Genomic DNA, 57,671 nt, shown 5'->3' on the forward strand with positions numbered 1-57,671 from the left:
GGGTTGTGATTCCTGGCCTGCCTGTTCTTCGGCCAATTTTTTTAACGCTTCTGCGATGGTTTTATTATTGATGGCATAAGCATTACTGGGGTCGAGCTCTAGCGATTGTTGGTAATGTTCTATGGCTTCATCAAACTTTCCAAGTTGCGTAAGGGCATTGCCTCGGTTATATAAGTCTTCACTGGTATCTCCGGCAAATGCCTCCAATGCTTGTTCAAAATTATTCGCATTGTAATGAGCGATACCTTGCCACTGTGGATGATTAAACTGATCAGCGGCGGCAGCGGGGTCAGACGGTAGCAATGCCTGTGCTTGCTGATCTTGCGTTAACCATAGGTCGTCCCAAAGATTGTTAGGCTCGACAGCATTTGCTTGCTCTGCAGGTAGTACAAGCGCTATAAACCCAAAACTTAATAACCAGCCGCGCCTAAAGGCGAGGGCTGCAAACGGTAATAGTATTAAAAGAAGGTAAGGGCCATGTTCGTACCATTGGTCGAACAATCGGCTAGTTTCGCGAGTCTCGTCAGATTCGGCCTTAAATACAAAATTTTGTATGGTGCGTAAATCAAACTCGGTTTGAGTAAACGGAATATATAACCCATTTAATTCAACCGCTACATCGCTTAGCTCACGGTCGTTTAAACGCGCTATCACCATGTCGCCTTGCCTATCGTAAGCAAAACCACCGCTAGCTAAAGGTATGGGCGCGCCCTCTGGAGTACCGATTCCCCAGATGCTAATGGTGTGTTGTGTGTCATCGTGTAACTGACGAAGTTCCGCTTGGGCACTTCGTGCGATACCGTCGGTTAGAAAGACGATATCACCTTTAGCGATGCCGCCGTCTGCCAATAGTTGTTGTGCGAGTTCTAGGGCCATTTCCGTATTGCTACCCTTTGCAGGCATGATGGCAGGGTCGAGCCCAGACAATAACGACACAATAGTTTCGGTGTCGTCCGTTAGAGGCGTCACAATATGAGCTTCACCACTGTAGGCAATTAATGCGGTTAAACCTTCTTTTCGTTGCCGTAGTAGCTCTATTAATTTTAACCTCGAACGGACTAATCGTGACGGTTTAACATCCTCTGCCATCATGGACGGTGATAGATCCCAGGCGATGACTAAAGCTGAGGTTTCACGGTGTAAAGGTTGTGGTAGTTTTTCCCATGCGGGGCCGGCTAGGGCAAGGGTTAATAACGTCCAGAGTAATAATAATATTATAAAAACACCGCGCGAGCGCTGCGATAGTTTTCCGTCCATTAAATAAGGCAGTAAATGCGGCGCAATAATACTTTGCCATTCGCGTGAACGCGAGTGCGCGCGTATGGCAAGAATTACGAGAACAATGGCAGGAACTATTAACGTTAACCATTCTGGGCGAAGAAAGTGAAAGTGCGTTGTTAATAAACTCATTATGTTTTAGCCTCGCCAGACAGCGTTACTCGAGCAACTGTACCTATCTTTATTAAGCGAAAAACTGCTACTAACATACTTAATACCAGTGCTATTGCTAGAGGCCAATAATAGAGCGCGCGTATTGGCCGAAGTGTTTCACCGGCCTGCTCAATAGGTTCTAGCTGATCAAGTAAATAATAGATTTGCTGTAGTTCTTGTGGGTCGTGCGCCCGAAAATACGTACCGCCGGTTGTATCAGCAATATATTTAAGGGTGTCTTCATCTAATTCGCTCGAAGGGTTAACTGTGCGAGACATTCCGCCAAAAATCCCCATGCGTTGCACCATTTTATTTGCACCAACACCAATCGTGTATATTTTTACACCGGCTTGTTTGGCAAGGTCAGCCGCTTGGCGCGGCATCACTTCGCCCGAAGTGTTCGCGCCATCAGTCAATAAAACCAATACGCGGTGGGAATCGGGGCGCTCTTTTAGTCGTTTTATCGCAAGCCCAATTGCGTCACCAATAGCGGTCTGTTCACCGGCAAATCCTAATTGAGCTTCATCTAGAAGCTGACTAACGGTCGGGCGGTCAAATGTGAGTGGTGATTGCAAGTAAGCTTGGGAACCAAATAATACCAACCCAATTCGATCGCTCTCACGGCGATCGATAAAATCTGTTACAACGTACTTTACTACGGAAATACGTGGAATTTGTTGGTCTTCAACAACCATATCCGGCGTTTCCATGCTGCCCGAAATATCAACAGCTAATAATAAATCACGGCCACTGGTTGGCAATGTAACGGCGTCACCAATCCATTGTGGCCTAGCGCCTGCACAGACTAATAGAAGCCAACACACTAATAATGGTAAGGCTGTAATAATGGTGCCGCCACGAACACTATGTGAAGAGTGTTTATACAGTGTTCTAACGCGACTAAAAAACGGTACCTTTAACGCGGCCGCTTGACGCTTAACGGAAGGCACAAATAAATAAACGGCTAAAGGCAAAGGCAATACAAAAAAGACCCAGGGCCAAGAAAACTCAAACATGATTGGGGTTCTCCTTTGCGCAGGTCGGTGTCTTACCGGTGCGCAACCATTGGTGCTGTGTACTCTCAGGTACGTGCACATGCTTTTCAATCCAATAGCGGCAACTACTAAACACGAGTTCAGGATCTAAGGAGCTTTCAGCGGAATATTTTGCCTCCCCTGTGAGGCTGAGTAACGTTTCAGTTTGTGCAGCAGTCAGTGAGTCGAGATTGGCTGATTGCGTTAACCAATCGAACCATTGTTTTCCGTACAAGCCTGCGCTATGCGTTTTTAAAACTGGGTATGCGGCTATGCACGTGCGTTTTAAGAGGGTAGCCGCCAGTAATGGGATTTTTGTTGTTTGCTCTTCAGGAAGATCCATTTTCGATAAAGCTGTCAGCTCTGATAAAGCCAGTTTTCGGTAGGCGTTGCGTTTCGAGCGTTTTTTAACGGTACGAATCAGTAGAGCGAGCACGGCAATACCTATGGCGATTAATAGCCACCAGCCAACAGCAGGTGGCCATAAGCCTATCGCGTTCGGTGCGATAGGCGCGTGCAATTGGGCCAGGAGTTCTGCAATGCGAGGGTCTTGAGTGGCACTAGGGGGGGCTACAGTATTCATCGAACACCTCCTTTGCGTTTACCACGTTTACTGGAGAACAGTTCCCGTAAATGGCTAGAGGAGGGCGTTGCAATATCGAGCGAGTGAAAACCGGCTCCCGAATTTAGACAGCTTGTGCGTAGTGAAGCTTGCTTTGCGGTAAATGCCTGGTTGTAAGCGTTTAGAAAATTATGGGTATTGGCGTGCAATGTAAGCCGCTCTTGATTATTGGAAACGGTGAGCTCTTTTCCTGTAGGAAGGGATCGCTCGAGCGGGTCTGAAAACGATAGGAGATTCACATCGGTATGTCGTGACAACATGCTCAGCGGCTCTTCGCAGGCGCCATCAAAATCGTGAAAATCGCTTAACACGAAAACGGCGCTTCCCGGTTTTGCTACGCGTCTAAGGTCGCTAAAAATATCGTAACAGGAGGTGTCGCTGCCGCTAGGGTTTACAGGGCTATTTAATTTCAAGTTGTACGCGTGTAACTGGTTAATGAGCGCTAAGGCCGCATGCTTGCCTCGTTTCGCACGCAGATCATATTGGTCGTGGTCACCGAATATTAATGCACCTATACGGTCATTGTTTTGTAATGCTATCCAGGCTATACCCGCTGCCATTTCGGTAGCCGCCACCGATTTAAATACGCTGTGGCTACCAAAAAACATTGGTGAACGCTGGTCTATAACGATGAGCACCGGGCGTTCACGCTCTTCCTGAAACAACTTTGTATAAGGTTGTGTTGTACGGGCGGTTACACGCCAATCGATGTTCCGAATATCGTCTCCTGGTTGATAAGGCCGTACTTCCGCGAACTCCATACCTCGACCACGAAACTGCGTATGACTTTCACCATCGATAATGGAGGTGCTTTTTTTTCGGGTTGCAACCGTTAGATCTTTCGTACAATAACGAAACTGCAGTAGATGCTCGACAGTAACATAGGCGCCAATAGTGGCTACCGAACTCTGTTGGTTATCTTCACCTGAAGGGGATGTTCTTTTTGCCTTATTCAGCATTAATTAAACCTTTAAGCCATTCGATTGCTGTAACTACTTAAACAACAGGGACGCGATTAATAAGTTCGTCGATAATCATGTCAGGCGTTTGCCCATTGGCCTCGGCTTCAAAGCTCAGAATTAATCGGTGTCGGAATACATCGTGTACAACCGCTCTTACATCTTCTGGGCTTACGTAATCTTTTTCACTCAGCCAAGCATGTGCTCGCGCACAACGATCTAGGCTGATCGTGGCCCGAGGGCTTACGCCATAATCAAGCCAGCGTGCTAGGTCATCACCGTATTGCTGTGGGTTTCGTGTCGCGTCCGTTAACTGGACAATATAGTCTTCAACGGTATCTTCCATATGAATGGCCAGCGCCTCTTCTCGGATCGAAAACAGGTTCGCTTGGCTAATAGGCTCATCCATTGTCAGTTTGGCCTGTTTTTGGCTGGCCTCCGCGCGGCTGAGTTTGAGAATGCTTTTTTCCGCAATAGCATCCGGAAAACCGACTTCTACATGCATTAAGAACCGATCAAGTTGAGCTTCCGGTAGCGGGTAAGTGCCTTCTTGTTCAATCGGGTTTTGCGTTGCCATTACCAAGAATAAATCCGGTAGCGGGTAGGTCGCCTTGCCCACACTAATTTGTCCTTCAGCCATGGCTTCAAGTAATGCAGATTGAACTTTTGCGGGGGCCCGATTAATTTCATCGGCAAGTACCAGGTTATGGAAAATGGGCCCCGGTTGAAACTCAAAAGTACCTTGCTCTGGGCGGTAAATATCGGTGCCGGTCACATCCGAGGGCAAAAGATCCGGTGTGAATTGCACACGATGAAAATTGCCTTCAATGCCTTCAGATAGGATTTTAATGGCCTTAGTTTTGGCTAATCCGGGTGCGCCTTCGACTAATAAGTGGCCGTCTGCGATGAGGGCGATCAATAAACGATCAATTAAGTGTGGTTGGCCAATAATTTGGCAATCCATCCATTTTCTTAGGTTTTGTAAGGCTGTTTTAGTGGTCATTATCAGGTGTACCGATTTGTTAGAAAACTAGTCAAACTTATTGATATTAAAGAATTTTGTAACTATACCTTAAGGGCAACTTTAATACTTAAACCGAAACCTCTGTATGTGGGCAAAAGTCTCCTATTCAAGGGGCTTATTGCGATTGATTTTCACCAAAATCATTCTATACAGAGGGACAAAAAGAGAACCTACGACCGGCCAATTCGCAAAGAGTTTCCAACTGTTACCTGAAAGTACGTTCCCTGCTAAGGATCAAACCGTGGACATTACCCAATCGAGCCTCGCCAATCGTGCACAATTCATCCAGAATTTTGACAAATGGATTGAGGAATCTAGACCTCAAGACCACCAACAAGAGTTTCGTTCGTTCGTACGTGAATATCTTTTACGGTTTCCTTTAGGGGAGTGGGAAGGGCGCCATATAACCGATTTGTATGGGTTAAGCTTTGGGCTTTACCATCACTTGAAGCACGGCAAGAATCAAGGTGTATCACTAAGCGTATTCAACCCCTCGCTTGATGAGCACGGCTGGCAATGTGGCCGCACGATTATTTTTATTCAACAGCCGGATATGCCCTTTTTAGTTGACTCTGTTCGTATTGCACTCAACCGCAGAGAAATCCCTATCTATCTAATAAAAAGCACCGTTTTAAATGTTGATCGCCGTGCAGAAGGAATGTCCATTAGTTTGAGTACAGGTGAACCTCTTACCGAGGATGCAGTGAAAAGCGCAACCAAAGAAGCGTTGATGTACATAGAGGTAAGCCTTCAGCCGAATGACTCTGAATTGTATGCTATCCATCAGGATTTACTTAACGTACTCGCGGATGTTGCCGTTGTCGTCAGCGATCATCAACGTATTTTGCAGCATCTGGAGGCCGTTCGAGACAATCTTGATAGTACTCAGCAGCAACGCGAAGAGGTTGAATTTTCAAACTGGTTGATGCACCGCCACTTCGCATTTCTTGGCTATCGGGATTACGACCTAATCACCCACAACAATCGCCCTGCCTTACAAGAAGATACTAACGCGCGGCTAGGCGTGTTTAAGCGTGCAGAAATCGACAACGCAATAATTTACCGTGAAAACTTTAGCCCCGGAATGCAAGATTTTTACGCAAGCGCAGACGCCATTTGTTTTTCTAAGGCCGCAACCCACAGTAGTGTGCATCGTTCTGCGTACCCTGATTATGTGGTATTCAAAAAATATGATACCAACGGAAACGTGACCGGTGAAGTACGGTTTCTAGGGCTTTTTACCTACGAGGTGCTCACGCTTTCACCGCTTGAAATACCTATATTACGCACAAAAGTACAGAAGGTTATTAACCGCTCTGGGTTAGATCCCAATAGCCATGACGGGCGCAGTTTAAGGCGCACCGTTGAAAACTACCCGCGAGCCGAGTTGTTTCTCACCGATACAGAAACTCTACACAACAACATTATGTCTATCGTTGAAATTAATGAGCGACATCTTGTAAGGCTTATTGCGCGTTGCGATGCTTTTGGTAATTTTATAACGTGTAATGTGTTTGTACCTCGTGATATCTATTCAACCTCTATCCGTCAGAAAATACAGGATATTCTATCGGACACGTTTGATTCCAACGATTTTGATTTCAATACATTCTTTTCTGAATCCAATTTGGTAAGAGCACAATTTATATACCGAGTAACAGATTCCAACCACCGTGATTTTGATTTAGAGGCTCTCGAAGAACGTGTTGTGGATGTTACGCGTAATTGGTCTGCCAATTTAAGAACCGCTTTAATCGAATCGTTTGGTGAAAGTAACGGCATTCGCTACTTTAATCTGTTTAAAAATGGTTTTACGCCGAGTTATCAAGAGCACTTTGATACGCGCTATGCCGTGCAAGATATAAAGCTATTAGAAACCTTAAAAAACACCGATGAAGTGGCCATGAACTTTTACCAACCGATCGGCGTGGAAACGAACACTATGAGGTTTAGGGTTCTTCATCTTCACAATGCGTTGATATTGTCAGACATTATTCCCATTTTAGAAAACCTGGGATTAAAGGTCATTGGTGAAAACCCGTTTCAGATTTATAAGCATGATGGCAGCTGTGTATGGCTACATGATTTCCAGTTAAACCTCGGTATAAGAGTATCTATTGATGTTCATGCCGTTAAAAACTTATTTGAACAGGCCTTCGCTGCTGTTTGGAGCAAGAGAACAGAAAGCGATTCGTTTAATAAACTGGTTCTCGGTGCAAAACTTCATTGGCGGGAAGTTTCATTGTTACGTGCTTACGCCGGTTATATGAAACAAACAGGATTTAATGCAGATCAAAATTTTATAGCCGAAACATTATCGAATCATACTGAAATTACCCGAAATCTATTAGCCGTTTATAAATCGTATTTTGATCCACGGTTAAACACAGACAGCAAAGGTAATGAAAGAGAAGGGCGTATTGGTTTAAAAATAGTCGAGTCACTTGATGATGTTGCAAACCTAAACGAAGATAGAGTACTTCGCCGATTCCTTGAGCTAATAGAAGGGACGTTAAGAACCAATTACTTTCAATCGGTTGATGGCCAGCCTAAAGATTATATTGTCTTTAAATTTAGCCCCCGTGACATTGTCGATATTCCCGAGCCTCGCCCACTATACGAAATATATGTGTATTCACCTCGTGTGGAGGGCGTGCATTTACGCGGTGGTAAGGTTGCCCGCGGAGGGTTGCGATGGTCCGATAGATTACAAGACTATCGCACTGAGGTACTAGGGCTTGTTAAAGCACAGCACGTTAAAAATGCCGTTATTGTACCGCACGGAGCAAAAGGCGGCTTCGTTGCAAAGCATCCCCCAGCGGAAGGCGGTCGAGATGCGATATTGGGAGAAGGTATAGCGTGTTACCAATTATTTATTCGAGGTTTGCTAGATGTAACCGACAACCTCGTAGAGGGCAGTATTGTCCCCCCTAAGCAAGTCGTAAGGCGAGATGATGATGATCCCTATTTGGTTGTTGCTGCCGACAAAGGCACGGCTACTTTTTCAGATATTGCGAATAAAATTTCGCTGGATTACAACCATTGGCTGGGCGATGCTTTTGCCTCTGGAGGTAGTCAAGGATATGATCACAAAGGCATGGGTATTACGGCCAAAGGGGCGTGGGTTTCGGTTCAGCGTCATTTCCGTGAAATGGGAAAAAATATACAGCAGCAAGCATTTACAGTAATTGGTATTGGCGATATGGCTGGCGATGTGTTCGGCAATGGCATGTTATTGTCCGAGCATATATGTTTGCAAGCGGCGTTTAATCACTTACATTTATTTATAGACCCAACCCCCAATGCAACAGCGAGCTTTATTGAGCGAAAGCGGTTGTTTGAGACTCCCAGAACAAGCTGGGCTGATTATAACGCCGAACTTATTTCCGAAGGCGGCGGAATATACGAAAGAAGCGTAAAATATATAACCTTAACACCTCAAATGAAATCGTCATTTTCAATAGACGCTGACCGCTTAACGCCAACAGAGCTTATACATTCGATACTAAAAGCACCCGTAGACCTCATTTGGAATGGAGGAATTGGCACTTACATTAAATCTAAAACAGAATCTCATAATGATGTGGGTGACAAGGCCAATGATACCTTGCGTGTGAATGGCGAAGAATTGCGTTGCAAAGTTTTTGGCGAAGGTGGCAATCTCGGAATGACACAGCTTGGCCGCATTGAATTTTGTTTGAATGGAGGCGCCTGCAACACAGACTTCATTGATAACGCGGCAGGAGTCGACTGTTCTGACCATGAAGTGAACATTAAAATTTTATTAGATGAGAAAGTCGCCAGTGGCGACCTAACCGCCAAACAGCGTAACACCTTGCTCTCTGAAATGACGAGTCAGGTATCGGATTTAGTACTACAAAATAATTATCGGCAAACACAAGCCATTAGTATCGCGCAGTTCCAGTCTGCCGCCCGCTCAACGGAATACCGTCGATTCATCAGCTTTCTCGAGTCGACTGAGCGATTAAATCGAGCGCTTGAATTCATTCCCACAGATGAGCAAATAGTCGAGCGACAGGGGCACGGAAAGTATTTATCGCGGCCAGAGTTATCAGTATTAATCTCCTATGCGAAAGTCATGATGAAAGAAGAGCTTATCAACTCCAACATTGCCGATGATGACTACATTGCGCAGTCTATTGAAAGTGCGTTCCCCCAAAAAATTGTAGAACGTTATCACGCAGAGCTCTATGGGCATCGATTACGGAAGGAAATTGTTGGCACCCAAGTGGCCAACGATTTAATTAATAATTTAGGCATTACGGTGGGCCACCGTTTGCTCGAAACAACGGGTGCTTCAAGCGCTGAGATCGCCCGTGCGTATATTGTGTCCCGTGATGTATTCGATTTTGAGAATTTTCAGCGTTATATTAAAAGCTTGGATCATCAGGTAGCAGCATCCTTACAAGCAGAGCTTATGGGAAACATGATACGGCGTGTACGAAGGGGAACACGTTGGTTTCTTCGTAACCGGCGCACCACGCTAAATCCCGAGACTGACGTAGCGTTCTTTAAGCAAGGATTAAATATTGTATACCGTGTTACCGCTGAAATAGTAAGTGGGGACTCGCGAGCCGAATGGCTAGCGCGATCACGTTATTATGAAGAAAATTCTGTGCCAGAAGAGTGGTCTTTAAAGCTCGCCATGCCCGACAACCTATTTTCTGGTCTTGGCGTTATCGAATCCGCAAGAGTAGCGAATGCCGACATTACTGTTGTCACCGAAGTTTTTTTTGAACTACTAGATCGCCTAGACTTGAATTGGTTTGCCACACTACTGTCTGAGGTAAAAGTTGATAGCTATTGGCAGGCACTGGCAAGAGAGTCTTATATTGACGACCTGGAGGCGCATATCCGTCAACTTACCGTTTCGTTAGTCCGTTTAAAAACCAGCGAGAGCAGTGTAACTGAGTCAGTATCCTCAATCGATACCATTGTCAATACATGGTTTAGTGCAAACGAATTACTGATTGTACGCTGGAAAAAAATGATTACCGAGGTTCAAAGCTCTCCCGGCACCGACTATGCCATGTTTGCTGTTGCGCTTCGGGAATTGTTAGATCTCGTTGTTGCGACTGAACATTATGTTTCGACACAATATGATGTCAGTAATGAATAACGGCATTCACGTATAAAAAATTACGACAATAGACTCCAGATGACTGAAGCAATTGTACATGTCTCGCTGAGTATAACGGTTGAGGAATATCAGAAACTATATGCGGGCACGGCAAAGTCAGTGTTTGCGACCAGCCTAGATGGGCGACGCATTCGTTTTCCAGCTGCAATATTACGTTCATATGTGACACGAGAGGGCGTACGGGGATGCTTTGCCATTTACTTCGATCACGACAATCGTTTTAAAAAAATTGTGAAAATAGGGTGATTGTTCGTTTACCTTTTATTAAGTTCCTTCACATACCTATACCTTTGCAATAAGCCGATCGCCTTGGCGTTTACTTTCTACACAGAACGCAGAGAATTCTTGTTGAGTTATAACGGGTGCGCCTAACCAATAGCCTTGGGCGTAATCGCAACCAAATTCGGTTGCGGCTTGTAATAATTCAGCTGTTTCTATGCCCTCGGCTATTACTTTTAAACCAAGCCTATGGGATAACGCCGTAATGGCTTCTATTATCTGTGCATTGCGCTCATTGGTGTTTAGATCCATAAAAAACTGTCGGTCAATTTTTAACGTATCACAGGGTAAGCTGGCGAGATATTGCATAGAGCTGTATCCCGTACCGAAATCATCTATAGAAATTTGTACGCCGAAATCGGCTAACGTTTTAAGCCGTAGTTTAGTTTCGTCGGGGTATTGCATCATATGGGTCTCAGTAACTTCCACTGTTATTTTTTGTGGGTCAATCGATGTATCTTTTAATACCGACAGCAGTTGATTTAACAGTTTTGCATCATGACAGATATTAGCGGGTAAATTGAGCGCCAAACTGAGATCTGGGGCTGATCTTTGCCAATCGGAAAGTTGCTGAATAGTGTTCTCAAAGAGCCATTGATGAAAGCTTTCGCTGAGCCTCCTTTCTAGCACCAGCTCAATAATTTTTTCTGGAGATATCCAGTTTTGTTTGAATTTCCATCGTACTAATGCCTCTATCGAATCAACAGCGAGAGTACTTACATCAATAATAGGTTGATAAGCAATCTGTAACCGTTGATTGAGCAAAACCTTAGGTAGGGCTGAACTTAACTGCGTCAGTTGGCGTGTTTCGGTTTCCATAGCTTTGTTAAAGGCAGAGTATTGCCCTCGGCCATTATTCTTGGCCCTATATAAGGCGAAGTCTGCCTCTCGCATAAACTCCTGGTAGCTATCGGCACGGCTCGGATAACAGGCTAGGCCAATGGATGGTGCAATAGAGATAAAGCCGTCTTTCCACGGGAGGTCTAGCGTTAGTGCTTGCACGAGTTTATGAGAAAAATGGTGCGCTTTAGCTTCGCTAATATCGGGTAACAACACTGAAAACTCATCACCTCCTAGCCGCGCAGCTGTATCGGTAGAGCGCATATTGGCAAGCAATTGTTCAGCCATGGATTTAAGCATGCAATCCCCAGCTTCATGCCCGTAATTGTCGTTTACGGCTTTAAAGTAATCAATATCAATATAGAGCAACGCAAACGGCCGGAGGTTGCGTTTACCTGCTTCAAACATTTGTATAAGCCTATCGATAAACAGTGTTCGATTGACCAAGCTTGTTAGCGGATCATACAGCGCTAGGTGATTTAACTGCCGCTGAAGCTGCCATGTTTGAATACTATGCTGTATAACGCGAAGCAGCTGCTCGGCGTCGAGCTTTTGTTTTACAAGATAGTCTTGTGCGCCGTGTTGCATTAATTTAACAGCTGTTTCAGTGTCTTCTTGCCCCGTGATCACAATAATGGGGCACAATCCATTTTCAAATTTAGTTTTTAATAATTCTAGAAAAGATAATGCGCTACCGTCCGGTAAATTGTAATCCAGCAAACAGCACAGCGGTGGCTGTTGCGACATTCTCTCGCAGGCATCGGCGAGCGTAGTGGATGTTTCGATTGTTTTAAAATCATGCTTCACCTCGTCTAATAGTCGCAAATAGTGGAGAGTGTCAGCTGGATTGTCTTCCACTATAAAAAGGGTTTTGGAATTACTGCTCATCGTTAATGTCCTGTGCAAACAAGAACGGAATACAATCGTTAACGCATATTTTTAACGATTTAATATTGATAATAGCACATTGGGATAACGTGATTTTTTTCATAGTGTTGAAATGTTCGTTGTTACATTTTGTAGATGTCTATAGCTCAATTGTAGCGCTTTTATTAAATCATAATGATTATAGAGATTATTACTTTCGTTGTTCGAGAACGCCAATAAAGCGAATGAATAAATAGTTTTAATTAATGTTTTTTACTCATCTATAAACGACTAGCGTAGTACGGTTTTAACTAGGCCGGAGCATCGGGTAAAGTAACTAACCTAAACCAAAAACGGTCTAATTTCTGCACGGCATCAATAAACCCGCTATCACTTACCGGTTTTGTTATATAGGCGTTAGCGCCGTCTTCATAGCTGCTGTTGATATCGGTTGAAGAGTCTGACGTTGTGAGCATTACAACCGGTATATGCCGTAAGTTCTCATCGTTTCTAATATGCTTTAAGGCTGTTAATCCGTCCATTATGGGCATGTTAATATCCATAAGAATTAGGTCTGGGTGAGGGTACTTTCTAGCGTCTTCGTAAGGGGCTTCATTGCGTAGCAGTGTGAGCACCTGTGTACCGTTTTCAACCACGGTTAACTCACATTCTACGCGGCCATCTTCCAGCGCACGTTCTACCGTTAATTGGTCTGCAGGGTTGTCTTCGGCTAGCAATAATTTTGCGGGCCGTACTTTTTTTAACATTTTTGTTTTCATATGTTATTCTCACCGTTTGATGACGATTTATTATTGTTTAAAAGTGATAGCGGTAATTGGATGCTAAAGCAGCTACCCAGTCCTGGTTCAGATTCCACTGTAATTCGGCCTTTGTGTCTATCGACTATTTTCTTTACTATTGATAAGCCAATCCCTGTACCTTCGTATTCTGCTATTCCATGCAACCGTTTAAACGGAAAAAATATATTGTCTAGCTGGTTATGAGCAATGCCTACCCCTTCATCTTTTACGGTTATTTCACCGGTATTGCTGTTCTGTTTGCGGGTCGATATAGTCACTTTTGGTATGTTATCGGGTTTATGGAATTTGATAGCATTACTGACGAGGTTTTGAATAACTTGAGATAACAACTCTCCGTCTGCATTAAACGTTAACCCCACGTCGTTAACGATAATATCGGCGTCAGAATCTTGTATTTGGGCTTGCAAATTTTGCCTAATATCCGAAATGAGAGTACTGCTTTCAATAGGCTGAAGCTTTAAATCGGCATTGCTGGCTCGGCTAAGCTCAAGCAATGCGTTTATTAACCGCGTCATTCGTTCAGCGGAACTGTCAACGTGATAGACATCCTGCGCAACACGATCCCATTTTTGGGTTTCCAAATCTTTTAGCAGGTAACTTGTAAACGTACGAAGTGTACGGAGTGGCTCTTTTAAATCATGCGACGCAATATAGGCAAATTGATTCAGTTCGCGGTTGGCCTCCTCTAGATAAGCGTTTTGTTTTTCAAGGTCATTTTCCAGTTTTTTCTGTGTTTCCAGGCTCGCTATTTGCGAGACTATGAAGGGCGCTTTACCGGTTTCTTCACTCACGGCGGTAACCGTTACTAACCCCCAAAGTGAATGTCCTTCTTTATGTTGGTACTGTAATTCAACTGCAACTGATACTTTTTCACCATTGGCGAGACTCTTAATTGTTCTTTGTGCGTCTTGTTTGTCTATGTTAGCGATAAGCGCATTTTCCGGCTGACCAATAAGGTCTTCAGGCGAATAGCCAAGCCAATTACAAATAGAGGTATTAACATCAACAATGTTCCCTTCGGAATCGGTCACAATAAAGCCAGAGTTTGAATTTTTCATTGCGGCTTTTAGTACGTTTTCAGATTTTTCTAGTGCTTTATTGGTTTTGTGAAAATCACTTAAGTCATGGATTACGCCAGTGTAATAGAGATGATCTTGATGCTCCCCTTTTGTAACATTTAATTTAATGGGAAATACATGACCCTGTTGATGTAGTGCATGCAGTTTTCGCTCTTGACCAAGCATCGGGTTGAATTCTGGAGGTGTTTTTCTAGCAAGATAACTATCGTGGCGCTCGTTGTCAGGATAGGGGATTAATAGGCTAATATTTTTCCCTAACAAATAGTCTCTTTCGTAGCCAAATATTCGCTCAACTGTGCGGTTTGCTTCAACAATTTTGCCAAATTCATCGATCACAATAAGGGCATCCATCATGGCATTCATTGCGCCACTTAGCCGGCCGAGCGTTTTTTCCAGTTCGTTGCGTCGAATTTGTAAATCTTTGGTGACTTTGTCTGCGTAGACAACGGCTTGCTTGTTCGTTCTCGAAAGCACTATAAAGAGGAAGAGCAGCAAGGCGTCAATAGCGATACCGCCAATTAAAATCATTAACGGTTGATGTTGTGAGTAATGGGACCTAAATATTAGGGACGATTGAATATGAAAATCCCAGCGTCGTCCATAAAGCTCAAGCGCGACATCTGTTTTCATTAGCGGCTTTGGATCATAGTCTTCAGAATTTTTAGTTAGTTCGTTATACAATTCACTATTGCCATCATGCACACTGAAGTTAACTTGCCTATTGGTGTTTGCAAGGGTGCCATCCATAAGCTTATGCATTATAAACGGAGAATAGACTAGCCCATTAAACCGTTCTTGTGTTGACTGAGCGATAAGCTCGTTCTTGTTTGAAACCCAAGGGGCGTAAAATAGAAATCCTGGCGTGTTTTGCTCGTCTTGTACCAATACAATAGGCCCGGTAATTTGTGCTGTTCCAGTATCTCTGGATTTTTTTGCCGCGGTAAACCGATTGCTTTCGTGCGCCATATCTAAGCCTACGGCTTTTGCATTAAGGTCTTGCGGTTCGATATAGGAAATTGGCCAAAACTCAGTGTTATCGTGTGGCGGGTGTACATAATAATCTGGCTGCAGTTCCCGCTGCCATGCTAAATACGTGGGGAATTTGTCTGCGGTTACTCTATGAATTATTCCTATACCGTTTATGCCGGGCAATCGTTTTTCTAATTTTAGATTGGTCGAGTAAGTACGCCATTCATGACGATTCACGTTCTCTGGCATAGCATTAAGTGCCGCTGCACTTGCCCATAATACTTGCTCGTATTTCTCCATTCTCTCTTGTACGAGCTGCACAATTTGTGCTGATTGAAAATCAAACTGTGATGTCATTTTCGCTTCAGCCTGCTCTGCAGTGATATACCAAGCACTGAGGGTAAGCAATATGGAGCCCGCGACAACGAGCCAGTGATACCAATGCAAATTGGCAGATTGAGCAACTCTTGAATTGAATTTTGTTGAGTTTTTTTTGTGCGTCATACCGCTGCCCTCAACCTACAATACTCTTGGCTTACAGCTAGACTAGCGGCGTTTTCTAGCTTACGCGTTTTCTCCCTCTCGAGCGAGTTTGTGAATCTGTGTATAGCGGGGCTTACTGGCGCGGTTCCCATACCCAATAGTATTGGTGCGTATGTGAGATTGAGATGAAGCACTGTTGGGTTCAAAATTTTGATGGGGCGTCATGTCCTTTTTAAATACCACGTTAACGCACGCAAGATGAGGCCCTTTAACGATAAAAAAGTTCGGTTGAGGTGTTGTTTTTTATACTCAATCATTAGTGGGGTGTGACGCACATTCATTTGGTCGATTGGCAGTGCGTATTGTGAGTTTCCCTTTACGAAACGATAGTTCACTTTCACCAAATGCGCGAATAGGGCGGCTACATTTTCTCGCGCTATGTGCCTTTACGGAATATTCCTTAATGGGGCTGGGTACACAGCTGTATTTGAGGGTATAGATGACGCTTCGCGCGGGCAGGAAGATAAGGCTATCTATTACGAAGCGGGCGGGCTAGTAGCGCATTGATTGACATAAAGGCCTGAAGAGTCGCTTTTCTTTTCCCGCCAATCCAATACAGGCGATTGATCGTTTTTATTGCTGTCGTTACCGCAGCCGATAGGGTTTTCTGAGCCGGTTGAACACGGGTGGAGTGGTGACTTTCAGTGGTGACTTTCAGTAGGGAGTATAGTGTGCCCCATGGAGATTGTTTTGGGGCCGCTCAGAAGGCCCTCTTTGCGCGAAGAACGATCAATACTCATAGTTAAAATCACGGTTTTAGATCGATATCTTTACGACTACAGCCCTTAGTGTCATCGACCTTTTGGCCCGAATTCTGTATCCTTGCCGCCAGATTCAATTGGCTACAGGTTTCCCATGTATTCCCTCGTTCAAAAGTTACTTTTTTCACTCGACCCTGAACTCGCACACGAACTTTCGTTGGACGGCCTTGGCGCCGCAGATCGTCTTTGCTTGCTAAAACCGTTTATGAGTAAACCTGTTTCGGCTCCCGTCAGTGTTATGGGGCTTACGTTTCCGAATGCTGTTGGTTTAGCGGCAGGGTTAGATAAGAACGCGGATTATTTCAATGCTCTGGGAAGGCTAGGGTTTGGCGCAGTGGAAGTAGGTACTATCACGCCTGTTGCCCAGCCGGGTAATCCAGAACCACGGCTTTTTCGGTTGGTCGATGAAAAAGCGATCATTAATCGCATGGGGTTCAACAACAAGGGCGTTGAGCATCTTGTTGCACGGGTAAAAAAGCGCCGCTTTACGGGTATTCTCGGCATCAATATTGGTAAGAACAAACAGACGCCCGAAGAAGACGCCTTGTCGGATTACGAAAAATGCTTAGACGCCGTTTACGCACATGCCGACTACATCACAATCAATATTTCCTCGCCGAATACACCTGGGTTACGTAATCTCCAATTCGGTGAAAGCCTAGAAACCTTATTGGCCGGTATAAAGGTAAAGCAAGCGGCTTTGACGGCACAACTGGGTAAAAAAGTGCCTATTGCGGTAAAAATTGCACCCGACATGACGGATGAGCAGCTATTTAGCCTTGCCGACCAACTAGTCAAGCATGATTACGACGGTGTTATTGCAACCAATACAACCATTTCGAGAGAAGGTGTTGAGCTCTCAGCGTATCAAGGGGAAGCGGGTGGTTTAAGTGGAGCGCCTGTAAGAGATAAGTCAACCGATACCATTCGCCTGCTTGCAGCCCATTTAAAGGGTGCTCTACCTATTATTGGTGTGGGCGGCATACTTTCAGGCGCGGATGCCATTGAAAAAATAGAGGCGGGCGCGAGCCTAGTGCAGTTATATACGGGGTTTATTTACGAAGGTCCGAAGCTAATAGCTGAAGCCGCTACCGCCATCGCGGCGTCAGCGGCTTCGTAGAGCTCCTACTAAGGGAGCTTTGGTTACACGGTTTTTAAGCCGTGTAAGGGTACTGGTCCATCAGTAAGGCGTCACGCACAGCGCGTGGTGTCCATTGTTGAAAGGGTAATCAGTAAAACTAATGTGCGCCTCGGTTGCCGGTGAGTTTAGTTTAAAACAATACTGCGCTCCGAATTGGGGTGAACTTAAAACACGTTCGTACAAAATATTAGGTCTAGACCTTAAATGTAGGCACGAAGTCCCGAACAATTGGCTGGATTAAGCCTTATACCTTTGGTTCCAGCAACGTTGGTTAAAAGTTGTGAAGTTTTTGGACTTGAGCCAATGTGTTTAAGCCGTCCCAATGGTCTTCGCGTCCTTCGCGCCAACCGGTTAACCACACGTGTCTAGCTTCACCCGCAGCATGAGGACATAAACTCCTCGACCTACCTGCTGTTGCGGCTCTATAGCCGCGAGAAAATGCTCGTTCAGAGTGGGTCCGTTTTTGGCGTCGCATACGCATAATACCTCTTTGGGTTAGTATTAAAGCTTATTCACCTTTGGTGTAACCGCTTAACCTCTATGTCGTTTAGGTAAGCGCGTAAAGACGAATAACCTGCTTTTGGTAATGTGTTTCCCTACCGTCTTGCGTAATTCCATTTACACTTGATTGCATTGAGCCAGGTTGTGCTCATAATGTCGCCCAGTAATGGCGAGCCGGACAACCAGTGTCCCAAACGACGAACGAAAAGTGAACGATTTTAAACTTATAGGTCTGTCGACTGATATGGCCTCAGAGAATATTAAGAATGATGGAAACCTCTGTTCAGCACTACTTTGCCACCTGCCCAAAGGGCTTAGAAAACCTTTTAAAACAAGAGCTTGAAGCGTTAGGTTCAAGTGATGTAAAAGAAACTGTAGCCGGCGTTCACTTCAGTGGCCCACTAGAACAAGCCTATAAAGTTTGTTTGTGGTCTCGTCTTGCGAACAAAATATTATTACCGCTATGCAAAGGTAATGTGGATTGTGCTGACGATCTCTATAAAATTTCGAAATCTGAGCCGTGGGAAACCCACATGCCTGAATACGGCAGTCTGCTAGTCGACTTTAATGGCAGCAACGAGGCTATACGGCATACCCAGTTCGGGGCACAAACCGTAAAAGATGGGGTTGTCGATAGAATACGGGAGATAACAGGTTCAAGGCCTGATGTGAACCGTGAGTCACCTGACCTTCGAATTAATGCACGGCTATCGAAGAATGTTGTGCATATAAGCCTTGATCTAAGCGGCGACAGTCTCCATAGGCGCGGCTACCGTGTTGGCCAAGGCGGCGCACCTCTAAAGGAAAACCTTGCAGCAGCAATATTGATACGAGCCAATTGGCCCGCTATTGCAAAAGAGGGTGGAGCGTTGCTCGATCCAATGTGTGGTTCCGGCACCTTTTTGCTGGAAGCGGCTATGATGGCCACAAATATGGCACCTGGGTTGTTACGTGCGCGCTTTGCCAGAGGCTACCGCGTGCCTACGAATCCAGACACCTTTGGCGACGAATTTGACCCAAGAGTAATTGGTTTCGGTTTTGAAAAATGGCGGCAACATAAAGAATCGATATGGAAAGCTTTACTCGATGATGCCGAGCACGCTTTTAAGGCGGGTTGCGCAGGCGAAATTCCAGAAATACGAGGTTACGACCTTAACCCTAGGGTATTAGGCGCAACGCGTAAAAATATTATAGTGGCAGGCCTGGATGATTTTATTCGGGTTACCGCCAAAGATCTAATCGAATTTAAACCACCAACCCATCGCACGCTTAATTCGGGCCTTATTGTTACTAATCCGCCTTATGGCGAGCGATTGGGTGAAAAAGAAGCGCTACGCGCAACCTACTTATCGTTGGGTCAAGTGTGTAAACGAGAGTTTCCGGGCTGGCAGCTGGGCGTGTTTACGGGTAACAAAGAACTCGCGCGTGAAATGCGTTTACGGCCTAAGAAAAAATATCAATTATTTAATGGCGCCATTACTAGCGAATTCTTACTGTATGACCTTAGTGTTGAGGGCAGTGTTGCACGTAAATATGATAACCCCGATGACGATACACCTATAAGTGCTGCCGCAGCGGTTTATCTGCCGCTGCAACAGCGCCCGCTCAGTAATGGTGCGGAGATGGTTGCTAACCGATTACGAAAAAACCAGAAAAAACTCAATAAATGGGCAAAGAAAAACGATATACACTGCTACCGGTTGTATGACGCAGATATGCCCGAATATTCCGCAGCCATTGATGTTTATAATTTTGTGAATGGCGAAAGACAATTGCATATACAAGAGTACGCCGCGCCTAAGACAATCGATGAGCATAAAGCAAAAGAACGATTCGACGACCTTGTTCACGCTTGTGCTGTCGTATTCGAATTGGATGTTAATCAAATAGTCACGAAAATTCGTCAGCGAAATAAAGGTACTCAACAGTACGAAAAGTTTGCCGATAAAACACGCGGCAATATGCACGAAATAATTGAACACAACACGCGGCTGGAAGTTAACCTTACGGACTATTTAGATACGGGTTTGTTTTTAGATCACCGCCCGTTGCGCAAGCGTATAGCTGAGCAGGCGCGCAACAAAAAATTTCTTAATCTGTTTTGTTACACAGCTACGGCTACGGTTCAAGCCGCCGTAGCCGGTGCCGCAAGTTCTATAAGTGTTGATATGTCCAATACCTATTTAGAGTGGGCGAGAACTAACTTTATGCTAAATAATATTAGTATGGGTAGCCATCAACTCGTGCGGGATAACTGTATGGATTGGTTAAAAAGCTGCAGGGAAGGTTTTGATATTATAATGTTAGACCCGCCCAGTTTTTCTAACTCTAAACGTATGGATGATGTGCTCGATATTCAGCGAGACCATGTTGTGCTGATCAAGCGCTGTATGGATCTATTGCAGCCCGGCGGTACACTCTACTTTTCTAACAATTTGCGCAGTTTTAAATTAGACAATGATCAGCTTGCTGAGTATACCGTCAAGGATATTACTCGCCAAACGTTAGACCCTGATTTTGAAGGAAACCCCAAAATCCACAAATGTTGGACAATCGAATCCTGATATGAACATTAAAACGGCTAAGCCGTTTAAAGTGAAAAGCCGATTTAAACCCGCTGGCGATCAACCATCGGCCATTAAAAAATTAGTTAAGGGTATTGACGCTGGCTTGGCCCATCAAACGTTGCTGGGTGTAACCGGCTCTGGAAAAACGTTCACTATTGCGAATGTTATCGAAAAAGTGCAGCGGCCCACGCTCATAATGGCTCACAATAAAACACTTGCAGCACAGCTATACGGCGAATTCAAGGAATTTTTTCCGAATAACTCGGTGGAATATTTTGTTTCATATTACGATTATTACCAGCCCGAAGCGTATGTACCTTCGTCTGACACCTTTATTGATAAAGATGCCTCGGTAAATGAGCACATAGAGCAAATGCGGTTGTCTGCAACTAAAGCGCTTATGGAGCGTAAAGACGCTATCGTAGTTGCAACGGTTTCCGCTATATACGGCCTAGGCGACCCCGATAGCTATTTAAAAATGATGTTGCACTTGGTTCGTGGCGACCAAATGGAGCAGCGCACTATTTTGCGCCGTTTGGCAGAGCTTCAATATACCCGCAATGATATTGATTTTCACCGGGGCACCTACCGCGTAAGAGGAGAGGTGATTGATGTTTTTCCCGCAGACTCAGAAACAGAAGCCGTAAGATTAGAACTGTTTGACGATGAAGTAGAAAATATATCGTTATTTGACCCGCTCACCGGCGAAGTACTGTCCAAATTGCCGCGCGCTACCATCTACCCTAAAACTCATTATGTAACGCCAAGACAAACCATTGTTGATGCGGTTGAAAAAGTCGAATCTGAATTAAGAGAAAGGCTAGAGCAGCTACGAGACAACAATAAGCTCGTGGAGGCCCAGCGCCTTGAACAACGTACAAAATACGATTTGGAAATGATGCGCGAATTGGGTTATTGCAACGGTATCGAAAACTATTCTCGTTATTTATCTGGCCGAGACCCAGGGCTAGCACCACCTACACTTTTCGATTACCTCCCAGATGAAGCATTACTGGTCATCGATGAATCCCACGTGACGGTTCCACAGATTGGTGCTATGTATAAGGGCGACCGGTCCCGCAAAGAAACACTGGTTGAATACGGGTTTAGATTGCCTTCTGCGCTCGATAATCGCCCGATGCGTTTCGATGAGTGGGAAGAGCGCGCTCCGCAAGCCATTTTTGTGTCGGCAACGCCCGGTAAATACGAAGCCGAAAAACAAGGGCAAGTGGTCGAGCAAGTGGTTCGACCGACAGGCTTGCTAGACCCAATACTGGAAGTACGTCCCGCCGGTACACAGGTGGATGACTGCCTCTCCGAGATCAATGTCCGTGCACAGAATAATGAGCGTATATTGATTACAGTGTTAACCAAACGCATGGCAGAAGATTTATCCGAGTTTCTAGCGGAATGCGGAGTACGAGCACGCTACCTACACTCCGATATTGACACTGTAGAGCGTGTCGAAATAATTCGTGATTTGCGTTTGGGTGAGTTCGATGTCCTTATTGGCATCAACTTACTACGAGAAGGGCTAGATATGCCGGAAGTGTCTCTTGTTGCCATTTTTGATGCAGACAAAGAAGGTTTTCTTCGCTCCGACCGTGCGTTAATACAAACTATTGGCCGCGCTGCGCGTAACATAAAAGGCAAGGCCATTCTCTACGCCGACCGTATTACGGGCTCTATGCAGCGCGCAATGGAAGAAACCGAACGTCGTCGCGAAAAACAAATAGAGTTTAACGCGGCTAACGGAATAACGCCTAAAGGTATTATTAAATCTGTTGCCGATATTATGGAAGGCGCTCGCGCACCGGGTGCAAAACCAGGTTCTCGCAAGGTGGCCGATAAAGGAGGGCGCTACGACACTGAGTTGCCAGAAGGAAAAGATGTATGGCACCACATTCAAGATCTTGAAAAACAAATGTTTGAAGCGGCGAAGAACCTTGAATTTGAAACGGCTGCACGTCTGCGTGATCAGATCCATCAATTAAAAAATCGCGGCTAAAGTGTTAGCCGCGATCCCTAGCCTTCTTATCTATGAGCCTTACGCTAACATTCGCAACGCAATTGTTTAGCGGCACCAACCATATTTTGCAGTGCTGGAATAACATCCTCCCAGCGACGCGTTTTTAAACCACAATCGGGGTTTACCCATAAGCGCTCTTTGGGGATACGTTTTACAGCTTTCAGCATAAGCGACTTAATCTCAGCCTCTGTTGGTATATTCGGTGAATGGATATCATACACGCCGGGGCCAATATCATTGGGGTAGTCAAAAACGTCAAAAACACCAAGTAATTGAGTGTCTGAACGAGAGGTTTCGATGGTAATCACGTCAGCGTCGAGTTCGGCGATTGCACCAATAATATCGTTAAATTCCGAATAGCACATATGCGTGTGTATTTGTGTTTCATCTTTTACGGCATTAGCACTAATGCGAAAAGCCTCTACCGACCATTGTAAATAGTACGGCCATTCAGCTTTACGTAAGGGTAGCCCTTCTCGCAGTGCAGCTTCGTCAATTTGAATGATTTTTGCACCTGAACGCTCTAAATCTAGCACTTCTTCTCGTATGGCCAGCGCCAATTGAGCACACGTGATACTTCGATGCTGATCATCGCGAACAAAAGACCAATTAAGCAGGGTAACAGGCCCGGTGAGCATCGCCTTTACCGGTTTTGCTGTGAGTGATTGTGCGTAGGCAATCCAATCAACGGTCATAGGTTCTGGGCGTCGAATATCGCCATAAAGTATTGGGGGTTTTACGCATCGCGAACCGTAAGACTGCACCCAGCCATACTGACTGAACGCATAGCCTTCTAATTGCTCGCCAAAATATTCAACCATATCGTTTCGTTCAGCTTCGCCGTGCACCAATACATCCAGGCCAATGGTTTCTTGCGTTTTAATGCTGCGTTCAATTTCAGCTCTAATGCAGGCCTTATAATCTTCGTTCGTCAATTCATTCGATTTATAGTGTTTGCGAGCCGTACGTATTGCCTGAGTTTGAGGGAATGAACCAATCGTAGTGGTAGGGAATAGCGGTAGGTTAAGGCCTACTTTTTGGATTTTTGCCCGTTCAGAATACGATGATTGACGTTCGCCTTGAGACTTTGTAAGCGCTGCAACCTTAGCCGCAACTTCAGCACAATGGACTTTTGCAGAGTTTTTTCGTTGCTCTATATAAAGAGTATTTTCCGCTAACTCTGCCTGAATGGATGCTACGCCATCATTCAAACCACGCTTTAGAATATTCAGTTCTTGTAATTTTTGTACCGCAAACGACAGCCAATTTTTAATATCGAGCGCCAATTGAGTTTCGCTGTCTAAATCAACGGGAACATGTAAAAGGGAGCACGATGGTGCTATCCATAATCTTTCGCCAAGCCGGCTGGATATTGGCTGTAGCCATTGCAATGTCTGCGATAAATCCGTCTTCCATATATTCCGCCCATTGATCACGCCTAACGATAGAACCTTATGTACCGGCAACCAATCCACTACGTGTTTAACTTCCTCTTGCGCGTTTATCGCGTCCACGTGTAAACCAGCAACAGGTAATGTACATGCAAGTGTTAAGTTTTCTTTTAATGTCCCAAAATAGGTTGCTAAGAGAATGTTCAGGTTAGGATGTTTTAACGTGTGATAGGTTTTTTGTAGGGCATTTTTCCATTCTGCCGAAATTTCAGTGACTAAAATGGGTTCGTCTACTTGAATCCACTCGATGCCGCACTGGGCAAGCTTGGCGAATAACGCCTGGTAAACACGAATCAAATCATCCAGTAAGTCAATGCGTTCACTACTATCTTTTTCCTTACACAGCCACAGGTACGTTACTGGCCCAATAATCACAGGCTTAATGTTCTTGCCTGTCGCAATGGCATTTTTAACTTGGGCAATCAACCGAGCAGGGTTTAAGCTAAACGTCGTTTCAGCAGTCACTTCCGGCACAATATAGTGATAATTGGTATCAAACCATTTTGTCATTTCTCCCGCTTTGACACTACCGCAAGCATCGTTGCCCACAGAGCGGCCTCTTGCCACGCGAAAATATTGGTCGAGTTCGCTACCGGTATCTTTGTCAATCCGTGAGGGTATATTGCCCAATAGAAAACTCATGTCGAGTACGTGATCGTAAAACGAAAAGTCACCCACCGGCACCCAATCGCAGTCAGCCTGATGCGCCCAATGTTGTTGTTGTAGTGTATTGCCCAACGCTTCTAACGTTGCTGGATCCGAGTCGCCTTGCCAATAGCGTTCTAGCCCAAATTTCAATTCTCGTTGTTTCCCAATTCGAGGAAAGCCTAGATTATGCGTAATTGCCATTTTCTACCCTTATTAACGTATTGAAGTGGTTATGTGTGGATTTTTTGCAAGATTAGCGGCAACAACACATGAATAATAATGGTATTATTTCATCTAGTAATGAATTTTATTCATAGGTTGAATATGATAGAGCGTAACCACCTCACCATAATGAGGGAAATATACCGGCAAGGTTCGCTCACCGCTGCGGCGAACGAACTTAACTTGACGCAGTCGGCGGTGAGCCATTGCATTAAAAAACTGGAACAACAATTAGGCACGCCCTTATGGACAAAAAAAGGCCGTAACTTACAGCTGACACGTGCCGGCGAGCATCTACTAGGCGTGGCGAATCGTTTGCTTCCGCAGCTAGAGCGTAGCGATGAAAACCTTCAAAATTTTGCGCGCGGTCACCAAGGTACACTGCGTATTGGTATGGAGTGTTACCCGTGCTATCGGTGGTTACTCAAAGTGATTCATCGTTTTATGGCGATAAAACCGAATGTAGAATTGGACGTAAAACAAAAATTTGTTTTTGGCGGAATGGCTGCATTGTTTAACCACGACATTGATATTTTAGTTACGCCAGACCCGTTGTATAAAAAGGGTATTTCGTTTTTGTCAGTATTTGACTATGAGCAGGTATTGGTGGTGCCTAAGGGCCATACACTGGCAGACAAATCGATTATTGTGCCTAAAGATTTATCGTCTGAAGTGCTTTATACCTACCCTGTTGAGAAGCAAAGGCTGGATATATTTTCAGCGTTTTTAACACCGGCACAGGTCGAACCACGCAAACACCAAACCGTAGAAGCAACCGAGATTATTCTTCAGCTTGTCGAGAACGGGAGGGGGGTTACCACCTTGCCAGGCTGGCTGGCAGAAGAATACAGCGGAACCCATGCTATTGAGACGATACGCTTGGGACAGAAGGGTATCCAGAAACACATTCATCTGGGTATACGACAACAAGAAGAGGAAGAGCCTATCGTATCGGCTTTTCTCGGACTAGCGCGACAAAATATCCAAACAATAGCGACAGCTATGGTGAATAAATAGGCCATTGATAGCGTTGTATTACGTTAAATTTGGCCCAAATGTTAAATTCAGTAAAAGTGTGCGCCTGTCATCTACTCGCGTTAACTATTGTGATAGTTTTTGCCCGTAAGCGAGAGTAAGATCCCGCTGGATTTATTAATATTAGGAGTAGTTACCATGTTTAACCCTAAAAACGTTTTTTTCGGAGCCGTACTTGCTGGTTTTTCAACCTTTGCTTTCGCAGGTTCCGACACTGGTATGTACCTTGGCGGCTCGCTTGGCATGACAAGCTCTACAATTGCCGCAACCGAGTACACCAATGAGATGGACGATGATTACACCGGTTACAAGGTGTTTGCCGGCTATAATTTCGGGTTAGTCCCCATGATCGACCTCGCCGTAGAAGCGTCTTATGTCGACTTTGGCACTGCAGCAATTGAAATAGTGAATAGTGAAATCGAGTCTGAAACCACTGCGTGGGATGTATATGGACTTGCCGGTTTTAATACTGGCCCCATTGGCTTTTTTGGCAAGGTCGGCTTAGCTTCATGGGAAAGCGAATTGCAGCTGCAAGGTATTGAGGCTGCACGTGCAGATAATAGCGGCAGCGACTTAACGTACGGTGTTGGTGCAAAAATACAACTTATGTCCGTGGCCATTCGTGCAGAATACGAATACTTCGATTTTGAACATGCTGAAATGGATATGATTTCAATCGGCGCTGCGATTACATTCTAATCAGATACCTAGCAACCTCTCCCCCAAAAGGCGCGTATTATTCGCGCCTTTTTTTGATTTAGACCTATAAATATTTTAGGTCGTATGCAGTTTTTTACGTCGCCCAGAGGCGTGTCGTTCACGTAAATCACTGTCAATGTACTTATCGGTCGTCGCCATACTGGCATGACCAGCATCATCCCGAACGTGTTCACGCGGGCGTGTTTTTACATCTTCTGAAATGCCTGTATGCCGTAACCAGTGGGCTGTTGCTGAACGAAGATCTTGAGCATCATCAGCAAAACCTTCTATCGCCATTTTTTCATAAGCCAAATCGAATAACTCTTGTAAGAGCGAGCGAATCTGACGGGTACTGGTGACAGCGCCACGGCCTTGAGTTTTCCCAACAAGTGGCGTGTGTTCGCCCGCAACGGGGAGGGCTGGTAAACCCAGATAGCAACGATAACGCTTTAATGCTGCCAGCATTTCATCAGAAACTGTCACAATACGGTTTTTATTGCCTTTACCTGTTACGTGAAACCACCAATTTCCGTCCATATCGCGCTGAAAATCACCCATAGTAGGCGTTGCACGTTCATCGGCAACAACCTCTGAAATACGCAAATACATGCCAAGTAAGCAATTCAAAATAAACAGGCTACGCTCATATTTTTGCGGGTGTTCGTCGGCCCGCTTAACGGCCAGCTCCAGTAAAAAATCCCACTGTAAATTTGAAATTCGGCGTACAGGTTTGTGGGTTTGTTCTTTTTGTATAAATTTACTTTTTTGTCGAATAAGCGCAACAGGGTTAGCTTCTACCACGCCTTCTTGGATCATATAGCCAAAATAGGAGGATAAAACCGAAAATGTTGCCTTGAGAGAGCTTTGAGAGAGTTGATATTGATCGATACTCGGCGCAACCCCAGCGCGTACTAATTCTTTACTAAGGCTAACCACGTAGGGCCGCCACGCGCTATTGGGCAATCGCTCACCGCCAACGTTTTTAAACCGAGCAACATTCTTTAGGCCAATCCAGCTGTCAGGCGGTTGTTTCGCGAAGGTCACATAGGCTTCTATATCCTCACGCTTCAATTCCGTGACAGCGATGCACCTTATAAACCAAGCCCACTGAAGGAGCCGCTCTAATTCACGACGATAGGCGTTGAATGTAGCTGAACTCCCCGTATAGCTATGCAAAAACTTGAGTGAGAACTCGTAATCAACCACCGCGCCATTGACCTGATCGGCCGTGCCAAATAAAGGCACCACATCAAATATTTTTTGATGGAAAGGGTTTGCGGTTGTAGCGAGATTATCAAAAATAGGGCGTGGGCTTCTCACTCACAGGCTCCAGCGTTAAAAGGTTTAGGGTGTAAGATATTATTCTTTATATTCAAATACTTATAGGTAATATTTAAAGTAAATAATGATGCTACTTTAAGAGTCTTAACGCCAGAATGAGCGACACCTATCACGAGAAACAATTTTAATCAGAATGGCTCAATAGCGGCCACACTTTAACTGATATAATCTTACCGTTTGCTAGACACTAGGGTAAGCAGGGTCGCTAAAGCTAGTACAATCCACTCGGCTAATCGTAAGGTTAACCGAGTATAACGAATACTGTCGATGTTGAACCAAAAAATAGGATGGTTTGCTCATGAAGGAAGATTACGTAAAGTTGGTTGCACTATTAAAAGAAAAAAGTCAGCAAATACAACTCAGTAACGGCGACTTCATGAAACGCCTAGAACCTCAGGTAAGAGAGCTTAAAGAAACGTTTAACCAATCGGTATCCAATTCATTTGCCAATGCGTGGTTTTCGAAATATATCGCTAGTGCGAATGAAGAGCCGCAAAATCTCATCTCACCGCCAACACCAGAAGTGTTAACGCTTAAACAGCGGCTACAAACCAAGCTAGGGCAAGAGGTACACGTTGGAGAATGGTTCACGCTTACACAAGCGACCATTGATGAGTTTGCTGCCGTCACAGGTGACAGCCAGTGGATCCATATAGACTTGGAACGTGCCAAAACCGAATCTCCTTACAAATCAACAGTTGCCCACGGCTTTTTGATTCTTTCATTGTTACCCCATTTGCGTGGGTTAGATGAGCATGCAGGGTCGCAATATCCAGAAGCACGCCTAATTGTGAATTGCGGCCTGAATAGCACGCGGTTTTTATCGGCGGTAAAACCTGACACCGAAATACGTTCTCGCACAATATTGCGCGCCTTAACAGCAAACAAACGAAGCCTTGATATCGTAGAAGAGGTTATTGTAGAGGCAGGCGAACGCCGGCGAGAAGTCTGTGCCGTAGAACTGATTACGCGAATATATCTTTAATTTAACAATACGCTCTCGGTAATGTCGTGACGAGAGCGTACGGCACCTCTTTTAAATAGTCCCGCCAATATGTTATTTAGTGTGACGGTAGTGCGCTAGCCCCAACTGCCTCAATGACATCACAAATACCTAGAGTCCACATTCCCTCAGTGAACCCAACCCTCCAGCATCGAAATGGTGCGCGGGTGTCTTATCAGCATTCAGCTCGTCAATAGTGTCATGGGGATAGGGCAATTATTATTGTATTATTTGTTGCCGCTGCCTTCACGGGTCCGGTTAACGGCTGGCTAGAATACGTACGTTTAACGTCTACACAGGTGTTCCAAACCCCTCCATAATAATACGCATTATTGTAGCGTGTATTTATTAGCGCATATTAAATGCTGTATTTTTTATTCCATTTCTATCCCGAAATATTACCCTCCGTGTCCTTTCCATCGGCCATAATAAACTCGTTATAATATTTATTAGTAAACGAGTTAATTATTAACTTGGTTGTTCGTTGCGCTCACAACAATCGTATTGAATTGCCATTTCGTTAAGGTGAAATTAAGTAGTTTGCCTAGAACATATGGCGTAATAACCATTATTGTTACGGTTTTTAGTCTGCATTTTATTACTATTTGACATGCTCTAAAGAACGAGGAGATTGGCCTAAGAAATGAATTCTTACATTTAGTAAGCCGTATTTTAGAATAAAAAATGCCACGCTAAAGTCGTGTCAGGGAATGAATGTTCAGCAAGCAAAAAAATATGGCGCGAAATACTTCTTGGCGTGAAAGGTAAATTATGTCGACACTTGATTACAGTGAAAAATAAATAATTTTATAGGGGTTTTTGTCGAGACGATAAAACTGTATGTACTTTAATCGCCACTGCTATTTTTTAGCGGCACAGGTGGTTCTATAAACAGAAGCACCCCTCAATGGATACCTTCCAGTATAAGATTCTATTCTTACGTCATACTAATGTTTGCGGCGTCTATTTTTTGATCCTTTTCTAATATCGTAAATCAACTCGACAATAGATTTTTACATCGCCTTCCCCGAATAGGGGCCTCTATAAAACGCACTTATTTAAGTTCATCTTAGAATGTGTACAGGAAATGATAAATGCGCTTTTCCGTACGTTCTGCAAGCGCTGTTGCTCCTATACCGCACGCCAGCATTGAAGTTATTGTTATGAGGTGTCTAAAATATTATAACGGCGTTTTTATTGAATCCTGTGCAATAAAAAATAGAGTATTGAAAAAATATCCACGTTAAGGATCTGCGATGAGTTCATAAAAAAGTGCTAGATGCCTGCCTATATATCTTAAATTGACCAATAAAAAGCATAATGAGTTTAGGTTGGTTGCAAAGCGTCTATACGGTCAACTTGCAAGCCTATAGATGCTATTTATAGCGAACTCGCCGGAATTGTTTTCCCTCAAGCGGCGTTGCGATAGCCCGTTTTTACAAACCAACGGTAGGTTTTAATAGCCGTAGTAATGGTTTTTTACAGTTTTGTTACAAATGAATATTATGCGTCTATTACTATTATCTAGACTTCATCATCTTGTATTTTTATAACGCTTAAGCGTTAGTTACAAATTATCATTCCTCCTTTTATGACAACCCTATGTATAGGTGTTTAGCACTGCGTTACGGTACATCGACCGTGCCACTTAATCGATGTAAGTTTATTCGACGTTCACCTTAAGATAAATTATTTTTATGTTGATAAAGAAAAATATATTTTATTTTGTGTGTGGTTTGGCACTCTTAAAAGTCTATATAATCCAATCGTTATTCATATTTAATGACCGAGCTAATCATTTATTGCCTCCATGTTAGAGGCAATTTAGAAGAAAACTACAAAGCCCAAATAATGATCTGCCTCGTTTCTAACAGATTGTATTCGGGACCGTTTTCCCATGGTTATACGGTACATTTTTATTCGAGTATCTTGTTGAGTTAATCATCCTGCCCCAAAAAGCAGGTTTTTCTATGATTAAGCAGTGATGGAGAATATTACGTGGTAGCTAAGGAATGTAGTAGTTTCAATAGTCTTGTAGAGTTGGGGCGCTATCGTGCTGAAAATAGCGGCGATAAAGTTGCCTACCACATGCTCAAGGATGGAAGCTTTATATCAAGGGCATATACCTATAAAGACGTTGATGGATATGCGCGATCAATTGCGGCGGAGTTACAAAACCGTAACCTTGAAGGAGAGCGCGCGTTACTTTTGTTTCATACAGGCCTAGATTTCGTTATTGCTTTCATGGCTTGCCTGTACGCGGGTGTTATTGCTGTTCCTGTACATTTCCCCGGGCGAAAGAATAAAGACTGGGAGAACTTAGATAAAATCGTAGGTGATGCACGCGTTGCAATATTGATGAGCGATTCGAAGCACACGGATTTTATTTCGAAGTACAAGAATGGCTACGATGGTTTTAACTCCGCTGATTATTTGGAGATCGATGGTGTCGATATAGGGCTTGCCAACAATTGGCGAGATCCGAAAGTAGGGCGCGATGCTCTGGCCTTTTTACAATATACCTCGGGTTCTACGGGTATTCCGAAAGGGGTTATGGTCACCCATGGCAATCTTCTTCACAATGAAGAATTGATGAAAGTTGCCTACCAGCATAGTAGTGAAACAGTCATCGTATCTTGGCTGCCGCTCTATCACGATATGGGCCTAATTGGTAACGTGCTACATACGCTTTATCTAGGAAGCACCTGTTATTTAATGACACCAGTTGCGTTTTTACAGCAGCCGTTTCGTTGGCTAAAGGCCTTGTCTGATTACAAGGCACACAGTTGTTTTGCTCCGAACTTTGCCTATCAATTATGTTTAAAACGCATTACACCCGAGCAAAGAGATTCGCTGGATTTAAGCCACTGGAAAATGGCCCTAAATGGCGCTGAGCCCGTACGTGCAGATACCTTGGATAGATTTTCCCAGTTTTTTGGGCCTTGTGGATTTAATGCAAAAACTGCCTATCCAGCCTATGGCCTTGCCGAAGCAACCTTATTTGTATCCGGTAGCGCGATGGATGAAGAGCCCCACATCGTATCGCTATCGTCTTCAGCCTTAAAAGACCACAAGGTAATCGTTGATGAAAGCTCTGACGGCACCCAGCGAATGGTGTGCTCCGGTGTATTGAATACAGAGCAAGACATCGTGATTGTTAATCCCGATACATTTGATGCATGCGCAGATGATGAGGTAGGAGAGATTTGGATTCATGGGCCTAGTGTCGCGCAAGGCTACTGGGAGAGAGCAGACGCAACCGAAGAGACATTTAGAGCAAAAATAAAGGGTGATGTAAAAGCTACACATTATTTGCGTACTGGAGATCTTGGCTTTGTACAGCGTAATCGCCTTTTTATTGCCGGCCGAATAAAGGATATGGTTATTGTAAATGGAGCAAACTATTACCCTCAAGATATTGAAAAATCCATACAAGAAGGCCATGAAGCACTAAAAGAAGGTTCTGGAGCCGTGTTTGGTGTCGTTCATGAGGAAAATGAGCAACTCGTTATTGTGCAAGAGGTTGAACGAACCCACCTCAAAAAAATAAATGTAGAGGACGTTTTCTCCTATATCAGAAACACGGTTTCGCAAGAATTCCAAAGTACGGTAGCGGCAATAGTATTAATAAAACCGATGACATTACCGCTCACTTCAAGTGGTAAAATTCAGCGTCGTAAAAGTAAGCAAATGATGTTTGATAACACGCTGAATGAGATAGCGCGTTGGTCAACGCTGGACCAAGCTAAGAGCAACGTCAATACGCAAGTATCGAATGATAATAGGCTTTCGGTAGACGCTAGCCGTCAACGCGCAAGTGAGCTTATTGTATGGCTGAAAGAGTTTTCTTCTCGCGCGATAAATTCCCGCCTCATTGATGAAAGACGCACTGTCCCCCCGCATATTCTAATGAACTTCGCTACGCAAGGTTTGTTAGGTATGTGTGTCGATTCCGATTTTTCTGGGCAAGGCATGCAACATCGAGACTTTCTAGATGTGGTCCGCCATATGGGTGCCATGGACCCCAATCTCGCGTTACTTGTAGCGTTGCATAATGTGTTGGGTATTCGCCCCATTATGAATTATGGCTCTAAGGCCATAAAAGATAAATTTTTGGCGCCTTTGGCGAAAGGGACAATACTTGGAGCTTTTGCACTGAGCGAACCCGAAGCCGGGTCTAACCCTCATGCTATTGCCTCGTCTGCAGTTCCTAGCGCCGAAGGAGGCTGGGTTGTTAACGGCGAAAAATGTTGGATAGGTAACGCGGGTTGGGCGGGTGTTATTAATTGTTTTGTTAAAGTCTTTGATGAAAAAGGCAAGAATCTAGGTATTACGGCATTTGCTGTTGAGGTGGAACGGTCTGGCTTAATTGTTGGTGACGAATTGCCGACAATGGGCGTGAGAGGGATGGTACAAAATCGTGTGTATTTCCGCGATATGCGTGTCACAGAAAAAGATGTACTCGGCGGTATTGGTCAAGGTATGGCCGTTGCACAAGACGCAATGAAGCATGGCCGGCTTATCATTGCCGCTATGGGTTTAGGTGTCATGCAGCGCAGTGCACAGTTAACGTCTTTTTACGCGGCCAAGCGTAACGTCGCTGATGGACTACTGCTTGATAACCCCCTTATTCAGCAGCGCCTTACCGATATGCATGCGGGTAGTTTTGCCGCGCAATGTATGATTAATGGCATGGCCGAAATTCTCGACCTGGATGCAGGAAGAAATCCCGATATTATCCCTATGGAAGTCTACGCATCGGTCAAAAGCTTTGGTTCTGAATATTGCGTAAAAGCAGTTGATCAGCTTATTCAGTTACTCGGTGGAAGGGGATATACCGATAATAATATTGCACCGAGATTATTGCGCGATACGCGAATATTTAGAATTTTCGAAGGGCCAACTGAAGTTCTTAACGGCTTTTTGGGCGCAAGTTTTACTCATAAGTCAACGGCCCTTAAACGTTTTATTACTGAAAATCTTCAGCTCAGTAATATTTATTCCGAAATGACTGAGCATGCTAATCAACTTGATAAATCGATTCACGAACTAAAAACTGAACATGGTGATTGTAGAATTACCGACCGGGCTGTCCGATGGATAAAATATGCTAAAGGTGAACTAGCCGGGCTCTTTATTGTAAAAGCTTTTTTACTTCACGCACGAGCTAAAAACGCAGTACATTCGCCCGAAGATATTAACCTGGCACTTTCTTGGTTACAGAAGGAAATTCGCTTAAGTTTATTCAATAGCCAGCAAGCCATCCACGATAGCTATCATTGGTCTGACGGAAAAGACCTCAATAAAGCCTTTAATACCCTAAATGATTCAATTGGTTGTTTTGGCCAGAGTTCAACGGAACTCGAAATTAAGGTTGACAGCTGGTTGCGTCCTCGCGCTGACGCCACAATATTATCCCCGGATACAACACTGGTAAATACAGCGGAACGAGAACCTTTCAATGCTGCCGTACATACCGCAGGTATCTCCAGCTTAATAGCTGAAGCTACAAACCAAGAAAACACTCACCACGCGGAAGACTTCGAAACGTTCATCATTGAGTGGCTTAAGCGAGAAGTTACACACTTTAGTGGAGATATATCAGCGCAAACGCAATTCTCTGAATTAGGGTTGGATTCAGTTCTGTCAGTCGAGCTTGCTTTTGCATTGCAGGAAAAAGCCGGATTCGAAATCGACTCGACTGTGGTGTGGAGCTATCCAACCGTTCATGCGCTAGCACGTTATGTTGTTGATAACGTCAACCCGGTAGGCGAACAGAATGACGTTCCAGTAGAAGACGCGAAAAACAATAATAGTAGCGAAAATGTGCAAGTAAATATCGCAGGGAAGCGAAGTGTTATTGATGAATTAATGGATGAACTCGATATTTAGGCCACTCTAGTCTTTCATCGAACGTTAATTAAAAATGGATTGTTAGAAAAAAGATATGTCGAATTCACGTATAGACAACAACGTACAGCCTGGGTTGAAAAAAACAACGGAAAGCCCTGATTTAAACTTAATGCTTGAAAAAGCGTTGGTTAAAATTCGAGCGCAGAAAAGTCAGATTCAAGCGTTAGAACATTCACGCTCCCAACCCATTGCTTTAGTGGGTATTGGCTGTCGTTTCCCAGGCGACGCCAATACCCCAGAAGATTTTTGGCAATTACTAACAACAGGCAAAAGCGTTATAGGGAATACTCCTGAGGGACGTTGGAGTTTTGAACGCTATCTAGATACGTCCGGCAATACAAAAGGCACCATGTATACCAACGCCGGTGGCTTTATACGAGATGTTGAACAATTTGATCCTGCTTTTTTTGGGTTAACCCCTAGAGAAGCCAAGGCAATGGACCCGCAGCATCGGCTTCTACTCGAAGTGACATACGAAAGTTTAGAGAATGCAGGTATAGCCGTTAAAGACTTAAATGGCAGTAAAACCAGTGTAGTCGTTGGTATGGGGTCTGATGATTATCGCCAATATCTAAATAACTCCACCGATACACGCTTAATTGATGCCTATACGAGCTTAGGAACAACACGTAGCATAGCGATCGGCCGCATTGCTTACCTGCTTGGCTTACAGGGCCCTGCATTTCAGTTAGATACGTCCTGCTCTTCATCGTTATTGGCTATTCATTTGTCTTGTCAAATGTTGCGAAACGGCGAAAGTAATCTCGCGCTCGCTGGGGGCGTTAATTTAATGTTAACCCCTGAAATGAGCGTTGGGTTTTCCGAGTTGCAGGCACTGTCCCAGGCCGGTGAGTGTCGGGCCTTTGATGAAAAGGCCGATGGTTACGTACGTGGAGAAGGGTGCGGCATGGTCGTGCTCAAACGCCTTGATGATGCGCTGCGCGATGGTGACGATGTTTACGCCGTTATAAAAGGCGCCGCCGCCAATCATGACGGAAAGAGTAACGGCCTAACGGCTCCGAATGGAGCCGCTCAGGAAAAAGTTATTCGTGAAGCGCTAAGCGCTGCAAAAATTTCACCGCAAGATGTCGGCTATGTCGAGGCTCACGGCACGGGCACAAAACTTGGGGACCCTATCGAAGTGTTATCGCTAGGTCGTGTATACGGCGATCGCCCAACTGAACAAGCACCCTTATATTTGGGCTCCGTTAAAGCGGGGATCGGTCATTTAGAGGCTGGGGCAGGTGTTGCATCGTTTATTAAAACGGCTCTCGCATTAAAGCACAAAACACTGCCTGCACAACCGAGCTTTACGCAACCAAACTCACATATTCCCTGGGGTCGCTTGCCGTTAAGTGTTGTCGAAAAAACACAGGCCTGGCCAGAGCAGAGCACACCTACGGCAGGTATAAGTGCGTTTGGTATGAGTGGAACTAATGTCCACTTAATTTTGTCTGCGCATGACGCTAACGTTGAAAAAGAAAACCCAGCAAGCCTTGATAGTTCAGGCGGAGAAACCTGCTCCCATTTGGCCATGATCAGCGCTGAAACACCTAAGAGCCTTAGCCAGCTCGCGGAAAAATATATTGCGTTTTTGTCTGAAAATAAAATGCAATTTAGTCCCGAAAACTTCGCAGCTTCCTGCAACCAGACACGTTCTTTATTGCGCTACCGTGCGGCACTTGTTGGCCGTAATCACGCTGATTTTATTGAGCAACTAGAAAGCTTGAAGCAAGACGCCTACGACACTGAACCAACAACGGCAATGGCCTCTAAAGCGGCTTTTCTGTTTACAGGGCAGGGTGCGCAATCCATTGGTATGGGCCAATCGCTCTATCAAAAAAGTCCGTCTTTTAGAGTTATTTTTGATGAAATTATTGCACTTATTGATGGCGAACTATCCTGTTCACTACGAGATATTATGTGGCCGAGTATCGACAAAAACGATGCCGCACGTGTAGAGTTATCAAACAATCTTTTAGCACAAACACAGTACACGCAACCGAGTTTATTCGCCTTAGAGTTGGCCTTGGCGAAGCTATGGATACAATGGGGCGTTAAACCCCAATATCTTATGGGGCATTCGGTAGGTGAAATTGCTGCCGCCTGTGTAGCGGGCGTTTTTAATTTGCCAGATGCGGTGAAACTTGTATGCGCTCGTGCTCGGTTGATGCAGGCATTACCTGAAGGCGGAAGCATGACAGCCGTTCATGCAAGCGAGCAGTGCGTGTTGCCGCACCTAGAGGCTGCATCGGGCACGGTTGTTATTGCTGGCGTTAATTCACCAGAGCAATGCGTTATTTCAGGTAATTCTCAGTCCCTAAAAGAAATAGGCAATACACTCATCGCTCACGGGCTGGACTTAACGCCTTTAAATGTCTCTCATGCATTTCATTCACCCTTAATGGCGCCGATGCTAGAAGAATTCTCTAGCATTGCAGCCTCTATCGACTATCACACGCCCAGTATCACGATGGTGTCCACGGTGGATGCCACCTTAGACAGTAACGCCTTTGCTCAGCCGCAATATTGGGTGGAGCAAGTGTGCGCCGCCGTGAGATTCAGCGAAGGCGTTAGCACACTTGATACGCTCGGATGTCGCCAATATATAGAGCTAGGCCCCAAGCCCACATTAATAGGAATGGCCCTTTCAACACTGGATACTATTCAGTGTGCAATACCCAGCTTGAGAAAAAATCAAGACGATTGGGAATGCCTACAACAAGGCATTGGACAATGGGTTAGTCATGGTCTTAAATTCGATTTCAATACGTTTTATAACAGTCAACATTTCTCCCTTAAAGGAAAGGCTGTTCGTCTACCGAGCTATAGTTTCGATCACGCATATTATTTTGCTGAAGGCGAAACCGTTGAACGTTATCGCGGCGAACCGCAAAGCAATATTTCTATTCAAAAAGACGGTAGTCATCCGCTTATCGGCGAGCAACTTATTCTACCATTGTCGAAAACGATACATTTCCAGCAATACCTTCGTCAAAATTCGCCTGTTTATATGCAAGACCACGTATTGTTTGGTCATGTCATAGGCGCTGCTGCCTCTCATCTTGTCAGTTTTATTAGCGCGGCGGAAAAAACATTAATACCCGAGACATCGGGTTGTACCTACCTACACAATATACTGGTTATGAAACCCTTGCTCTTGTCGGGTGAGGCTTTGCCCGTACAGGTGATTTTTAGGCCAGAAGGAAAAGGCCATAATGCTGACCTCGTTAGCATGCCCAGTCACACCGCAGGAAATTTCGAAACTCATGTAAGCGCTCGTTTAACCACGGATACAGGTTCACTAGAAGAGCATTTTGAAAGTAAAAATGCCTACACGTTAATGTCAAAAACGACGGCAATCGGAAACGACGAATTCTACGCGAGCCATGCTCAGCTCGGCTTCCAGTTTGGGCCCTGTTTTCAGCTTATTAATAAATTGTGGCGAGTAGATTCCCATCATTCCTTAGTGGAAGTGAAGGCACAGAATGACATTCTCAGTGTCGACCCTAAAGCTACGTTGTACCCCATTTATCCCAGTCAACTTGATGTCTGTATACAAACGCTTGGAGATTTGATGAATGCTCAAATCGATAATACGCGCTATACGTATATCCCTTTTTCGCTTGCGGAGGTTAACTTCGAACACTATCTATTACAGGCAAATGAACCCTTAATGTGTGACGTTAAGCTTCATCATGATCAGGATAATGGTGGCGATAGCCTTGTGGGTGATATTTGGATATGGCAAAAAGAGGGTGGGCTTATTGCCACCGTAAAAGATTTTGAATGGCGCAAAGTTAGCAATACAACAATGCGTAACTCATTGCAGCTAAACGAAAATGATCACCATTGTTACCAACAAGAATGGCAAGATAAAAGTATTGTGGAGGCATTACCCGCTAGCAATAAAAAAATCAATAGCGTAATTGTTTTTGCGGAAGAGAACGCTTTATCCGACGCGGTTATTGCATACCATACAGCGTTAAACACGCCGCTTACGATTGTTTACCGAGCCGTAGAATACAGCCATATCGGCGATAAAATTACGGTTGACCCAAGGCAAAAGGAACATTTAGAACGCTTAAATGCACTACATGATGCTGCAAACGCAACCACGGTTTTTTTATGGTCTAGCAGCACTGAACTAGAAGCTGCTTGCATCGGTTTAACTCATTGGCTCCAGAGTATTGACACGCTATCACGCCTTTTAATTGTCTCGCAAGATAGTACCCAAGGGTTTGAGAGTGATTACCCATACGGCGACATTGGGCAAGCTTTTTGGGGCTATACCCGTTCACTAGTGCTTGAACGCCCGGATATTCACTGTACCACCTTACATGCAAGCGCCAATGACAGTGCAGAAAGCATTGCGACCCTAGCGGGCCGTATCCTTAATAGCACGAACGCTGAAACTCACCTTCGGTTAGATAACGCCCAAGTCCAGGTAGCGCGATTAAAACCCACAGCACTTCCCGAAACAGCCGTACAGATTAAAGCGGGCTGCACCTATTTATTAACGGGTGCATTTGGTGGTGTAGGGCGCTTACTGATGACATGGCTCGTTGCCCAAGGCGCAAAACATCTCACAATTCTGTCTCATCGTCAGGCTAGTTCCGTCGAGCGCGAATGGCTTGATGCGCTTAACGTAGATATAAATATTCACATAATTGACATTACACACTGTAGCCACGCAACATTCACGAATACTCTTAAGAGTGTTGAAAAACCACTCGCGGGTGTATTCCACTTGGCCGGACGAGTGCAAGATTCGGCGCTAGAGGGGCTTAATCTAGAAAAGTTTCAACAAGTGATTGGCGCCAAAGCACTAGGCGGTTGGAACCTATTAAAAAGTATTGCAGCGGTATCATCAGAGATGACCGTTGAGCTAGATTTTATTGTGATGTTTTCATCTGCATCAGGTGTTCTCGGTTCTGCTGGCCAAATAAATTATGCTGCCGCTAATGCCTACCTCGACGGCCTAGTGGATTTTGGTCGTAGACAAGGGCTACCTGTACAAAGTGTTGCATGGGGTTTATGGGCTGGAATAGGGATGGGCGCCGATAAAACATTGGTGCAGCGTCTAGCGCACACCGGTATAAAAGCCATTGAACGTGAACAAGCGTTTGTTCAGTTATCGCAGATTTTAAGTCAAGCAAAAAATAACGCACAAGACAATGATCATTCTCAGCGTCTGGTTATTGTCCCTACCGACTGGCCCCTCTACCTAAAAAGCTATTACGGTGCGCATAAAGTAACGCCAAGTTTTCTGAGTGAACTGGTAACCCGTGCTACCAAACCTAGTGTTTCGAGTGATAACGCACAAAGCACGAAAAATGCTGACGAAAACATTGCCCGCTTACAGGCCCTACCACTGGCCGCTCGAGAAAAAGATGTGGCAGCTGTGGTAAAAAAACAGCTAAAAATGGTGATGTCTTTTGATATATCACATGTTGATATGGACAGGCCACTACAAGAATTAGGAATGGATTCACTTATGGCCGTAGCCATTCGTGATGGCATTGGAAAATATTTCGGTCGTCAATTGCCAACCGCTATTCTATTCAAGCAGCCATCTGCTGCCGCCCTAACGCGCTATCTATTGGATGAGTTTTTCCAACAAGAAGAATCGCCGGGTCTGGAAAAAAATAATACCGATAGTCAAACAATCAGTGATGATGACAATATTGATATCGACGCTTTATTAGAAATGTCCGATAGCGAAGTTGATCTTTTACTTGATTTGATAGGGGACGATTAAGTGGAAGCCTTTATAAAGAAAGTGAGACATCTTTCGCCAAAACAAGTGATGCTGCTTGCTGTAGAACAGCAGAAAAAATTACAAAAGTTCAGCGCACACAGTAAAGAACCTATCGCAATAATTGGTGCCGCTTGTAAAATGCCAGCCGGTGCAAATGATTTGGCTAGCTATTGGGCATTACTTGCAGCAGGCAAAGACGGTATCACCAGTTCGAGCAATGAACGCTGGAATATGGACGATTTTTACAGCAAAGATAAAAGTGCGCCCGGTAAAATGTATACCAAACGATTGGGTTTGGTAGATGGAGTAGACACATTTGACGCTGAATTTTTTGGCATTGCTCCCAAAGAAGCCGAACGCATGGACCCGCAACAACGTATTCTATTAGAGACTTGCTGGCATGCACTAGAGCATGCTGGACAATGTAGTAAGACGTTATCAGGTACACGCACAGGAGTGTTTATCGGTGCGTGTAATCAAGACTATACCAACCTGCGAATAGGAATTGCCAACCGTTTAGGGCATGAAACCGTAACACCCTACGATGGTACAGGCACTACATTCAGTGTGGCCGCAGGCCGCATCGCGTATACACTTGGCTTGCAGGGCCCCTGTTTTACCATTGATACAGCCTGTTCTTCATCTCTTGTCGCATTACATTTAGCAACGCAAAGTTTACTTAGCGGTGAATCCGACATGGCCATTTGCGGTGGGGTGAGCCTTATACTCGATCCAACCACGTCGATTATTTTTTCGAAAGCAAACATGTTATCGGCAGACGGGCGCTGTAAAACGTTCGATGCGAAAGCTGATGGCTATGTTCGCGGCGAAGGGTGTGGTGTTGTTGTACTAAAACGCCTGAGCGCAGCAGAAAAAGACGGCGATCGAATAGTAGGTTTATTGGCCGGTAGCGCGCTTAACCAAGATGGTGCTAGCCAAGGCCTTACGGCCCCAAATGAAAATGCGCAAGCCGCTTTACTGCGAGAAGCATTGGCTAATGCGGGCCTTAAGGCGGACGACATAGACTACATAGAGGCTCACGGTACGGGCACCTCTCTAGGTGATCCGATTGAAATGTCTGCTATTAGTAGCGTGTTCGGAAAACGCGATAATAAACCCCCGCTACGTGTTGGCTCAGCAAAAACAAATATTGGGCACACCGAGGCAGCCTCGGGCATGGCAGGGCTTATCAAAGTACTGTTGTCCATGGAAAATGAAACTATTCCACCGCATATAAATTTTTCTGAACCGAGTCCGCTCATTCCATGGGACGAAATGTCGGTTGAAATTCCAACAAAATGCCAGCCGTGGAAAAAAAACACCAAAACACGTTATGCCGGCGTAAGCTCCTTTGGGTTTAGTGGTTCCAACGCGCATATTATTCTGGCCGAAGCACCCGCCCCAAAAAAACCGAAGCACTCAACCCAAATACCCGGCCAAGCGCCGTATATTCTTCCTCTGTCAGCCAAAAGCAGCGATGCACTGGTACAGCAGGCAAAACAACTTCAAGCGTTGGTAGCCAAAAAACCTTCTGTTGATTTAGCGAGTTTGTGTGCTGCGGCATCAACAGGACGTAACCATTTTAAAGTGCGTGACAGTCTTGTTTTTCATGACCTAGCGGAATTACAAGAGCAACTTAAAATGTCCGTTAACGGTGAAGAAACTACCGGCTGCACACCCGCGAATACCGCATTTCTGTTCAGCGGGCAGGGCTCACAATATTGGGGAATGGCACGTCAACTGTATAAGCGAGAAGCCTTTTTTAAACAAACTCTAGATCAATGTGAACAGTTATTAACTGAGCATATGGATATTGGCCTTACAGAATTGCTATGGGGTGAAGATCAAGAAGCGTTAAATAATACACGTTATACGCAACCTGTATTGTTTGCTGTACAGTTTTCCATGGCCAAACTTTGGCAACATTGGGGCATGAAGCCTTCTGTAGTTCTAGGGCATAGCGTAGGTGAATATGTTGCCGCTTGTATTGCGGGTGTCTTTACCGTAGCAGATGCTTTAAAACTAATTGCTGCTCGTGGCCGGTTAATGCAAGAACGGTGCGCGCCCGGCGGTATGGCCGTTATTTTTAAAGGCCTAGGCGAAGTTCAGCAATTATTGGCTGAACATTCATGTCGGTTGGATATTGCGGCTATTAACGGGCCCGACAATACCGTTGTGTCGGGCGAAAAAGGCGCACTACAGAAATTTATCTGCGCACTAGAAGAGCAAAACATTCGAACGGTATCGCTGGTGGTTTCTCATGCTTTCCATTCGACCATGATGGATTCTATGCTCGACGAGTTCCGAGACGTTGCACAAAGTATTCAATACACATCGCCAACCCTAAGTGTTATCTCAAATGTAACGGGTAAAATGGCCTACGATGAACTTTGTTCCGCAGACTATTGGGTGTCTCATGTTCGATCACCCGTTAATTTTTACCAAAGCATTAACACGATCGCTGAAAACGGGGTAAATATTTGTCTGGAAGTTGGGCCAGGTACTAGCTTATTGGCTATGGCCAAACCAATAATTGCAAGCCAACACGATAATCCCGAAAACTATTATTGGTTTTCGTCTATGGGACGAAAATTTAATGACGGGGAAAAAATTCTTGAGACCCTTGCAGGCCTTTACCGAATGGGGCTCGAGGTAAATTGGGGTAATTTTTACGCGTCTACACAGCTCGAACATGTTGATTTACCCCGTTATCCTTTCCAACGTAATCGGTATTGGATGACACAACATCAATTGGGTGAATCATTCACTACTCCATCTCTCCGGGAAGGTTCTCTGAACAACGGCCATCCTTTGCTCGGCTCTCAACTTGATATTGCTCTGGCTGACAAACATTATTTCGAAAGTTATTTAAGTTTAGAGTCTCCCGCTTACATGGACGAACACCGCTTATACGGTGTGCCTGTTGTTGCGGGCGCGTCCCATACCAGTGCTTTACTACAAGCTGCAGGGCAGCATTATGCGCAGGACACGCACTTACAAATACGGGACATTGCCTTTTCTAAAGCGTTAGTATTAAACGAAAAAGTTGAAGGACTACTGTGTTCCAAGGCCACAAAAGTACAAATTGTATTAAATTCACTTGACGAAAAAGACGAAACGCTTTCGGCCTGCATGCTAAGTCAGCCTATCAACAGTGAAGCGAAAGGCACATGGCAAACCCATGTAAGTGCTAAAATTTCAAAGGCTAAAACAGTCCCTGCATCGCCTATAACTAGCATCACCGCTTTACACGCAGGTATGGGGCAAGATCTCACCTCCGAAATTTTCTACGAAGGATTTTGGGAAAAGGGCTATACCATTGGTACCGCATTTAAGTGGCTGGGAGAAGGGCGTAAGGGTAAAAATTCCGCAATACGAGAACTATCGCTTACGGGTCGCTCTGAGATTAGTGAAGATTATTTATTCTATCCTGGTTTACTGGATGCATGTTTCCAGGTCATCGATAGGGCCGACCCCAATCTAAGTGGGAAAAAGGACGGCGAAACACTTTTTGTACCTTTCCATATTGATGAATTCAATTTTTATAAGGTAATTGACCCGAGTAAAAAACTTTATTGCTATGTTGAGCTGCTTGTTGATAGTCAACAAGGTACCGGCTCAAAAATCCTCAGTGATTTATGGATACTGTCCGACGAAAATGAGGTTATCGCACACATCAAGGGGTTCGAAGCACGAAAAACGACGCGGACATTATTACAGGCAACATTGGATGCAGCGCAACCTACCGTAAGCAATGATCAACACCAAAACGCTGTAAACGATATTTACATTGAACAATGGCAGACGATAGAAAATAGCACAGCTGAAATATCCCGTACAGCGCACGAAAAACCCTTGTTAATTTTGGTGAGCAAGAAAAATAGAAGTTGGGCACAAACCTGTTTTGATAATGGCGAACGCCCCGTGCTCTTTGTAATACCAAGCACAACAACCTGCGCAGCACCGAACGTTGCACACTTTCAGAATAATGCCAGCGTAGAAATGGTGCTTAATAGCGATGACCACTGGCAAGCCCTTTGGGATGTAATGGGAACCATTGCCGCCGGCCAATGGCAGGCGCTTTATACGTTGGGGCTAGATTGTGAGAACAACTTAGAGCGCAGCATAAATGCGAACGTAGCAGTTCCGAACGACGCTGAACTTTATTTGCCGCTATTACAGTGTCTACAACAGGTTCAAAAAATGCCGGCCAGTAATATCGTTCACTTGGCCTGCTTAAGTCGTCGTGGCCACTTAATAGAGCCTGCAGACTCAGTAGACCCATTGCAGAGAATGATGTGGGGAATGCTTCGTAGCGCACAGTTAGAGCTCCCTAATATATCGGTGCAGATGATAGACATCGATGCCGTAAACGCAACGACTGGCGATCAACTTACAACAATTTTACATTCCTCCCGCGCGTCATTGCAGACAGAACAACTGGGGATTCGCTCCGGCTCGCTCTACGTCAATCGTTTACAGCCAATGACGCCTACACACAGTGTTGAGAACACTGAAAATATCGCCATTGATCACGAAAAAATAATTCTAATTACTGGGGGTCTTGGCGGCTTAGGATTGTCCATCGCAAAGTCATGCATTGATAAGGGCGCTAAACATGTGGCGTTACTCAGTCGACGGGCACCAAACGACGAGATTAACCTCACGTTAGATGGCCTACGCGAGCACGCAAGTATTTATTGTTTACAGGCCGATATTGGCGAGCGCGACTCACTTATCAACGCCTTATCTCAGTTACCGGCCAACAGATCTATTGGCGGCGTCGTACACGCTGCGGGCGTACTACATGACGGCCTGCTTAACCAGTTAACCGCCGATAGTTTTCAACACGTTACGCGACCAAAAATTCAAGGCGCGTGGAACTTACACACCTTGATTGACAACACCGCATTAGATTTTTTTGTGATGTTCTCGTCGATAGCCGCTACCTGTGGTTCAACAGGACAAGCCAACTACGCTGCCGGTAATGCATTTTTAGATGGTTTAGCAGAGCTGCGGCGTTCGCAGGGTGTTACTGCCGCAAGTATTCAATGGGGGCCGTGGGGCGAAAGTGGAATGGCGACTCGTTTAGATGAACGCCATCTCGGCTTAATGGCAGCGCGTGGTTTGGAGCCGTTGAGTGATCAACGCGGCTTAGAAGCCTTTCACATCCTTCGTACAGGTGAAACTGCTGATGTTAGTTTGGTAGCGCATATTGACTGGAACCGCTATGTCGATGCCTTGCCTTTTAGCGGCCAAAATCGCCCAGCATTTTACCGCGACTTGCTAACGCCAACCCTAATAAAAAAAGAAGAACAACTTATAGATGCCTTGATGACGTTGCCTGCCGACGAGCGTAACGCCCATCTAAAAGATTACTTGCAAACATTATTAGCGAAAACATTAGGCTTTAAAGATAAGCGTAAAATAAAAAATCGCGACAAATTATTCGACATTGGCTTAGATTCATTACTGGCCGTTGAACTGAAAAACACCTTGGAAAAATCCTTGGCAAGAAGCCTGAGCGCCACGTTACTATTTGATTACCCAAGCTTGGAAAAGCTGGTAGATCACCTAGGAGAAGGGCTCAGCAGTCTCGATAAAAACGCACAGGAAAATGCGGTTAAACCAAACAGTTTAGTGAATAGCGAAAAGGATGAGATCGAGGGCGAGGAAGATTTCGACGAAGACGATATTGCCGCGCTTCTAGATGATTCGCGATTGGATTTAGCTGAGAGTTTAATGGAGGAATAATGATGGCGAACCCACAAGACGACAAAAAAGTAAGCCAAGAGCTCGCGAAACGACTCAAAAAATCCTATGCGGTTATTGATGCGCTGGAATCGAAATTACATGCACAGCGGGCCTCTGATATAGAACCCATAGCTATCGTGGGGATGGCTTGCCGTTTTCCGGGCGGCGTTAATTCCCCCGAGGATTTTTGGCAACTGCTAATAGACGAAAAAGACGGCATTACCGATGTACCAAAAGAACGCTGGGATATCGATAAGTATCATGGTGATGGCGCCCAAGGTGATGCGAAAGTAACCAGTCGTCGTGGCGGGTTCATTGATGATGTCGATCTATTCGACGCTAATTTTTTTGGCCTTTCACCAAAAGAAGCCGGTTCCTTGGACCCCCAACAACGCATACTTCTTGAGGTTGTGTGGCAAGCGTTGGAAGAAGGAAACCGTATACCAGAAACGCTTTACGGTAGTGATACTGGCGTCTATGTAGCCATGAGTGGCTCCGACTACATGCTCACACAAGCGAAATATTTTGGGGAAGACAATATTAATGCCTACTTCGGTACAGGTAACGCCCATGCAGCAGCGTGTGGACGTATCGCGTATTTCCTAGGCTTGCAGGGCCCATGTTTTTCTGTAGACACAGCGTGTTCATCATCATTAGTTGCACTTCACAATGCCGTTACTAGTTTGCGTAGTAACGAAAGTACAGCCGCTATTGTTGCCTCCGCCAATTTGAATCTCACGCCAGACGTAAACCTAACATTTTCAGCGGCCAATATGCTCGCACCAGATGGCCGCTGTAAAACTTTCGATCAATCGGCGGATGGTTATGTGCGTGGAGAGGGTGTTGCTGCTGTTGTACTTAAACGCTTAAGTGAGGCTCAGAAAGATGGTGACACTGTTCACGCGGTTATTCGCGGTAGTGCACTGAATCAAGATGGCGCAAGTAGCGGCCTTACCGTTCCTAACGGCATTGCGCAACAAGACGTTATTCGCAAAGCATTAAAAAATGCACGATTAAAGGCGCACGACATTAGTTATGTAGAAGCCCACGGCACGGGTACTGCGCTAGGTGATCCTATAGAAGTATCCGCGCTTGGGGCGAGTTATTGCCAGGAACGTACGCACGATAACCCGTTATATATTGGTTCTGCAAAAACCAATATTGGCCATACTGAAGCAAGTGCAGGGCTAGCGGGTCTAATTAAAGTTGTCTTGTCTTTAAAGCACCAACAATTACCCCGTCACTTACATTTCGAACAGCCAAGCACGTTAATTCCTTGGGATCAATTCCCACTAAAAGTTGTGGCTGAAACAACACAATGGGACAGCAGCAGTGAACGAATTGCGGGATTAAGCTCCTTTGGTTTTGGTGGATCAAATGGCCACGTAATTGTCAGTGAAACACCGCAACCGAGTGCAATGGACGCTACTAGTAATACAGTAGAAGAACATTCCTTATCGCTGGTTAAAGTGACCGCAAAGTCCGCGCAATCATTAAACAACTTATGTCATCGTTACCATGAGTTTATACAAACTCACACCGACATTAACTTGCATGATTTTGCTTATACCGCCAATACCGCGAGAAGTGATCATGCCTTCCGTCGGGTGCTTATTGCTGCCGATAGAAAAACGCTGCTTCAGAAACTTCACAATGTTACTGAAAACCTAAACGACAACATAAACGCGGCAGAAGAAGATGCACCGGTCGCATTTTTATTCAGTGGTCAAGGTTCACAGTACTGGGGCATGGCAAAGACACTATACGGTAGTGAGACAGTCTTTAGATCCGCCATTGATGTTTGCGAGCAGCACCTGCAGGCCCACATGGATAAAGCGCTTTGCGAAATACTATGGGGTGAAGATAGGGACATTATTCATGTAACACGTTACACACAACCAGCACTCTTTGCACTGGAATATGCACTGGCTAAGCTTTGGCAGAGTTGGGGCGTTAAGCCAGCTGTAGTGCTTGGCCACAGCGTTGGCGAATATGTTGCTGCCTGTATCGCAGGCGTATTTTCCCTCGCCGATGCATTAACGTTAGTGTCTGCACGTGGACGTTTAATGGTAGAGCTTTGTGAACAGGGGGCTATGGCGGTAGTGTTTAGTAACGCCGACAACGTTACGGCATTTACGGGTAACCTTACAGAAAAAGTGACGGTGGCAGCTTATAACGGCCCTGAAAATACGGTTTTGTCCGGCGAACCTGAAGCATTATCGTCGGTCCTGGAAAGAATCGAAAAAACCGGTATTCGTACGCAGCGCTTAAGTGTCTCTCACGCTTTTCATTCCCCCATGATGGCGCCAATGCTTAAGGAGTTTCGTCGTGTTGCCGAAAGTATTCATTACCATACGCCCAAGCAAGCGATTATTTCGAACCTCACAGGCGAGCTTTGCGATGATTACATAGCCTCTGCCAGCTACTGGGTAGAACATATCAGCGCGCCGGTTAAATATAAGCAGTCGGTAGAAACCTTATTAAATGAAAGTATCGATACCTTCATCGAGCTAGGGCCGCATACTACCTTGCTGGGCATGGCTAAAGTTGTCGTTACCGACTACTGCGACAACAATCAGCTAGGGCCAGAGCGTGAATTGCATTATCTCAATTCTTTGCACCGCGAAAAAAATGATCTGGAGGTAATCACTCAGGCATTCGGTGCGGCTTATAGCGTTGGTGTAAACGTAGAATGGGCACAACAGAGCACGGGCAATGCCCGGCGTATTAGTATTCCTACTTATGCTTTTTCACGCAAACGCTATTGGTATCAGGGATCAGAAAAAACCAATGCATTAGCGGGCCTAGCACAACACGAAAAACTTTGGTTGCAGGCATTACGTGAAGGTAATGCGGAATGTCTTGGTAGTATTCTCAGCCCCTTAAATAACGACGAAAACGCAACGCTTTCGGCAGCACTGCAACAACTTTCGTTTAACCACAATAGTCTTTTACCGCAGTATGGTTATGCTACCCATTGGCAAGCACTTGATGGCCCGACAGAAGCGGGTGATCTAAACACCAAAACGATTTTAATTATCGCCGATGCGATCGATGATAGTGTAGCGCTCGAACAGGCCGCGGTCGAAAAGGGCGCTAACGCTGTTATTGTTATCGCGAACGATAGCGCAACGGTGTCTGAAAACGATAACGTTTATCGTTTTGATATTCAGCAGCATTCCTTGTGGCAGACTTTTTTCGATCGATTAACGATTCAAAAAAGAATCGCAGATTACTGCGTCTTTTACCGCCGTCATGGCCACGACAACAGTGCAAAATTCAGTTTCTCATTAATTAAATCATTTAGTAGCGTTACGTGCTTTTCGCCAGAATGTCAGATGCTTTTAGTGACTCGCGCAGCCGCATTAATTAGCGACGCGGGTACAGCGACGAAAGAAAATAAAAAAGACGATATGGATGCCGGCCATGTCTGCGCGCTCGGCGCTAGCCGAGCACTTTCGGCTGAATCACCGGACAATTTTTTGGGCTGCCTAGATCTTGAGTCTCAAGATGGAATGGCCGTTAGCTCCGTTGACGCACACTCAATTGTCAGCTGTTTAGGGCACAGTGGCCCAAACAATACTGTCGAAGAACTCATGGCATTGCGCGATAAGCAGTTTTTTGCACCGAGATTAGAAAGGCTAAAGGCAACCTCTCGCAGTGATACCTTTAGCATCCATGACAGCGGCCTTTATCTCGTGAGTGGTGCTTTCGGCGGTATAGGCAAAAGTGTTGTGAACTGGCTCATAACGAAGGGTGTTAAACAACTTGCGTTAATTAGCCGCCGTGGTTTAGACAGTGCTGCAATCGCAGCCTGTGTTGATAGCTGGCAATCCCAGGGTGTGCTATGTCATGTGTTGCAGGCGGATATTAGTGATTATGACGGGCTAGAACAAGCCGTTGAGTGTGCGAGCGATAACCTGAAAAACGTTAAAGGTATTTTTCATTGTGCTGGAATTAGTGGCAACTTATGCGATACCGATGCCTTAAGTTTTGCTGAGTATGAAAGTGTACTGTTACCCAAAGTACAGGGTAGCTTAAACATCGAGACACTAATTACCAAAAGAAAGTGGGACCATTGCCTCGATGTATTTGTTAACTTTTCTTCAATAGCCTCGGTGTGGGGCTCCGCTGGACAAGCAGGCTACTGCGCCGCTAATTATTTTCTTGATAAATTCAGTCAGCTTCAGAAGAAACCTTATCATTCTCTGTCTCTTAATTGGGGCCCCTGGAATGATGCGGGAATGAGCAGCGAGATGGATGCTGACGGGCAACTGGCACGTTTAGGTATTAAAGGTTTTAGTCACAAGCAAGCGATTATTTTACTGGAACACGCATTGGCAGCGGGCATTCATCAGACGGTCGTTACAGATGTTAATTGGCAGACCTTTATACCGATTGTTTTCTCTCGACGCCGTAGCGCTCTGTTGCAGGCGCTTAACGTGTCAGACAACGAGGCTTCAGAGCAGGGGGAAGAGAACTTTCCTCTGCGAGAACAATTTCTAACGCAGGCAACGGCTCAACGAAAAGATTTTTTAGTTGACGAAGTGTGTCGCTATTTACGCGTAATCTGCGAGCTAGACGATAGCGATAGCATCGATCCTAAACAAGGTTTTTCCGATCTCGGTGTAGATTCTCTATTGTCGGTAGAAATGAAAGTATTATTACAAAAAAATATAGGGCTAAAACTTCCGTCAACGTTGTTGTATGACTACCCCACGCCAATCGCCTTAGCGAATTATTTGCTAGATATTTTGCAGGCGTTTTTGGACGAGACGGGCATTGAAATAACCGAAAATAAAAGCGAACTAGAGAAAAGCAATGTGTCAACGTCAGATGTTCTAGATATGAGTGAAGACGACGTTGAAGCATTGTTGCTCGCCAAACTTAGTGCCCTATAAACGCTATAGCCAAAATATTGGAGTTTTGAAACGTGTCGGAAGTTAACAAAAACAACGCAAATAAAACACCGTTATCGCCACTGAAACAGGCATTTATCGCCATAGAAACGCTTCAGGAAAAACTGAAAAAAGCCGAAAATGGCTCCGGCGAAAAAATTGCGATTGTTGGTATGTCCTGTCGTTTACCCGGAAAAGTCGAAAGTCCAGATCAATTTTGGGATTTCTTAATCAACGGTGGTGATGGCATCGTCCACCAAGCAAGCAATAACGACAAACAATTTTCTCGCTGGCCACTAGATAAATTTGTTGACGCCGACCGCACGGCAAAAGGTAAGACCGTTACGTTGGACGCTGGTCTGATGAAAGATCACGATAAATTCGATGCGAAGTTTTTCGGCATTGCACCACGTGAAGCCGAAAGTATGGACCCGCAACAGCGTCTCGCACTAGAGCTGAGCTATACCGCCGCACAAGACGCTGGCTATACCTCCAGTGCGCTAGAGGGTAGCAATACGGGCGTGTACCTTGGTGTTGGTGCTGCAGAATATTTTCGCTACTGCTTACAATCAGACAGCGATGACGCGGGTTTTTTTGTTTCAGGCAATACACAAAATGTAATTAGTGGCCGCGTTTCGTTCAACCTAGGGTTACAAGGACCAGCCGTTGCCGTTGATACTGCATGCTCCTCGTCATTAGTGGCCATACATCTAGCCGTTAACGCTTTAAGAAAAGGTGAATGCCAAGCGGCTCTTGCTGGCGGCGTAAACATGTTGCTTGACCCTCAAGTATTTGTTTCGCTTTCGAAAGCAAATATGCTTGCCCCCGATGGTCGCTGCAAAACCTTTGATGATAGTGCAGATGGGTATGTACGTGGCGAAGGTGGCGCAGTGTTAATGTTAAAAACATTGTCGCGAGCAGAAAAGGACGGTGATCAAATTCATGCAATTATTTGCGGTTCTGCGGTTAATCAAGATGGTCGCAGCAGCAGCTTGACTGCGCCCAATGGCCCAGCGCAACAAAACGTGATACGCAAGGCGTTGGTAGACGCCCAAGTGAAACCCGAGTCCGTTAGCTATATAGAAAGTCACGGTACAGGAACATCGCTGGGTGACCCGATAGAAGTTCATGCCTTAAACGCCGTGTACGGAAATCGTCCTAGCGAAAAAACCCTAACGCTCGGTGCACTTAAGTCTAACATCGGTCACCTCGAAGCCGCTTCCGGCGTTGCCAGCATTGTAAAAGTGATTATGTCACTTAAAAACAAAAAAATACCGGGAAACCTGCATTTCCACGCTAAAAACCATCACTTCGATATTGAAGGTTCACCCATTGTTTTTGCGGACAACACTACCTCATGGCAAAGTTATGAGGGCATAGAGCACGCGCGGGCAGGTGTTAGTTCTTTTGGTTTTAGCGGCACAAATTGCCATATAATCCTTGGCGAAGCGCCCGAGAGAAAATTATCGGTTACTGAAAAAACAACAGAACAAAACGCTGGTGAACGTTCTCCAAAACCTGCTCATCGCCTACGCGACGCAGATAAAAATCATTTGCTCGTGCTGTCTGCAAAAACGCCGAAAGCCTTACACGATAGCGCCGTTAATTATTATCGTTGGTTGAATCGACCTCAGAACGATATTGCTTTACACGATATTTGTTTCAGCGCGGCCGTCGCACGCGACCTGCATCCCTATCGTATCGCATTTGCAGGCGAAGATAGTACAGCGTTGAGCGCCGCAATTAAAACGTTTGCAGACAGCGACGCGCCACAAGTCACCTCGCCCCCCCGTAAATCTATGCCGCGTATCGGTTTTATGTTCACAGGGCAAGGTGCGCAATATGCGGGTATGGCCGAACAACTTTATCAACAAGAAAGCGTATTCCAGCAATCACTAGACCGTTGCGCTAAAGCGCTTGAAGAAGTCTTGGTACTGCCTTTATTGGAGGTACTTTGGGGTGAACACACCGCAGAGTTAAATCAAACAGCATATACACAACCCGCATTGTTTTGTGTTGAGTACGCACTGGCACAGCTATGGATTTCCTGGGGGATTCGCCCCACCATAGTAACGGGGCACAGTGTAGGTGAATATGCAGCGGCTTGCATTGCGGGTGTATTTTCTCTCGAAGAGGGTGTTCGTTTAATCGCCGAAAGAGGGCGGCTTATGCAATCGCTGCCCAGCGGTGGTGGCATGATCGTCGTAATGAGTGACGGGAAAACCGTCGCGCAAATAGTGTCAGAAGCAATTACAGAAACACAACGGGCGAGTGTCAGTATCGGCGCCTTTAATACTCAAAATCAAACCGTTTTATCCGGTGATCTCGACGTTCTAGGTATTATCCAGCAGCAATGTAAAGCGGATCATATAGGTGTCGTAAACCTTCCCGTATCCCACGCGTTTCATTCGCCATTAATGCTGCCTATCCTCCAAGAGTTTAAAGACTACGCCAAAAACATTCGTTTCGCTGCACCCGCGATTAAACTCGTCTCAAACCTTAGTGCAAAAATTGAAGATAGCCTATTGCAAAGTAAAGACTACTGGGCAGATCATATTGTAGCGCCAGTGGATTTCTACGAAGGCGTTAAAACCTTCAGTAAAGAAGTCGATATTGTAATAGAGATCGGCCCAAAACCGACACTAACGGCTATGGCAGTGCGTAATTGCGATGAGGCTAGTATCCACTGGCTAAGTAGTTTAAAGAAAGATACCAACGATATTCTTACGCTACAAAAAACACTCGCAGAACTTGTTAAACTTGGCGTTAACATAGATTGGCCCACCTATTTTTCGACTACGCGAGAGACCGGCAAAAATGTTTCTCTTCCGGTTTACCCGTATCAGCGCCAGCGATTCTGGATACAGGGTGTTGACAGCTATATCGCCGATAGAAAACACTCAACAGAAACGCATAAAGATCACCCACTTTTGGGTAGCCGCATTACCCTTCCTGGCGTGGCAAACAGTTATTACCAAAGTCTTTTAAGCGAAGAGTCACCTGCCTATTTAGAGCATCATCGTTTGTTCGGTACGGTTATTGTGCCCGGCGCATCACATGTTTCCATGGCAATTAGTGCGGTCCAAGATCGTTACAATTCACAGCAGTGCGAACTCGGTGCATTAGCATTCTTTCAAACCATTGGCGTGCCTGATGAAGGCCATCGTTGTGCCCAAATTGTATTGAGCCCTGAAGCCTCTTCAGGCGTTCACGAGAAAAACATAAAGGGTGCATTTAAGGTGTCATCGCTTAATGATGAAACACAAAAACACGAAGAGCATGCGTGGGAAATCAACGCCTCTGGTGTTTTCTCCAGCACTATTACCGACACTAGCGTTACCTTGCAAGATGCGTTAGCCGACCTCGATCTGTCACTCGCTATTGAAGAGTGGCCCATGGAGCAAAGTGGTAAGGATTTTTACAGCACCATATGGCAGCGAGGTTATACCCTAGGCAGCGCATTTTGCTGGGTGGGTGATCGTTTTAAGCAGGGCAATTTAACGTTACATAAAATGGTCTTGCCTGAACTACCTGAAACACTTTCCCCGTATCCTCTCTACCCAGGCCTTATCGATTCGTGTTTCCAAGCGTTTGGTAGTTCAGTTCCGTTAGATGCTGAAGGCGATGATATCTATATCCCCTTCAGCGTGGAGAACCTCAAATTTTTTAAACAGCCGAAAGCCTCTGAAAAACTATGGTGTTTATCTAAACCGCACCACAGTATTGAGGATATACAATCCGGTAAAGCCCGGTATGTGGGTGACCTTGTTTTATTTAACGATAAAGGTAACGTCTTTATGGATGTGCATGGCCTCGAACTCAGAAAGTCGAGCGCCAAATTATTGAAAGCTAGCTTGCCTGGCGCTCAAACAAGAAAACATTTTTACCATAACGCGTGGAGCGCTTCGTCGATATCGCCTTCTGCTACGGTAAGCGAAAAATTAATGGTGATAATTGGCGATACTAATAGCCTAAACCTTATTGAAGGTTTAGGGCACTATTTTGATGACCGTGATAGGGAATGGGTCAGTGTTGTAGCTGGAGAGTCCCTAACGGAAATTTCGGCCAATCGTTTCGAATTAAATCTAACGCACGAACACGAGTACCTCGCGTTATTTAATCTTCTTCAGGAAAAAGGTTTTCCTGACATAGGCGGTATTGTTAGGGTCTTGCCGAATACTGCCGCGCATACCGAGTTTCCGCAGGCGTTACTACTTGAACACGCCATAGCGAGTAGTGCTTTGGTTAACGCTTGTATTAATGGCCTTGCACAGCCGCCACGTTTATCGTTATTAACGCAGCGTTTGCATTCCCCTGATGCGGTACAACACGCTCTTTGGTCGCTTTATCGGGTGCTACGTGTTGAACAACCTCAATTACACGGCCGCTGTTTTGAAATAGTCGAAAACGATACGGATACACTACACCGCGTCGGCGCAGACATTTTAAGCGAGGATAAAGAGACCGAAGTTGCTTACCACGAAGGCGAGCGTTTCGTACAACGTTTAAATGAATATCTACCCATTGAAGACATCGATACAGACGAAAAATGTTTTCAAGCGGAGAAAGAGGGCACTTACGTTATTACCGGTGCCTTCGGTGGTGTGGGGTTTGAAACCGTCCAATGGCTTATCCAGCACGGTGCTCGGCATTTGGCTTTATTCGTACGGCGCACACCTTCCGAGGCACAGCAAGAACGGCTGAATACACTGCTAGAACAAGGTATTGATATTGTTTGCTATCAGTGTGATCTAGCCGAAGTAACGAACATTAACACCGCTATGGAGCAAGTCTCACAAAAACAAGGTTCCATCGTTGGTGTCTTCCACCTAGCGGGCGTACTGGACGATAAGTTTATTCAACAGCAAGACCAGCACAGCTACAACAAGGTTTTTTCACCGAAAGTACAAGCCACCTATAACCTCGATCAAGCGACACGTCACGCACACGTTCAGTATTTTGTATGTTTCTCTTCCATTGCGGCAACATTTGGTACACCAGGGCAGGGTAACTACGCGGCTGCGAATGCTTACATGGACGCGGTTATGGCCGAACGCAAGGCCGCAGGTTACGGCGGCCTATCCATTAACTGGGGGCCTTGGGCAGATGTAGGAATGGCTGTTGCGAATCAAGGTGATAGCAAAATGAATGCCGTTGGAATGGAAGCCTTCGACGTGCAGCAAGGGCTCGACGCCATGGGCGCACTCCTTGTTTTGGCCGACAATAAAGCCGTTAGTAGCGAAGCTGTCGTCACATATGCGCATTTAAACTGGTCGCAATTTTTACAAAATTTCCCCAGTGCAGATATCAATCCCTTGTTCACAGCATACCAACAACAATTTAGTTCAGATGACGCTGTGCGTGGTAGTTATTTTATTGCATTACAAGAAGCACCTATCGGCGAACGTCAAACGCTCTTGGCCGAACAAATTAGCGGCATCTTACGCAATATTATGAAATTTTCAGATGACGACGACATCGCCCTAGATCTCGGATTTTTCGATTCGGGCATGGATTCGTTAATGTCGCTCGAGTTTAGACAAAAGTTAGAGAAAGTATTCGACATAAGTTTACCTCCAACCGTTGCCTTTAATTACCCGACAATTGCCGATCTTATTCAATTCTTTATTAGCAGCGCTATCGACTTAGCTTTTGTTGAAGGACCAGACATGGACGTAGCCGTTCAGGTAAACGAAGTACAACCGGTTGACGTGCTAGCGGAAACAGAAGACTCGCTCGATGATAGTTTAAGCGAAGATGACTTAGCACGGTTACTGGAAGAGCAATTAGCTGAGATGACAGAGGAATAGTTAATGAGTAACGCAGCCAAAATGGATAATCGCGCAATACTTGCAAAAGCTTTGCAGGAGCTCAAAAAATCCCAAGCAAAAATAAAGACACTGGAGGAACAGCTAAAGTCTCCTCACGCGCCGAAACAAGACCCTATCGCCGTAGTCGGTATGGGCTGCCGGTTTCCCGGTGGGGCAGACACGCCAGAAAAACTCTGGAAACTATTGGCCGAGGGTAAAAACCTCGTTTCGGATGTGCCGTCTGATCGTTGGGATATCGAACAATACTATAATGCCGAGCCAGGGAAAGCAGGGATGATGTATACCCGCAAAGGCTATTTCCTCGACGATGTTCGCCACTTCGACCGCGACTTTTTTAATATACCGCCAGCAGAAGCAAAAGCCATGGATCCACAACATCGCATTATGATGGAGTGTACGTGGGAAGCGTTAGAGCATGCTGGCTATAACCCCATTAGCTTACGAGGCAGTAAAACAGGCGTATTCGTGGGTTCTATGAACGCGGACT

Annotated in this window: 25 protein-coding genes (2 of these 25 only partly in view); 14 read left to right on the forward strand and 11 right to left on the reverse strand. The window is 45.1% G+C overall.

Going from position 1 to position 57,671, the window contains the following annotated elements; translation table 11 throughout:
* The 5 genes in view from H5647_RS13995 to H5647_RS14015 are tightly spaced (at most 37 nt apart) and all read right to left on the reverse strand, a layout consistent with a single transcriptional unit that may run on beyond the window.
* Positions 1-1,410, reverse strand: partial view of a VWA domain-containing protein gene (locus tag H5647_RS13995; protein ID WP_045859413.1) — the 5' portion only. 609 nt of this gene lie to the left of the window's left edge; 1,410 of the gene's 2,019 nt are visible here — the first part of the coding sequence; the start codon lies at positions 1,408-1,410; its stop codon lies beyond the left edge, outside the window.
* Positions 1,410-2,447, reverse strand: coding sequence for a vWA domain-containing protein (locus tag H5647_RS14000; RefSeq protein WP_045859414.1), 1,038 nt, complete (start codon positions 2,445-2,447; stop codon positions 1,410-1,412). Before H5647_RS14000 ends, H5647_RS13995 begins: the two co-directional genes overlap by 1 nt.
* Entirely contained in the window at positions 2,440-3,048 is a 609-nt protein-coding gene (locus H5647_RS14005; protein WP_052692076.1) for a DUF4381 domain-containing protein, read from the reverse strand. The genes H5647_RS14000 and H5647_RS14005 overlap by 8 nt, the downstream gene beginning before the upstream one ends.
* Positions 3,045-4,046 carry a DUF58 domain-containing protein gene (locus H5647_RS14010; RefSeq protein WP_045859416.1) on the reverse strand — a complete coding sequence of 334 codons (1,002 nt, stop codon included), beginning with the start codon at positions 4,044-4,046 and terminating at the stop codon, positions 3,045-3,047. The genes H5647_RS14005 and H5647_RS14010 overlap by 4 nt, the downstream gene beginning before the upstream one ends.
* A 37-nt stretch (positions 4,047-4,083) precedes the next feature.
* The gene (locus H5647_RS14015) at positions 4,084-5,049 is read right to left on the reverse strand and encodes an AAA family ATPase (RefSeq protein WP_045859418.1); all 966 of its coding nucleotides are present in this window, start codon (positions 5,047-5,049) and stop codon (positions 4,084-4,086) included.
* Between the two features lie 262 nt (positions 5,050-5,311).
* On the opposite strand from H5647_RS14015, the gene H5647_RS14020 reads away from it, so the two are divergent.
* Positions 5,312-10,210 carry an NAD-glutamate dehydrogenase gene (locus H5647_RS14020; protein WP_045859419.1) on the forward strand — a complete coding sequence of 1,633 codons (4,899 nt, stop codon included), beginning with the start codon at positions 5,312-5,314 and terminating at the stop codon, positions 10,208-10,210.
* 39 nt (positions 10,211-10,249) lie between these two features.
* Positions 10,250-10,477 (forward strand): DUF2835 domain-containing protein, encoded by a 228-nt coding sequence (locus tag H5647_RS14025; RefSeq protein WP_045859421.1) that lies wholly within the window; start codon positions 10,250-10,252, stop codon positions 10,475-10,477.
* A gap of 36 nt (positions 10,478-10,513) precedes the next feature.
* Here H5647_RS14025 and H5647_RS14030 read toward each other — a convergent pair whose 3' ends face one another.
* The 3 genes from H5647_RS14030 to H5647_RS14040 all read right to left on the reverse strand — a co-directional run bounded on the left by H5647_RS14030 (position 10,514) and on the right by H5647_RS14040 (position 15,590).
* Complete coding sequence (locus H5647_RS14030; RefSeq protein ID WP_045859423.1) at positions 10,514-12,238, reverse strand: two-component system response regulator; 1,725 nt, start codon at positions 12,236-12,238, stop codon at positions 10,514-10,516.
* 290 nt (positions 12,239-12,528) lie between these two features.
* The gene (locus H5647_RS14035; protein WP_052692077.1) at positions 12,529-12,996 is read right to left on the reverse strand and encodes a response regulator; all 468 of its coding nucleotides are present in this window, start codon (positions 12,994-12,996) and stop codon (positions 12,529-12,531) included.
* On the reverse strand, positions 12,993-15,590 hold the full coding sequence (locus H5647_RS14040; protein WP_052692078.1) for a CHASE domain-containing protein: 2,598 nt from the start codon (positions 15,588-15,590) through the stop codon (positions 12,993-12,995). Before H5647_RS14040 ends, H5647_RS14035 begins: the two co-directional genes overlap by 4 nt.
* 894 nt (positions 15,591-16,484) lie before the next feature.
* On the opposite strand from H5647_RS14040, the gene H5647_RS14045 reads away from it, so the two are divergent.
* The gene (locus tag H5647_RS14045) at positions 16,485-17,510 is read left to right on the forward strand and encodes a quinone-dependent dihydroorotate dehydrogenase (RefSeq protein ID WP_045859425.1); all 1,026 of its coding nucleotides are present in this window, start codon (positions 16,485-16,487) and stop codon (positions 17,508-17,510) included.
* A gap of 292 nt (positions 17,511-17,802) precedes the next feature.
* On the opposite strand, the gene rmf is transcribed toward H5647_RS14045, so the two are convergent.
* Complete coding sequence (gene rmf / locus H5647_RS14050; protein ID WP_408034004.1) at positions 17,803-18,012, reverse strand: ribosome modulation factor; 210 nt, start codon at positions 18,010-18,012, stop codon at positions 17,803-17,805.
* A gap of 289 nt (positions 18,013-18,301) precedes the next feature.
* On the opposite strand from rmf, the gene rlmKL reads away from it, so the two are divergent.
* Positions 18,302-20,596, forward strand: a complete 2,295-nt coding sequence (gene rlmKL / locus H5647_RS14055) for a bifunctional 23S rRNA (guanine(2069)-N(7))-methyltransferase RlmK/23S rRNA (guanine(2445)-N(2))-methyltransferase RlmL (protein WP_045861408.1) — start codon at positions 18,302-18,304, stop codon at positions 20,594-20,596.
* Between the two features lies 1 nt (position 20,597).
* Positions 20,598-22,607, forward strand: a complete 2,010-nt coding sequence (uvrB, locus tag H5647_RS14060; protein WP_045859428.1) for an excinuclease ABC subunit UvrB — start codon at positions 20,598-20,600, stop codon at positions 22,605-22,607.
* Positions 22,608-22,651: 44 nt separating this feature from the next.
* Here uvrB and metE read toward each other — a convergent pair whose 3' ends face one another.
* Positions 22,652-24,928 (reverse strand): 5-methyltetrahydropteroyltriglutamate--homocysteine S-methyltransferase, encoded by a 2,277-nt coding sequence (metE, locus tag H5647_RS14065; protein WP_045859429.1) that lies wholly within the window; start codon positions 24,926-24,928, stop codon positions 22,652-22,654.
* A 78-nt stretch (positions 24,929-25,006) separates the two neighbouring features.
* On the opposite strand from metE, the gene H5647_RS14070 reads away from it, so the two are divergent.
* Together H5647_RS14070 and H5647_RS14075 are read left to right on the forward strand one after the other, a co-directional pair.
* The gene (locus H5647_RS14070) at positions 25,007-25,966 is read left to right on the forward strand and encodes a LysR family transcriptional regulator (RefSeq protein WP_045859431.1); all 960 of its coding nucleotides are present in this window, start codon (positions 25,007-25,009) and stop codon (positions 25,964-25,966) included.
* Positions 25,967-26,122: 156 nt separating this feature from the next.
* The gene (locus tag H5647_RS14075; RefSeq protein WP_045859433.1) at positions 26,123-26,683 is read left to right on the forward strand and encodes an outer membrane beta-barrel protein; all 561 of its coding nucleotides are present in this window, start codon (positions 26,123-26,125) and stop codon (positions 26,681-26,683) included.
* Between the two features lie 75 nt (positions 26,684-26,758).
* Here the strand turns inward: H5647_RS14075 and H5647_RS14080 are convergent, their stop codons facing one another.
* Positions 26,759-28,003, reverse strand: coding sequence for a tyrosine-type recombinase/integrase (locus H5647_RS14080; protein ID WP_045859435.1), 1,245 nt, complete (start codon positions 28,001-28,003; stop codon positions 26,759-26,761).
* Positions 28,004-28,322: 319 nt separating this feature from the next.
* On the opposite strand from H5647_RS14080, the gene H5647_RS14085 reads away from it, so the two are divergent.
* The 7 genes from H5647_RS14085 to H5647_RS14115 all read left to right on the forward strand — a co-directional run.
* Entirely contained in the window at positions 28,323-29,009 is a 687-nt protein-coding gene (locus H5647_RS14085) for a MaoC family dehydratase (protein WP_045859437.1), read from the forward strand.
* A 2,016-nt stretch (positions 29,010-31,025) separates the two neighbouring features.
* Positions 31,026-34,919: an AMP-binding protein gene (locus H5647_RS14090; protein WP_052692079.1), complete on the forward strand. Its 3,894-nt coding sequence runs from the start codon at positions 31,026-31,028 to the stop codon at positions 34,917-34,919.
* Positions 34,920-34,974: 55 nt separating this feature from the next.
* Positions 34,975-40,701 (forward strand): type I polyketide synthase, encoded by a 5,727-nt coding sequence (locus H5647_RS14095; protein ID WP_052692080.1) that lies wholly within the window; start codon positions 34,975-34,977, stop codon positions 40,699-40,701.
* A complete protein-coding gene (locus H5647_RS14100) occupies positions 40,702-46,455 on the forward strand; it encodes a type I polyketide synthase (protein WP_045859440.1) in 5,754 nt (1,917 codons plus the stop codon).
* On the forward strand, positions 46,455-51,356 hold the full coding sequence (locus H5647_RS14105; protein ID WP_052692081.1) for a type I polyketide synthase: 4,902 nt from the start codon (positions 46,455-46,457) through the stop codon (positions 51,354-51,356). The genes H5647_RS14100 and H5647_RS14105 overlap by 1 nt, the downstream gene beginning before the upstream one ends.
* A 32-nt stretch (positions 51,357-51,388) precedes the next feature.
* Positions 51,389-57,163 carry a type I polyketide synthase gene (locus H5647_RS14110; RefSeq protein ID WP_045859442.1) on the forward strand — a complete coding sequence of 1,925 codons (5,775 nt, stop codon included), beginning with the start codon at positions 51,389-51,391 and terminating at the stop codon, positions 57,161-57,163.
* 3 nt (positions 57,164-57,166) lie between these two features.
* Positions 57,167-57,671, forward strand: the 5' end (the start) of a protein-coding gene (locus tag H5647_RS14115; RefSeq protein ID WP_045859444.1) for a type I polyketide synthase. Its footprint extends 2,636 nt past the window's final position; 505 of the gene's 3,141 nt are visible here — the first part of the coding sequence; its start codon is at positions 57,167-57,169; its stop codon lies off the right edge, out of view.

The organism is Teredinibacter purpureus (assembly GCF_014217335.1).
GTDB lineage: Bacteria > Pseudomonadota > Gammaproteobacteria > Pseudomonadales > Cellvibrionaceae > Teredinibacter > Teredinibacter purpureus.

Coding starts and splice junctions, on each gene's coding strand:
- H5647_RS14000 (WP_045859414.1), bottom strand. CDS start 2,447: ATGTTTGAGTTTTCTTGGCCCTGGGTCTTTTTTGTATTGCCTTTGCCT.
- H5647_RS14005 (WP_052692076.1), bottom strand. CDS start 3,048: ATGAATACTGTAGCCCCCCCTAGTGCCACTCAAGACCCTCGCATTGCA.
- H5647_RS14010 (WP_045859416.1), bottom strand. CDS start 4,046: ATGCTGAATAAGGCAAAAAGAACATCCCCTTCAGGTGAAGATAACCAA.
- H5647_RS14015 (WP_045859418.1), bottom strand. CDS start 5,049: ATGACCACTAAAACAGCCTTACAAAACCTAAGAAAATGGATGGATTGC.
- H5647_RS14025 (WP_045859421.1), top strand. CDS start 10,250: ATGACTGAAGCAATTGTACATGTCTCGCTGAGTATAACGGTTGAGGAA.
- H5647_RS14030 (WP_045859423.1), bottom strand. CDS start 12,238: ATGAGCAGTAATTCCAAAACCCTTTTTATAGTGGAAGACAATCCAGCT.
- H5647_RS14035 (WP_052692077.1), bottom strand. CDS start 12,996: ATGAAAACAAAAATGTTAAAAAAAGTACGGCCCGCAAAATTATTGCTA.
- H5647_RS14040 (WP_052692078.1), bottom strand. CDS start 15,590: ATGACGCACAAAAAAAACTCAACAAAATTCAATTCAAGAGTTGCTCAA.
- H5647_RS14045 (WP_045859425.1), top strand. CDS start 16,485: ATGTATTCCCTCGTTCAAAAGTTACTTTTTTCACTCGACCCTGAACTC.
- rmf (WP_408034004.1), bottom strand. CDS start 18,012: ATGCGTATGCGACGCCAAAAACGGACCCACTCTGAACGAGCATTTTCT.
- rlmKL (WP_045861408.1), top strand. CDS start 18,302: ATGGAAACCTCTGTTCAGCACTACTTTGCCACCTGCCCAAAGGGCTTA.
- uvrB (WP_045859428.1), top strand. CDS start 20,598: ATGAACATTAAAACGGCTAAGCCGTTTAAAGTGAAAAGCCGATTTAAA.
- metE (WP_045859429.1), bottom strand. CDS start 24,928: ATGGCAATTACGCATAATCTAGGCTTTCCTCGAATTGGGAAACAACGA.
- H5647_RS14070 (WP_045859431.1), top strand. CDS start 25,007: ATGGTATTATTTCATCTAGTAATGAATTTTATTCATAGGTTGAATATG.
- H5647_RS14075 (WP_045859433.1), top strand. CDS start 26,123: ATGTTTAACCCTAAAAACGTTTTTTTCGGAGCCGTACTTGCTGGTTTT.
- H5647_RS14085 (WP_045859437.1), top strand. CDS start 28,323: ATGAAGGAAGATTACGTAAAGTTGGTTGCACTATTAAAAGAAAAAAGT.
- H5647_RS14095 (WP_052692080.1), top strand. CDS start 34,975: ATGTCGAATTCACGTATAGACAACAACGTACAGCCTGGGTTGAAAAAA.
- H5647_RS14105 (WP_052692081.1), top strand. CDS start 46,455: ATGATGGCGAACCCACAAGACGACAAAAAAGTAAGCCAAGAGCTCGCG.